Here is a 55416-nt window from a genome sequence, read left to right as displayed (position 1 = left end):
GTTCTCGGTCGACGCCAACCTTCTGCATTCTTCTTCCGAGGGCAAGGTTCTTGAGGACCCCTCCAAGGAGGCGCCTGAATATGTGCATATGCGCACCATTTCGCCTGAGGCCGCACCTGACAAGGCAACGACCATCAAGGTGGGCTTCGAGAGAGGTGACGCGGTTTCGATCAATGGCGTGCGCATGAGCCCGGCGACGCTGCTCGCGACACTCAACAATTACGGCCGTGACAACGGCATCGGCCGTCTCGACCTGGTCGAGAACCGCTTTGTCGGCATGAAGTCGCGCGGTGTCTACGAGACACCAGGCGGCACCATCCTGCTTTCGGCGCATCGCGCCATCGAATCGATCACGCTCGACCGTGGTGCCGCCCATCTCAAGGACGAGATCATGCCGCGCTACGCCGAGCTGATCTATTACGGCTTCTGGTTCTCGCCGGAGCGCGAGATGCTGCAGGCGCTGATCGACAAGAGCCAGGAGCATGTCGAAGGCGAAGTGACGCTGAAGCTCTACAAGGGCAATGTCATGGTCATCGGCCGCGAAAGCGAAAAGTCGCTCTATTCCGACAAGCTCGTCACTTTCGAGGACGATCAGGGCGCCTACGACCAGAAGGATGCGGCCGGCTTCATCAAGCTCAATGCCCTGCGCCTGCGCACGCTCGCCAAGCGCAACCTCGTGAAATAATCACGGTTCACCTTCGAACCGGATATCAGCCCGCCGGCATCGCCGCGCGGGCTCTTTTATTGCTCCGCGATTCACGCGGCGACTGCATCCACATGCAGCCTGACATCACCGCGACGCGGTCCCCAGCCTTCGGCCCAGAGCGGCAAGCCGACAAGATTGGCTATGCGCGATGCCGCTTTGGCAGGGTCTAGCCGCATTCCCTCTCCGTTATCCGTCACGGCAAAGCCATCGTCCGCCTGATCGAGACAAGTCACTGCCAGCCCGGCTTTGACGGCGATACCGCCGCGGTCCAATGCCAGATCGTGTGCAATGGCCTCGCGCAACACGCCGAGATCGAGCGGGGCGAGCCTTAAGGTACCCTGCCACTCGTTTGGCGCATTGGTGGGATCTGCGACATTGATGCCAGGGAGCGCGGAAACTTCGCCCTTGAGGGGCCCTGCGCCATGCCGGGTGGTGTAGCAGCGCGTCGCATATGTTGCGTCCAGCTCTGTGATACCGGCCTCGACGGCGATAGCGAGCATGTTCGCGAGCCCGGTATTCGAACGGGTGACGTGTGGAAAGGCGCCACTATCCTGATCGAGCAGCAAACCTTGGGCGGCCTCGAAGATGATGGTGCCGCGTTCGCACAGCCGTCGGTCGGGCCAGAGCGTGACGCGGTCGAGATAGGCGGCGCAATCGGCCTCGAAGTGGCCGATGGTGATGTCGTCGGCCAGCGCGGTGGCGAGTTCTGCGGGCAAGGCGGTGATGCCCAGCGCGGCAAGCCGGACTGGTACCCAGGCGTCGCGGATGGAGACAAGGCGGGCGCGCAGATCGGGGCGGAACAGATCCTTCGTCGAGAGGGCGAATTCCGGGCGCAGATTGCGCTCGATGGTCTCGCCGAAGCCGAGGCCGCAACTGCCGTGGCGGGCGGTGCCGCGTGCCAGCTCCAAGGCCTGGTTGATGATGACGTCGAACGGCGTCGTTACCAAGGCACGTGGATCGCTGCTGATCTTCGGCGTCACACCAAGCTGGCCGAGGGCCGCCAGCTCGTCGAGCAGCAGCATCGGATGGGCGACGAAGAAACGGCTGAAATGTGTGGCCGCCCCGGCAAAGCTGCCGGAGCCGACATGATGAAAGACATGGCGGGCGCCCGCGGCACCAACCACGGTGTGGCCGGCTTGGGCGCCGCCATTGCTGCGAACCACCACGGCCCCCGGCGTGGCCGCGGCAAGGCAATCGACCATCAGTCCTTTGCCTTCATCGCCATAAAGCGCGCCGATCACGGCCTGTGCTTGGGTACTCATCATGCTGCTCCTCAAGATGGCGCCCAGAGCCATCGCCCCGGGCTTTGGAAGGTCTGGCTTAGAAGAAGGGCAGCAGGCGCCGCTTCGGACGAATGCCGATGGCCTTGGCGACGGCTGCCGCTGCCGCACCGGGCCAGCTTGCGGCCACGTCGCCCGGATCCCGACCCTCGGTGATCTCGATGATCGAAACCACCAGTTCAGCAATGCGTCTGTGATCATCGAGCACGAAAGTGCGGCCAGGTAGCAATGGCTGCCAGCTCTCGAGCACCCGGTCGAGCCTCGTGGCCGCATAGCCCTCGCGGATGACGATGTGGAAGACCTCGTAGGACCTCTGCGCCATCGCAAGGCATTCCCGGGCGCTTAGACCGCGCGGCGGTTCGATGCCAAAGATGCGCGCGATCTGGTGGGCGGCCAGGCCGTTGTGAACCGGTTCGTCGCCAATGGTGAAGAGATAGCCCTTGCGGCCGCGCTTTTCGAAGGCATCGGTCGAGGTCTTGAGGGCCGCCAGAAGGTGGGCGGCGCTGTAGCTCTCGCCATCATTGCCACCGCCGTTGCCTTCCAGCCACAAGGCGCGGATCTGGCTGGCAAGCGAGATATCGGCCTCGAACTGGGTGGCCTGCAGAGGGGCCGCATCGGTCAACGCATCTCCGACCGCTGCCACCATGATATGTGGATCGGACACCGGGCGGCGGTCGTAGATCTCCGATGTCAGGGTGATGAGCCCGCCGCGCATGAGCTCATGAGCGATCATGCCCATCGAGCCAGTTACATCCGAGGCTAGAATAATCGGGGTCGATTGCGGATTGTAGGCGCTGTCGCGACTCTCGCGGGTGGAAAAACGCGCCGGATCGAACTGCGGATCGATGCCGGTGGCACCGAATACCTCGGACCGGCTGCGGCCATCCACATGGCGCGCATTGTAGGCGGCCCAGTCGCCCGTGCTGAAACGTCCCATACCCATGGCATCACTCCTTTGCTTATTGCCTGGCGATCGGCTCCGGTGTCACCCGCCGCCTTTCGTTGATCATGATATAAACTTGCAAAGTGCATTTTGCAAGTTGCTATTTGCAAATTGTTATTTTTGCGGTCGGCCGCTATGAGGGCCAGGACAACACTGGCCGGGAGGATGCTGATGGCAGAGGATGAATTTGCACGGCCGATCGTGACAGTCGACATCGTTTTGCTGACGCTGCACGAAGGACGATTGTGTGTCGCGTTGCTGCCGCGGTCCGCCGAGCCGTTTGCCGGCGTTCCGGCGCTGATTGGCGGCTATGTGCATACGGACGAGGATGTCGATGCGGAGGCAGCCGTGCGGCGCATCCTCAAGGCCAAGGCAGGGCTCGAGGGCATATTCTTCGAACAGCTCGGAACCTTCGCTTCGGCGCGGCGCGACCCCCGCGACTGGTCGGTATCGATTGCGTATTTTGCATTGGTCCCACAGGGAGCACTGGCTGGCGGCACAAGCCCTCTCGAATTGCGGCCGGCCGAGGCGGCAGGCGAACTGCCCTTCGACCACAATGGGATCGTCACCGCCGCGCTGGAGCGGTTGCGCGGCAAGGGCGCATACTCGACCATTCCCGCGAGGCTGCTTCCAGAGGTCTTCACAATGTCGGAACTGCAGGCAATCTATGAAATGGTCATGGGTGAACGGCTGGATCAAAGTGCCTTTCGCCGCAAGATCAACGATCTCGATCTGCTCGAAACGGTCGAGGGCGAAAAGCGGCAGACTGAGCGGGCCCGGCGACCGACGACACTCTATCGGTTGAAGACGCCAGTTGCTGTGTTCGATCGAAGAATTTGAGTGCATCGGCTGCCCCTTTCTCATCGAATGGGTGGCGGACTGCACGGCGAAACATCTGCTGTGGGAGAGACGTTGCCGCGATTGCATCTCCCTTTCGTGGCCACGTAGCCACCCTTGACGGATGGCCGTGATCGCTTAGTCTGCGGTCATCATCTTCCGGAGCATTTCCATGACGCAGTCACTGCTCTTCGGCGCCTTTCTGGCGGCGCTCTTCTACGTGCTCATTCCAGGACCTGCCTTCCTGCAGCTGCTCGGCATCGGCGCCGGGCAGGGCCGCAAGGCCGGCGCTTTCTTCATGATGGGGCATCTGGTCGGGGATCTTATCTGGTCGTCGCTGGCGCTGATCGCGATCGTCGGCGCAAAGACGATCGGAACCTTCGTCTTCGACCTGCTCGGCCTTGCCTGCGGTTTCTACCTCGCCTGGATCGGCTGGAGCGCCGTCAATGCCAAGCCGAAAGCGGAGGGGCAGGCGCTTGTTGTGGTCGAGCGGCCGTTTCGTCGCGGTCTGATCTTTGGCGTCACCAATCCGAAGGGCTATCCGGTGGCGCTTGCCACCTTCACCGCACTGGTTGCTGGCTCGGCCGGCGCGCTCGATTTCGAGGCGCTGCCGGTGCTGCTGGTCGTGTCGTTCGTCGGTTTCGTGACGGCCGACATCATCCTGATCGGCATCATCGGCGCCGGTACGGTGCGGCGCTTCTATCGCGCCCATGAGCGGTTGATCGTGCGCTGCTCCGGCGTGCTCTTCATGGGATTTGCCGCCCAGGCGCTCTGGCACGCAACGCCCGGCCTGCTCGGCTGGCGCAAGGCCTGATTAAAGCGCGCCGCGCCAAACTTGAATCATGCGACGCGCTTGTCTTTAGTTGTTATGCATGTCGCTATCCTAAAACCGCTGCGCACTTTTCGGCATCATGCTCCGATCAGCCATCGAGGAAATTGACGATCGATTTCAGCGTCTGGACCTCGTTAGCATCGCCGATCGACATGGCGACCTGCAGCTGGCTCTTGTAATAATCGAGGAAATTGAAGCTGGTGCCGTCGGTGACGCTGGAGAGATCGATGACGTTGCCGAGTGGATCGATCGCATGCATCGGCAGCGGTTCGGAGATCGCGGCGTAGGTATTCTGATCGATCAGGCCGCTGTCGAAGCTCTGGCGCGCGTAATTGCGCAGCTCGCCAGGGCTGACCGCGGTGAAATCCGGGCCTTCGCCAACTTCGTCTTCGATCTGGAACGAGGCCGGGGCGACAGCTCTGGTCTCGATTTCAATATCAGAGGTCTTCGAACTTTTTGCGTTATTGGGATTGTTTTTAAAAAGCAAACTCTGAGAAGACCGCACAGAAAAAATTTCCATGGCGCATGTCCCCTTACAAGAAGAACATCGGAAAACTAGCGCCTGCGCGTGATTCGCGTCAATCGTTAACGATTGGTTAATTTTCACGTACCAATTGTTGTCCACCAGATTTGACGGACGTCCATCAGATTGGCAGACGGGGCAAAAGGCCCTACCCGGCAACATACCAATTTCACGACGGCTCTCCTATATTGACGATCCATCTGCATGCCAAAAGGAATTCTCCGATGCCTTCTCCACATGATTTCAATCCAGCGCTGGTGACCTGGGACGGTCTTCACGGCCTGCCGCGTTTCGATGCCCTGGATGACGGTGATTTTGCCGCCGCCTTCGAGGCCGCACTTGCCGCGCATGAAAGGGAAATCGACGAAATTGCCGGAAACGGGGATGCGCCGACATTCGCCAATACGGTCGTGGCGCTGGAGATTGCCGGCGACGCACTGTCGCGCGTTTCGGCGCTGTTCTGGAACAAGGCAGGCGCGCATACCAATGATGTGATCCAGGCGCTGGAGCGGGAGATCTCGCCGAAGATGTCGCGCCACTATTCGAAGATCGGGGTGAATGCGGCGCTTTTTGCCCGTATCGACACGCTCTGGGAGAATCGCGAGACGCTTGGCCTGACGCTCGAACAGACACGCGTGCTGGAACGCCATTGGAAAGGCTTCGTCAAATCGGGCGCCAAGCTTGACAAGGCCGAGCAGGAAAAACTCGCCGCGATCAATGAAAAGCTTGCCGGCCTCGGGACGCAATTCGGCCAGAACGTGCTGGCCGACGAGAAAGCCTGGGCACTGGTCCTTTCGGACAGCGCCGAGCTCGAGGGCCTGCCGGAATTCCTTCGTGACGCGATGGCGGCGGCAGCGCGCGAACGCGGCGAAGAGGGCAAATATGCGGTGACGCTGTCACGCTCGATCATCGAGCCGTTCCTGACCTTTTCGGAGCGCCGCGATCTGCGCGAGCAGGCTTTCAAAGCGTGGGTGGCGCGCGGCGAAAATGACGGGGAGACGGACAACCGCGCGGTCATCAGGGAAACGCTGGCGCTGCGCCATCAGGTCGCGACGCTGCTTGGCTACGGCAATTTCGCCGAGCTGAAGCTCGACAACACGATGGCGAAGACGGCGGATGCGGTGAACGGCCTGCTCAAGGCCGTCTGGGCGCGGGCGGTGAAACGCGCCGGCGAGGAGGAGGTCGATATCGCGGCATTGATCGCCGAGGAAGGCCGGAACCACGAGGTGATGCCCTGGGACTGGCGCCACTATGCCGAAAAGATCCGCGCGCGGAAGTTCGATTTCTCCGAAGCCGAGCTCAAGCCTTATCTGCAGCTCGAGAAGATTATCGAAGCCTGCTTCGACGTGGCCGGCCGGCTGTTCGGCATCCGCGCCGTCGAGAAGAAGGGCGTGGCCGCCTATCACCCGGATGTCAGGGTGTTCGAAATCAGGGACCGCGAGGACAAGCTCGTCGCCCTGTTCCTCGGCGATTATTTCGCCCGCAGCTCGAAACGCTCAGGCGCCTGGATGAGCTCGTTGCAATCGCAGCACAGGCTGGAACTGAAGGATGGCCGCCACGGCGAATTGCCGATCATCTACAATGTCTGCAACTTCGCCAAGCCGGTGGAAGGCAAGCCGGCGCTGCTGTCGCTCGATGATGCCCGCACGCTGTTTCATGAATTCGGCCATGCGCTGCACGGCATGCTTTCGAATGTCACCTATCCCTCGGTTTCGGGCACCGGCGTTTCGCGCGATTTCGTCGAGCTGCCGTCGCAGCTCTACGAGCACTGGCTGACGGTGCCCGCTATCCTGAAGCGCTATGCCGTGCATGTCGAAACCGGCGAGCCGATGCCGCAGGTTCTGCTCGACAAGGTGCTGGCAGCCCGCACTTTCAATGCCGGCTTCAATACGGTCGAGTTCACCTCGTCAGCGCTGGTCGACATGGCGTTTCACACGAGAACGACCGTCGAGGACCCGATGGCGGTGCAGGGTGAGGTGCTGGCCGAGATCGGCATGCCGAAGTCGATCGTCATGCGCCATGCGACGCCGCACTTCCAGCACATCTTTTCCGGCGGTTATTCGGCCGGTTATTACTCCTACATGTGGTCTGAGGTACTCGACGCCGACGCCTTCGCCGCCTTCGAGGAGACGGGAGACGCCTTCAACGGCGAGATGGCGCGCAAGCTCAAGGACAACATCTATTCCGTCGGCGGCTCGGTCGATCCGGAGGACGCCTACAAGGCCTTCCGCGGCAAGCTGCCGAGCCCGGATGCGATGCTCGTCAAAAAAGGACTTTCGACCTTCGAGGAATTGACAGGCAGCGACGCCTAAGACAATTTGATGACATGCGATGATGCGGCGGGGCGACAGCCTTGCCGTAGCTTTTGCGCGTTCCCCCCTTTCGCAAACGCAAAAAAAACTGTATGGACGCCCCAAACTAATAGGCGCGCCCTCTAGAGCGTGCGCCCCAGCTTCAGAGATTTCACATATGGCACTTCGCAATATCGCGATCATCGCGCACGTTGACCATGGCAAAACGACCCTGGTGGATGAGCTTCTCAAGCAGTCCGGCTCGTTCCGCGAAAATCAGCGTGTCGCTGAGCGCGTGATGGACTCGAACGATCTCGAAAAGGAACGCGGCATCACCATTCTCGCCAAGGCGACCTCGGTGGAATGGAAGGGTGTCCGCATCAACATCGTCGACACCCCCGGCCACGCCGACTTCGGTGGTGAAGTCGAGCGCATTCTCTCGATGGTGGATGGCGCGATCGTTCTCGTCGATGCGTCCGAAGGCCCGATGCCGCAGACCAAGTTCGTGGTCGGCAAGGCGCTGAAGGTTGGCCTTCGCCCGATCGTCGCAATCAACAAGATCGACCGTCCGGATGGCCGCCACGAAGAAGTCATCAACGAAGTCTTCGACCTCTTTGCAAACCTCGATGCGACCGACGAGCAGCTCGACTTCCCGATCCTCTACGGTTCGGGCCGCGACGGCTGGATGAACGTCAATCCGGAAGGTCCGAAGGATCAGGGTCTTACGCCGCTTCTCGACCTGGTGCTCAAGCATGTTCCGGAGCCGACCGTCCACGAAGGTCCGTTTACGATGATCGGTACGATCCTCGAAGCCAACCCCTTCCTCGGTCGCATCATCACCGGCCGCATCAATTCCGGTTCCATCAAGCCGAACCAGGCAGTGAAGGTTCTCCACGCTGACGGCAAGACGATCGAAACCGGCCGTATTTCCAAGATCCTCGCCTTCCGCGGCATCGAACGTCAGCCGATCGAAGAAGCGCATCAAGGTGATATCATTGCGATCGCCGGCCTTTCCAAGGGCACGGTCGCCGATACCTTCTGCGATCCTTCGATCACCGCACCGCTGCCGGCGCAGCCGATCGATCCGCCGACCGTCACCATGTCCTTCATCGTCAACGATAGCCCGCTGGCGGGCACCGAAGGCGACAAGGTGACCTCACGCGTCATCCGCGACCGTCTCTTCAAGGAAGCAGAAGGCAACGTCGCCCTGAAGATCGAAGAAGCCGAAGGCAAGGATTCGTTCTACGTGTCCGGCCGCGGCGAACTGCAGCTCGCTGTTCTGATCGAAACCATGCGTCGCGAAGGCTTCGAGCTTGCCGTGTCGCGTCCGCGCGTCGTGATGCACAAGGATGAAAGCGGCCAGCTTCTTGAGCCGGTCGAAGAGGTCGTCATCGACGTCGACGAAGAACATTCCGGTGTCGTCGTGCAGAAGATGTCCGAGCGCAAGGCCGAAATGGTCGAGCTGCGTCCGTCGGGTGGCAACCGTCTGCGCCTGCGTTTCTACGCACCGACCCGTGGCCTGATCGGCTACCAGTCGGAACTGCTGACGGACACGCGCGGTACGGCGATCATGAACCGCCTGTTCCACGACTACCAGCCCTACAAGGGTGTGATCGGTGGCCGCGTCAACGGCGTGCTGCTCGCCAACGCTCCCGGCGAAGCCGTCGCCTATGCGATGTTCAACCTGGAAGATCGCGGCCCGATGATCATCGAGCCGGGCGAAAAGGTCTATGCCGGCATGATCATCGGCATCCATTCGCGCGACAACGACCTTGAAGTCAACGTCCTGAAGGGCAAGCAGCTCACCAACATCCGCGCCGCCGGCAAGGACGAAGCGGTGAAGCTGACGCCGCCGATCCGCATGACGCTTGATCGCGCTCTCTCCTGGATCCAGGATGACGAGTTGATGGAAGTGACACCGAAGAATATTCGTCTGCGCAAGATGTATCTCGACGCAAACGATCGCAAGCGTTTCGAAAAGTCGAAGGCCGCTCTCTGAGAGCCTGGAGCGCGTCGCACTCTTTCAGAAATCCTTTAAACCCCGGCCTTCACGCCGGGGTTTTTTATTGTGCGCCGCGTCGATTCCATCTTGTGACAATCGTTAAAAAAGCGTTAACTTTTGATCGTCGTCCACATATCAAGTCTGTGGGCAATCGATCACAATGCCGCTGTGCATATGGTTAATTGCCCTCGGCGGGACCAGAGTAAACGTTATGAAGACGTTGTCGATCGATGTCCGGCGGGCCGAGCCGCAAGATGCCCGAGCCATATCGGAAACACACAGGCTTGCCTGGCAACACACCTATGCGGGCATCATTCCCCATCGCGCACTGACGCAGATGATCGAGCGTCGCGGCGAAAGCTGGTGGCGCAAGGCAACGCGCGGCCCGGCAACGCTGCTGGTTCTCGATGTTGCCGGGACAGTCGCCGGCTACGCGACGCTCGGCCTCAACCGCGCCCGCGCTTTGCCGCAGGAAGGCGAGATTTACGAGCTTTATCTTCGGCCCGAGGATCAGGGCATCGGCCTCGGCAGGATGCTGTTCGGCGAGGCGCGCCGGCTCTTGAAGTCGCTCGGCTGCAACGGGCTGGTTGTCTGGTGCCTCGAGGAAAACGAGAACGCCAGCGACTTCTACCGCAATCATGGCGGCGTCGATTTCTGCGAAGGCATGGAGAGTTTCGACCACAGGCAATTGAAGAAGATCGGCTTCATCTGGAGCTGAACGCCCTTCAAAGTGCCACAGCCTCCTTTGGCGTCAGAAAAGACGTGCGGCGCTGGAGTCGGCGTTCGCCTATCTCCTCTTGGAAACTTTTGATGTGAATGTGGCCCGGTGCAGTCAAGCATTGGCGCTGTGCGATGTTGCGTTGCCACATGAAACTGATTATCTGGCTGCCAGCAAATTCAACCTCGCGGGAGTTTCTTATGCGCATCGACGCCATTTCAATCGGTAATAATCCACCTGAGGACGTCAACGTTATCGTCGAGGTTCCGGTCGGCGGTCACCCCATCAAGTATGAGATGGACAAGGAAGCCGGCACGCTGGTGGTCGATCGTTTCCTCTATACGCCGATGACCTATCCGGGCAATTATGGTTTCGTGCCGCACACGCTGTCGGAAGATGGCGACCCGATCGACGTCCTGATCGCCAGCACCCGCCCGCTGGTTCCTGGCTGCGTCATCAATGTGCGCCCGATCGGCGTCCTGAAGATGGAAGACAATTCCGGCAAGGACGAGAAGATCATCGCCGTGCCGTCGCCGAAGCTGACGCTGCGCTATGAAAAGGTGAAGGACTACACCGATCTTCCGGAGATCACGCTGAAGCAGATCGAGCACTTCTTTGAGCACTACAAGGATCTGGAACCCGGCAAGTGGGTGAAGATCTTCGGCTGGGGCGACTCCAAGGAAGCCGGCGAACTCATCCTCGAAGCCGTCGAGCGCGCCAAGAAGAAAGGCTGATTGTTCAGCCTAAAAATATCTCGAGCTTTTTTACCAAATCCTCCGGGTCGCCCTCGATCCGGAGGATTTTTTTGCGCGCGGTCTCACCCGAGACGAGGCTGACGCTGGATTTGGGAATGCGCAGGGATTTTGCGATCAAAAGGATGAGTGCCTTGTTGGCCTTGCCTTTCTCGGGCACGGCAGTGACGCGTGCCTTCAGGAACGCTTCACCCTCGCCGTCGGCCTCGATGCCATCGATCGCGTCCCGCCCGCCATTCGGCGTCAGCCGGACGGCGAGGCGCAGATGGCCATCGAAAAGGCTCCAGGGACGGCTCAAGCGACCAGCGGGTACAGCGTGGTCCAAAGCAGGGTGCGCAGGAAGAAGATGATCAGCAGCAGGATGATCGGCGAAATGTCGATGCCGCCAAGGTTCGGCAGCAGGCGGCGGATCGGCTTCAGCACCGGTTCGGTGACATTATAGAGGAATGTGCCGACCGAATTGACGAACTGATTGCTGGAATTGATAACATTGAAGGCATAGAGCCAGGAAAAAATGGCACTGGCAATCAGGATCCAGGTGTAAATATTCAAAGCCAAATCAATGGTTTGAAACAGCGCAAACATCGTCGTCTCCAATTCGTTGTTGACAGACATGTAGACATTGGCGACTAAACGAGCAAGTGCCGTGTGGAAACGCACGGTGAATCATGTTTAACGGGCGGCTTTGCCGCTATTCCGGCGCCCGTCTCCTCGGAAAACCTCCATGTCGTTTTCGCCCACCGGAGACCGTTTTGCCGCGTTCCGGCATTCGTCCTACACGCGGTTCTTCTTCGCGCGCTTCCTGCTTTCCTTCTCGCAGCAGATCGTCAGCGTCGCCGTCGGCTGGCAGATGTACGATCAGACGGGCAGCGCGATCTATCTCGGTTTGATCGGTCTCGTGCAGTTCCTGCCGTCGCTGCTGCTCATCCTCGTCACCGGTTCGGTGGCCGACCGGTACAATCGCCGGGCGATTGCCGCACTCTGCTCGTTGGTGAGCGCGCTCTGCACGCTGGCGCTGCTGGTTATGACTGTCATGGGGACATTCACGCCCTTGCCTGTTTTCGCGGTGCTTTTGATCTTCGGCATCGAGCGCGCCTTCATGTCGCCGGCGGTGCAGTCGCTGGCACCCAATCTCGTGCCGGAGGAGGCGCTCTCCAATGCCATCGCGTGGAATTCGTCGTCCTGGCAGCTCGCGGCAATCACCGGCCCGGTGCTCGGCGGTCTGCTCTACGGCGTCAGCGCAACGACCGCCTATACGGTGGCGGTGATCTTTTCCGTGCTTGGCGCCGCCCTTCTCTACATGATCCCGAAACCGGTACAGAAGACGACCGGCGAGACCAAGAGCTGGGCGATGATCCTTGGCGGCTTCAGTTTCATCCGCGCCGAAAAGGTGGTGCTCGGCGCGATCTCGCTCGATCTCTTCGCTGTGTTGCTCGGCGGCGCGACGGCACTGATGCCGATTTTTGCACGCGATATCCTCACTCTCGGGCCGTGGGGCCTCGGACTGCTGCGCGCCGCACCCGGCCTTGGCGCCATCGTGATGGCGGTCTTGCTTGCCGCCTATCCGCTCAAACATCGCGCCGGCATCTACATGTTCATCGGCGTCGCCCTGTTCGGCGTCGGAACGATCATCTTCGGCATCTCGACCAACACCGAAGTCTCGATCGCGGCGCTGGCGCTGATGGGGGCGGCCGACATGGTGTCGGTCTATGTCCGCGAGAGCCTGATTGCGCTCTGGACGCCGGATCAGCTGCGCGGTCGCGTCAATGCGGTCAACATGGTTTTCGTCGGCGCATCGAACGAGCTCGGGGAATTCAGGGCGGGTACGATGGCGGCGATCTTCGGCGCGGTGCCGGCGGTCGTCATCGGCGGGATCGGAACGCTTGTCGTGGCGGCGATCTGGGCTTCGAGTTTCCCCAAGCTGCGCAGGATCGATACACTGGACGCGCCCACTCCATAGTCGGAATCGACTATGCGCGGATGGCGATAGAGGACGTCGCCTTCGCCGTCTTTCCCTCGAAGACGATGTCGAGAAATTCGGTCAACCAGGCTTTCAGCGGCGCGTCGAACAGCATGCGGCCTTCGAGATGCTCGCGGCCCTGCTGGGCATTCGGCAGGATGAAGCGATGGGCGCCATGCACGACCCAGCGATGCATCATCACCCGGGTCAGTTCGGCATGGAACTGCAGGCCCCAGGCATTGCCGTCGTAGCGGAAGGCCTGGTTCGGATAGGCATCGCCTTCGGCCAGAAGGTCGGCGCCGCGCGGCAGCTCGAAGCCCTCGCGGTGGAAATGATAGACCATTCTCGGCCAGTGCATCAGCAGGCGGCCCTTCTCGGTCGGGTGCAGCGGATACCAGCCGATCTCGGTCGAGCCGTCGGCATTCGACTGCACCTTGCCGCCGAGATGATGCACCAGCATCTGCGCGCCGAGGCAGATACCGAGGTAGGGGCGTTTTTCCCGCAGGGGAACATCGATCCAGTCGATTTCCTTCTTGATGAAGTCATCGGGATCATTGGCGCTCATCGGCCCGCCGAAGACGACGGCGCCGGCATGGTCTTTCAGTGTTGTCGGAAGCGGCTGGCCCAGAACCGGGCGACGGATATCGAGGCGGTAGCCCTTTTCGACCAGCAATTGGCCGACACGCCCGGGGCTCGACCGCTCCTGATGCAGGACGATGAGGATCGGGCGCCCGTCGCGGTTCTGGTTTTGCTCAGTCGGTATCATCTTGCGCAACCTGGACATCCGTCACCCTGGCGGCGGCCTCCTGCCGCTTCTGGATGCGCTCGCGCGAGGAGACGCCGAGCAGATCGGCGATACGCCAGATCACATGGTCTTCCATCTCGCTGCGTTCGCCATCGGCATAGACGATGTCCCAGAGGACGCCGATCAGCTCGAGGCGTTGCTCGGTATTGAGATGACGTTTCAGGTCGGCGGTGAAGCGATAATAGTCGACGGCGGAGCTTTCGGCCTCAAGGCCGGCGGCTATCAGAGCATCGAGCTGCTTGCCGTCGAGTGCATACTGCTCCTTCAGGAGCTTGCGCAGCCGCTTCTTCTCGCTGGCTTTGATCTGACCGTCGGCCTCCATGACCTGCATGCAGAGCGCTGCCACTGCGATGCGGGGATCATCAGGGGCAAAACCTTTCTTCGGGTGGTCGGCGGTGAGATTCTGGAAGAATGCCTGAAAGCGTTCGAACATGCGGTTTTCGTTCCATTTCAGAAAAGGCGGAGCCGTGTCTTGGGTTCCGGTTCCACCCTGGGATCGCGAACGCCGGGATCATCCGGCAGTCCGCCAAAGAAAGGTTTTGCCTCGCTCGGCGCGGGCGCTTTATCGCCCGCGGCTGGTTCGGCGGGTTTCGGTTTTGCCGATGTCGGTGCCGGGGCCGGCGTGGGGCGCACAGCCTTGGCAATCGTCGCGGCGCGTTCCAGCTCAATGATGCGATGGTCGTTAACCGGGCTTTCCGGCCTGACGTCACGCAGCGGCGGCAGTGTCTTCAAAGCCGTTTCGATCGAGGCCGGTGCCGAACCGTCCTCGAGCGGACCCTCGATCTGGCCGAAGGGCGCCTTCCATTCGAAGGCGTCGAGACCGCCGGTCACCGGAGATACCGGCAGCCATTTGTCGGACACGAAGCCGTCTGCCACCCAGGCCGGATCGCGCGGCGCCTTGAGCGCCTGGGCCAGCCAATGGCGCACGCGACCCTGGTCTCCGGTCTCGGCTTCTTCGATGTCAGCCAATAGCAGGTAGGCGGCTTCACGCGGCTGCATGCGGGCCGCCGCTTCCGCTTTGGCACGAGCCTTGGCGAATTCCTGCGCGTCGAGGGCTGCCTGGGCGACGACGAGAAGGGATTCGACGTTGTTCGGGCGCTGCCCTTCCAGCCGCTCGGCGCGCTTCAGCCGGTCGAGCGTGGAATCGCCGCTGCGGGCCCGGACATAGGCTTGGCCGATCTCAGGATGCGGCGCCGATTTCCATGCCTGTTCGAGGATCGAGGCGGCCTTGCGCACGCCGCCTTCGCGAAACAGCGCCTTTGCGGCAATGAGGGCGGCCGGAATGAAATCGGCGGCAAGCTTCAGCGCCTGCAGGGCGTCGTCGCGGGCACCCGTCGGGTTGCTTTCCAGCTTCTCGCTGGCGCGCGCCGTCAGGAGGACGGCGTGCAGACGGTTGGCTTCGGCCTTTTCGACGACGCGGGCGGCCTTTTGCTGTTCGAGCAGGCGGATCGCATCATCCCAGCGGCCGGCTTGACTGCGATATTCGAGGGTCGCCTGTGCGGCCCAGGGCAGATATGGCGCGTTGTCGGCAGCCTTTTCGGCATATTGGCGGGCCGCCTCGTTGGCCCCGAGACGGCGGGCTTCCAGATAGAGGCCGCGCAGGCCAAGCTCGCGCGTCTCTGGATCGTTGGCCATGGCCTCGAACTTGGCGCGCGCCTCGTCATGGCGGCCTTCGATCAGGGCGGCCTGGGCCTCGAGCAGGTTGATCAGCGGTTCCTGGTCGGCGCGGATGAGGCCACGCGAGCGGGCGGCCATCTTGCGGGCGAGCAACGCATTGCCGGCGCCGGCGGCGATCAGGCCGGTCGACAGCGCCTGATAACCGCGGTCCCGCTTGCGGGCGCGGAAATAACGCGTCACCGAATGCGGCGAGGTCCAGACGAGACGGACGAACCACCAGGCGATCATCACGGCGGCGATGAGGGCGATGATCGCGCTGGCGGCGACGATCAGCCTCGTCTGGTAGATCTGGCCCTCCCAGATCAGCGAGAGGTCACCGGGACGATCGGCGAGCCAGGAGAAGCCATAGGCGAGAAGCAGCACGAAGAGGGCGAAGACGACAAGGCGGATCAGCATGGTCTCATCCTTCCTTGCCGGTGCCGGAAACCGCTTTCGACAGCGCCCCGCCGACCAGTTCCTCGACGCGGATGCGCGCTTCGAGCGATTGCTTGAAGGCGGTGGACGCCTGCTTGCCGCGGGCCGGCAGATTGTTCCATTCGGCGGATGCGCCGGGCAGGTCGCCGCTTTTCACCTTGTCCTCCATGCGGGCGACGATGGCTTCGACGCTTTCGCCCTCGATATTGCCGACGGGACGGACGCTCACCAGCGATTTGGCGCTCGACATCAACCGGTCCGACCAGCTCTGGTTCGGATCCGGCTGGTTGACGGCTTCGACGATCGCGGTGGCGACATCGGGAACCTCGCCCACCAGCTCGGCGCGTGAGGGAATGCCGGTCTCGGCAAAGGCTCTGAGGTCGGCGACAGCAGGATCGTCGGGTGCGACGCCGGCGAAGGTGTCGAGTTCGGCCAGGAACGGGCCACCACGATCGATCGCCGCCTTCAGGGCGGCGGCGGCGATGGCACGGGCAACGGCAACGTCCTCGCGCGGTTCGTTCAGCTTCTTTTCGGCCTCTTCGAGGCGCTTGGCGATATCGGCGCCATTCGTCGTCTGCTGCTCGGATGACTGGGTAAGCGTCGAGCGCAGCTGGTCGACCTGACCGGTCAGTTCCGCAATCTTCTGGTTGAGTGCCTCGACGTTAACAGAATCAGCCGGGGCGGCGACCGCGGGCGTTTTCGCAGCCGTTTCCAGCGCAGCGACGCGCTTCTCAAGCTCACCATTATCAGCGCTCGCCGGATTGGCGGCAAGGTTGGCGACGGCCTGTTTCAGGCCGTCGATCTCGCCGGAAAGATCGGCCGTTTCCGGCGAGGTCGTCTGCGGCGCGGAGGAGCCTGGGAGGTAGCCGGCATACTGGATAGCGCCGGCGCCAAGCAGCGCCACCAGGCCGCCGAAAATGCCCGCGGCAATGAAACCAGAGGTGCCGGCGCTCTTCGGCGCAGGCTGTTCGGGAGGAGGCGTGAAGGAAGGTTCTGGTGCTGCCGGTTCCTCCTCCGGCGCATCCATCACAGGCTTCTCTTCATTTTCGGCATGCGACGCAGTCTCGGTTTCGGGCGGCAGGCCGACATCGGCGGCAGCGGTGCTGTCGGCGTCGGCAGTTTCATTGTCTACCGGTTTTTCGGTATCGGCTGCAGCGGCGAATTCCTGTGCATCGAGGTCGATCGTGACCGGCTCGTCGGCGCTCTTCGAATGGCGTGGCGGGTTTCCCGATACCATGAGGTCCTCTTTATTCTGCATTGCAACGAAACTAGACAGTGATGCCAGTTAAGGGAAGAGGTTAGATCAAATTTGGGCGGTTAGAGCCTTCGAAGCAGCGACAGAAGACTTTTCTCATCCGCCATCGGTGAAATCTCGACGCTTTTTTTTAGAGCCGTCGGGATGGCTTGCGCCACCGTTTCGCTGAGGCAGAGAAGGCGGCTTCTACTGTGTTCCGGCCCGGCTGATAGGAATTCCGGCATGCGAAAGAAATCCACGGCCGTCTGGCGGGAATAGAAGAGGATGGCGTCCGGGTAACCGTTAGCGAAGATCGCGTCGATCTCGGCGGGATCGGGGACGGCCGGCTGCATGCGGTAACATTCGGCGACGGAAAAATGGATGCCGAGCTCGCGCAATCTTCCTTCCAAAGTCTCGGCGCGCGGGGTGCCAGCGAGGTAGAGCAGCGTGCCCGGTTTCTCCGCCGCGATGAGATCGGCGAGATCGCGGCCGTTGCCCTGGGATGAGGCGACCGATCGGAAGCCGAGGCTGCGCGCTTCTTCGGCCGTCGTTTCGCCCACCGCAAAAAGCGGGCGGGCAAGATGCGGGTGAAGTTGCTCCCCGAGAGCGGAGAGGACCCTGATGGCTTCGGCGCTGGTCACGGCGATTGCGCCGCTGGTGGTTGCAAGCGCGGCTAGGGCGGCGGCGCTGTCGTGCAGCGGCTGACGCAGCGGCAGCAGCAGGGGCTCGTGGCCCATATCGCGCAAACGTTGTGCGGTTCTCGTCGCCGAATGCGCGGGGCGGGTGACGAGCACGCGCATGGCCGCTTCAGTGCCAGTCGTCGAAAAAGGCGCTGCCGGCCCTTGCGCGCACGTCCTGGCCGGCGCGGGTCCCGAGTGCTGCCGCATCGCGGCGGTGGCCGTCGGTCGTCACCGCATGCTGGCTGCGGCCGTCGGGGGTGATGATGAGGCCGGAGAACCGGATCAGGTCGCCTTCGCAGACGGCATAACCGCCGATCGGCGTGCGGCAGGAGCCGTCGAGTGCCGCAAGGAAGGCGCGTTCGCAGGAGACGGTGTCGAAGGTCGGGCCGTCGTTGACCGGCGCCAGCAGATCGTCGACCCTGGCATCGCCGATGCGGCTTTCGATGCAGATCGCCCCCTGCGCCGGCGCCGGCGGGAAGGTGTCGGGGTCGAGGATATCGGTCAGCACGTCGACCTTGCCGAGGCGTTTCAGGCCTGCAAGCGCCAGCAGGGTCGCATCCACCTCGCCCGCTTCGAGCTTGCGCAGGCGGGTTTCGACGAGGCCGCGGAAGGTGATGACGTTGATGTCGGGCCGCATGCGGCGGATCAGTGCCTGGCGGCGCAGCGATGAGGAACCGACGGTGGCGCCATGCGGCAGGTCGATCAGTTTGCGCGCGGTGCGGCCGATGACGGCGTCGCGGATATCTTCACGCGGCAGATAGGCGGAGAGATAAAGTCCCTCGGGCAGCTTCGTCGCCATGTCCTTGGCGGAATGCACGGCGAAATCGAGCTCGCCGGCGGTAAGCTTCTGCTCAAGCTCCTCGGTGAACAGGCCCTTGCCGCCGATCTCGGCCAGCGACCGGTCGGTGATGCGGTCGCCCTTGGTCGTCAGCACGACGATCTCGAACATTTCCTCGGGCAGATGATGCGCCGCCATCAGCCTGTCGCGAGCCTCATGCGCCTGGGCAAGCGCCAGCGGGCTGCCTCGCGTGCCGATCCGGAAAGGTTTTGTTTGCATCCGCTCTATTCCGTTGTTACCGGAGTTCTCGTAAACGGGTTTCCATCCCATCGCAATCAACGAACAGGCTTCATGGTTCCCTTTCTACGCATCCTTGGCATCGAAACGAGCTGCGACGAGACCGCCGCCGCGGTCGTCGAGCGCGATGCTGAGGGGCATTCCCACGTGCTGTCGGATGTCGTGCTTTCCCAGCTCGACGAGCATAGCGCCTATGGCGGCGTGGTGCCAGAGATCGCCGCACGCGCCCATGTCGAGGCGCTGGACGAGCTGATCGAGGAGGCGCTGAAGCGCGCCAATGTGTCGCTCAACGATGTCGACGCCATCGCCGCCACCTCGGGGCCGGGGCTGATCGGCGGGTTGCTTGTGGGGTTGATGACCGGCAAGGCGATCGCCAGAGCCGCCGGCAAGCCGCTCTATGCGGTCAACCATCTTGAAGGCCATGCGCTGACGGCGCGGCTGACGGACGGGCTGTCCTTTCCCTATCTGATGCTGCTCGTCTCCGGCGGCCATACCCAGCTCATCCTGGTGCGCGGCGTCGGACAGTATGAGCGCTGGGGCACGACGATCGACGATGCGCTCGGCGAAGCCTTCGACAAGACGGCAAAGTTGCTCGGCCTGCCCTATCCCGGCGGACCGGCGGTGGAGCGAATGGCGCGGGACGGCAATCCCGATCGGTTCGACTTTCCGCGGCCGCTGGTCGGCGAGGCACGGCTCGATTTCTCCTTCTCCGGCCTGAAGACAGCGGTGCGGCAGGCGGCGCAGGATATCGCGCCGCTCAGCGATCAGGACGTGGCGGATATCTGCGCCTCGTTCCAGAAGGCAGTTTCGCGGACGCTGAAGGACCGTATCGGCCGCGGCCTGCAGCGGTTCAAGACGGAATTTCCGACGACATTCTCTGCTACTGGCGAAAAGCCGGCGCTGGTCGTTGCCGGCGGTGTCGCCGCCAATCTCGAACTGCGCGGCACGCTGCAGGCGCTGTGCGACAAGAACGGCTTCCGCTTCGTCGCGCCACCGCTGCACCTCTGCACCGATAATGCCGTGATGATCGCCTGGGCAGGACTGGAACGGATGGCGACCGGTGCCGCGCCGGATGCGCTCGACGTGCAGCCGCGTTCGCGCTGGCCGCTCGATTCCAATGCGGAAACGCTGATCGGCTTCGGAAAACGAGGGGCCAAGGCATGAGCGAAAACATCGCCGTCGTTGGATCGGGGGCTTTCGGCACGGCGCTTGCCGCCGTCATCGCGCTTGCCGGCCGCAGCGCCGTGACGCTCGTCGGGCGCGATCCGTCACTAATTGCCGATCTGAAGGCCGAGCGGCTGCATGATGCGGTGCTGCCCGGCATTCTTCTGCCCGATACACTGGAATTTTCCGCCGAGGCGGATGCGGTCGCCGGCGCTTCCATCGTGCTTTTTGCGATGCCGTCGCAGGCGCAGGCCGATGCGGCGCGGCAATATGGACCTTATCTTTCCAAGGATGCTGTCGTCGTTACCTGTGCCAAGGGTATCGAACGGACGACGGGCAATCTACTGACCGACATGCTGGAGCGGGAACTGCCGGACCATCCGATCGCCGTGCTCTCCGGTCCGGGGTTTGCCGCCGATATTGCCAAGGGCTTGCCGACGGCGATGGCGATCGCGGCAGCCGACATGGAGACCGCGGAGCGGCTCGCTCAGGCCATATCAGGCCGAACCTTTCGGCTCTACGCCTCCAACGACCGGATCGGCGTGCAGCTTGGCGGCGCGCTGAAGAATGTGCTGGCGATCGCCTGCGGCATCGTCGAGGGCTGTGGTATCGGCGATTCCGCGCGTGCGGCGCTGATTGCGCGCGGACTTGCGGAAATGTCGCGTTTCGTCGTCGCCAAGGGCGGGCAGGCGGATACGGTACGCGGGCTTTCCGGCCTCGGCGATCTGGTGCTGACAGCGACAAGCCATCAATCGCGAAACCTGCGCTTCGGCATAGCGCTCGGGCGTGGCGACAAGACCGATCCCCTGCATGGTGCGCTGGTGGAAGGTGCGTTTGCCGCCTCCGTCGCCTCGCGGCTTGCTGCGGAATTGAAGGTCAGCATGCCGATTACCGATGCCGTTTCAGCCATCATCGACGGCAGGCTCGATATCGCGGAGGCGATAGAGCAGCTGATGACGCGTCCGATCACCACCGAATAGGAGACAGACATGCTTTTCGCCCTTCTCTGCAAGGACAAACCGGGACATCTGAACGTGCGCATGGATACGCGTCCGACGCATATCGAGCATTTGAACAAGCTGAACGCCGAGGGCACGCTGAAGATCGCCGGCCCGTTTCTCGATGACGACGGCAAGCCCTGCGGCAGCCTGATCATCGTCGAAGCGGAATCGAAAGAGGCGGCGCGTGCGCTTGCCGATGCCGATCCCTATGCCAAGGCCGGACTATTCGAAAGCGTCGACGTCAAGGCCTACAACTGGGTCTTCAACAAACCGGAGGCGTGAGCATGGCGCACTGGCTCTATAAATCCGAACCCGCTTCCTGGTCCTGGGAGCAGCAGAAGGCTGCCGGCGAAAAGGGCACGGAATGGACCGGCGTCCGCAACTATCTGGCGCGCAACAATATGCGGGCGATGCAGATCGGCGACAAAGGGTTCTTCTATCATTCCAATGACGGGCTGGAGATCGTCGGCATCGTCGAAGTCTGCGCCCTGTCGCATCCCGATTCTTCCGCCAAGGGCGATCCGAAGTGGGATTGCGTCGACATCCGCGCTGTCATGGACGTGCCGAAGCCGGTGACGCTGAAGGATGTCAAAGCGAGCGAGAAGCTCGCCAAGATGGCGCTCGTCACCTCGATGCGGCTTTCGGTGCAGCCGGTGACCGAGGAAGAATATCTCGAAGTCTGCCGAATGGGCGGACTGGACAATCCGCCGCGTTGAAGACTGATCCAGAAGCCTTCATCCGCGCCAATACCAGCCTGATGCCGCCGCCGCATGTGCCGGAGATTTCGCTCTATCTGGCAAGCGAGGCGCATGAGCTCTGGCTGAAGACGGAGGAGGAGCTGCAAGCGATCGGCCTGCCGCCACCCTTCTGGGCTTTTGCCTGGGCAGGCGGGCAGGGGCTGGCACGCTACATCCTCGATCATCCCGAGACGGTGCGCGGCAAGCGGGTGCTGGATTTCGCCAGCGGTTCCGGCCTTGTCGGCATTGCGGCTGTGATGGCCGGTGCCCGGGAGGTCATGGCTAGCGACGTCGATCCCTGGGCGGAGACGGCAGTCCGGCTGAATGCCGAGGCCAATCGCGTTTCACTCGGATTTACCGGCGCCGATCTGATCGGGCAGGCCGTCGACGCTGATATCGTGCTTGCCGGCGACGTCTTCTACGACCGCGCTTTCGCCGATGCGCTCGTTCCCTGGTTCGCGAAGCTGGCAGCCGACGGCAAGTGGGTGCTGGTCGGAGACCCCGGACGTAGTTACCTGCCGAGAGAGCGACTGGAATTCTGCGCGGTTTATGAGGTGCCGGTAACGCGGGCGCTGGAGGACAGCGAAATCAAGAAGACGACGGTGTGGCGCTTCGCTCGGCACGAGATATCCAAAATGTTCCCGACGAACTTAACCTGACATCACCGAACTGGCTTATGACGGGATAGCGTGCATATTCACACGGGCTATCCGCAGAGCGTTGATCAACGGGGGGAACTTATGACGATTTACGACGAGCTTCGCAAAGCGCCGTTCAACCTCGACGACGCTGCGATATCCTGGCTCCACGACACCTATGCCTCGCTCGATCTTGATGACAAGATCGGCCAACTCTTCACCTTGATCATGATCGGGACGGATGAGGAGGATTTCAAACGCATTGCTTCACTCAGGCCGGGCGGCGTAACCCGTTTCTTCACGGCTGACCTCGAATTCGAGCGGCGGATCATCTCTGACCTCGTGGCCAAGAGCAAAGTCCCGCCCATCATCAGCGCAGACCTCGAAGGCAGCCGTCATTCCTTCGCTTTCGGCACTCCGGTGCTGGGCCAACTTGGCCTTGCCGCCGTCGACGACGTTCAGGCGACCGAGAAAAGTTCAGAAATATTGGCACGCGAGGGCCGCGCGATGGGGGTGCGCTGGTCCTTCACGCCAGTCATCGACATAAATACCGCGTTCCGATCACCGATTGTCGGTACACGGTCATACGGCTCCGATGTCAACAAGATTGAGCGGCACGCGGTTGCCCATGTTCACGGTCTCCAACGAAATGGAGTTGCCGCCACCGCAAAGCACTGGCCGGGCGAGGGATATGACGACCGCGATCAGCACCTCGTTACGACCACTAATCCGCTTTCCATGGACGAGTGGAAGGAGACCTTCGGTCGGCTCTATGGAACGCTGATCACCGAAGGCGTGTTGGCAATAATGAGTGGGCACATTTCCCTTCCGGCCTATATTCGATCGAAGATGCCAGATGCCGGGCTTGAAGCTTTCAGACCGGCCTCGGTTTCCCGGTTGCTGAACGTTGATCTTCTCCGAGACGAACTCGGCTTCAATGGCATCATCGTCTCTGACGCGACACCCATGGGAGGGCTGTCCGCCTGGGGCCACCACCTCGATACGCTGCCTGATATCATCGCAAATGGCTGCGACATGATCCTCTTCAGCGATGAACCTGAGGAGGATATGGCGGCGGTCAAGGCTGCCGTCGAAGATGGGCGAATTACTCCGGAGCGACTTGAAGAAGCGGTTCTTCGCGTGCTGGCGCTCAAGGCGCATCTCAAACTTTTTCAACCGTCAGATGTCCTCCCCGATGCGGCTGAAGCGCGCCACCTGCTTGCGCATCCAGACAATGTCGCTGCATCAAGGGAATACATCGGCCGCTCGCCTACGCTTGTGAAGGACGTCAATGGTATCTTTCCGCTCGATCCAGCGAAGACAAAGCGTGTGCTGCTGGTCGACGGCGGCATCATTCATCCGCTCATGCCGCAGCCACTGGAATTCTTGCTACCCGCGCTGTTGCGGAAGGAAGGTTTCGAAGTCACGATCGACCGACCGGACATCGTGCCGACCCCCGACGACTTCGACCTCGTCCTCTACGCGCTAGGCGACGAGTCGCTGCTCGTACGAGGCCGGATATTCGTCGACTGGCATAGGATGGGTGGTGGGGGCCTTTTCAAGGCCATGTACCGACCCTGGACGAATATTCCCTCCGTAATGATCTCATTTGGGCATCCCTATCACCTTTACGATGCGCCCCGCGTACCGGCCTATATCAATGCGTACTCCACCATGGACAGTGTCCAGGAAGCCGTCGTTGATTGTATGCTCGGTCGCAAGCCCTTCCTCGGCACCAACCCGGTAGACCCTTTCTGTGGCCTTGAAGATGCGCGCTATTGAAGTCGTTGGGAGCAGAGGCTGCCGGCCTATTGGAACGCGGCAACAGGCGCGTTCCGCTCATTCGCGATCGCCCGGACCACAAGACGTCAGCCGGCGATCAAAGGCGGCTTCATACACCATCGTCGCGGCGGCAAGATCGGCCAACGCCGTTCCGACTGCCTTGTAGAGAGTGATCTCGTCGTTGGACGTCCGCGCTGGACTATCCCGGCGACACAGTTCGTCAAGTGTCGCACGCACCGCATCCGCAGAAATGACGCCGCCTCGACGGGAATAGAACCATCGGCACAGCACCGCCTTACCTGCTCGACAGGGGTATCACAGCGTCATTGCGCATCACCACCTCTATATGGGCGCAGAATGCTGAAAGACGGGCGAGGAGGAATTGGCGGCGAAGCCATGAGCCTCTGCAGAAGAGACATCTTACGCGTTTTGGGCTGCTTCTGCGACGGAGGCAGTTCTTGCGCCGCTCTTTTCGCAAGTTCGAAGTCAAAATCAAAAGACATTTCGGGCCTCGTCCACCATTGGAAATCTCGAAGAAAATCTCGAAGACTAGAATGCAGGAAACGTGCCAACCGCTGCGTTAGGCGATGCTGGCACGCCTGCATCAATCCTGTCGCCTCGCGCTATTGCGCCTAAAGCGCGTCGCGATCTTTCCTCGCTCGTGGCGCTTTAGGTCATTGTTTTTACGCATGTCGTTGTCGCAAAACCGCTGCACAGTTTTGCGCGACATGCTTTAGGATACGGCCTCAAATCGAATGGATTGCGCGCCTTCCCACAGCGTGAGGCGGCCTATTTCGGCGAGTTGGTCGAGATTGGATGTGATTGTGATGAAATGATTGCCAGCCAGTTGGCCCATTTTCGATGAAAAATCGACGCCTCCGTAGGCAAGCAGGATTTCCGTTTCGCTGATGCCTCCCGGGTAAAGGATGATATGACCGGGGGCCGGATGGCTTGTATGGTTCTCATAACCGACGCCGAAATCATGGTCGCCAAGCGGGATCCAAACGCCCTCGCCAGACCAGCGAACGTGCACGATTTTACCATCGAACGGCATCTGCTTGATGAATGCTTCACAGGTTTTGGGCGCTCTGGCAGTTTCCAGGACAGCGTCGAAGATGAATGGGCCTGCTGTGATTTTCAGTTTCATGATGTCGCTCTTGTTAGATTTGACTGCTTGTTGATTTGTCTCGCCGCGGCTTTCCGATATTGCCCGTGGCCCTTGGTACCCACCAGGACGCCGTTTTCGACGACAGTTTTTCCGGCGACAATTGTCGTTATCGGCCAGCCGGTGATCTCGATCCCCTCGTAGGGCGAATAGTCTGCGCCATCATGCAGTTCCGCATGGCGGATGGTCCGCTGGATGGCTGGATCCCAGATCGCGATGTCCGCATCCGCCCCTACGGCAATCGTTCCCTTTTGTGGATAGAGGCCATAGGTCTTTGCATGGTTCGTTGATGTCAGGGCGACAAAGCGCGGCAGATCGATGCGTCCGGCCATGAACCCTTGCGAAAACAGGATGGGAAGGCGGGTTTCGATGCCTGGAATGCCATTGGGAATGTGCCTGAAATTCGTGCGGCCTTTGGGATTAAGCTTCCCGTGCTGGTCGTCGTAGCGGAATGGACAGTGATCAGATGAAAAGAGTTCGAATGCCCCGGTCTCGATGCCGCGCCAGCATTCTTTCTGGGCATCTTCATCCCGCGGCGGCGGAGAGCAGACAAGTTTCGCGCCCTCCCAATCCATGCCGTCGAGGTCCTTGGCGGTGAGCGTCAGATATTGCGGGCAGGTTTCCCCGACGACCTTGACGCCTCTCGTCCTTGCGCGAGCGATCTCTTCCATCGCCTCGCCGTTCGAGACATGCACAATGACAACAGGAACGTCTACGATTTCGGCGAGCGTCAGGGCGCGGTGCGTGGCTTCACGTTCGACAGCGACCGGACGGGTGGAGGCATGAGCGCGTGGGGCAAGGTCGCCGGCCAGCTCGTGTTTTTCGATCAGGAACCTGATTGCGTCCTCGTTTTCACAGTGGACCATGACGGTGGCGCCCGTCCGTCGCGCGACATCGAGCGTCTTCAGGATCTGCGCGTCATCGAGGCGCAGGCTCTCATAGGTCATGAAGACCTTCAGCGACGGATAGCCGTCGGCCACAAGCGCTGGCAATTCCTGGCCCAGCACGGCGTCGCTCGGGTCGGATATGATCAGATGAAAGCTGACGTCGGTATAACACTGACCCTCTGCGAGCGCATGATAGGCCGTTAGCACCTCTCGCAGCGACTTGCCCTTTTCCTGAAGGCAGAACGGCATGATGGTCGTATTGCCGCCGAACACCGCCGACAGCGTTCCGCTCTCGAAGTCGTCCGCCATCTCGATCCCTTCGCCCGAAGGCTGGGAGATATGGACATGGCTGTCGATGCCGCCTGGAAGGACATATTTGCCCGAGGCGTCGATCGTGCGCGCAGCACCCGACAGGCTCTGTCCGATCTGGACAATCTTGCCGTCTTTAATGCCGATATCCGCCTGGAAAACATCCGCAGCAGTCGCCACCGTGCCGTTCTGGATGATGAGATCGTAGTCGCTCACAAGCCTGACCTTCAGTGTTGCAGGATTTTGCCAAGGAAAGCTTCGGTTCGCGGATTGTGTTTTCCCGCGAAAAACTCCTCGCTCGGACGATCCTCGACGATCTCGCCCTGATCGATGAAAATGACGCGTGTCGCCACCCGGCGGGCAAATCCCATCTCATGGGTGACGACCATCATCGTCATGCCGTCCTTTGCCAATCCGGTCATGACGTCGAGCACTTCGGAAATCATCTCTGGATCAAGCGCGGATGTCGGCTCGTCGAAGAGCATGGCGAGCGGATCCATCGCGAGCGCCCGCGCGATGGCCACGCGCTGCTGCTGCCCGCCGGAGAGTTGGCTTGGATATTTTTTCGCGTGGTCCGTCAGCCCGACGCGATCAAGAAGCGCCATGGCCTTCGCGTGGGCTGCCGTGTCGCTGCGGCCAATGACAATCTTCTGCGCCAGCATGATATTGTCGATGATCGTCAGATGCGGAAACAATTCGAAGTTCTGGAAGACCATGCCCACTCGTGTGCGAAGGTTCGGCAGGTCGGTCTTCGGGTCGCCGACTTCGATACCATGCACCCGGATCGAACCTTCCTGAAACTGCTCGAGCCCGTTGACGCATTTGATCAACGTCGATTTGCCCGACCCCGAGGGACCGCAGACAACCACGACCTCACCGCGCTCGACGTTCACCGAGCAGTTCTTAAGGACAGCGAACTGACCGTAATATTTGGTAACGCCAGTGATCTCAATCATGCCCGGCCTTTCTGGAAACGCGCGATGGAAAAGGGTTGCAAGGCTCTATCGGTCTCGCGACCGAGAATGAGCCGAGATGTCAACTGGCCGACGATCGGGCCGAGCGTATAGCCGTTTGAAGTGACGGCGTTGAAGAACCCGGGCATTGACGGATGTTCGCCGAGGATCGGCGCACCGTCGATGTTGATGTTCATCGCGGCCCAGCTTCGGATGAGGTGAAGTTTGCGCAGAGCGGGAACGACGTGCTGGGCAACCCAAAGGTTCCCCTCAAGGCTCGACAGTAGCGGGCGTGGATGTTGATGGACGGGATCGAGGCCTGCGGTCCAGCCGCCGCCGATGATGAAGTTCCCGTTTGCCGCCTGCTTGAGGGTCAAATGGCGGTCGGCATGGGCGACGAGACACGAGATCAAAGGTGCTGCGGCCTCGGTAACCACCATCTGCAGCGGAGCACCGAATACCGGCACATCGACACCGAGCATCGCGCCGATCCTTGAAGCGAAGGCTCCCGCTGCATTGACGATCCGTTTTGCCCGCAACATGCCCCTCGATGTCTTGACCTCGAACCCGTCGTCCGAGGTCCTTATTTCGGTGACCTCGCAATTTTCGAAGAGTTGAGCGCCGTCTCGCCGTGCCGCCTCCAATATATATTGCGTCGCGACGAGAGGATTGATCTTGCCCTCCTGGGAGCAGTAGGCAGCGCCGACGAAGTGAGAAGACAGGGCAGGCTCCAGGGAGCGCAGTTCCTCTTGCCCGATCAAGCGGCAATCGATCCCGGCCGCGCACTCCACCCCGACCTTTTCCGCCAGAAAACGCATGTGGTCATCGGTTTCGGCCACCATGAGGCCGCCTGTGACCTTCATCTCGAAATCCTGTCCGAGTTCGCTTTGCAGCGCCGCCCAAAGAGCGATTGAATCGCGCTGGAGGGGAAGTGTTTGTGCGGCCGCTCCGGCGCCACCTTCGGCACGGGCGCCATGGTCGAAGGAAAGCAGCTGGGCATGAAGGCTTCCTGCATTCCCTCCAGACGCCAGCGAATTCGCAAAAGTGCGCTCGACCACCACAACGTCCTCGCCTTCCCTGGCAAGGAAGAGCGCCGTCGAAAGGCCTGCAATGCCTGCGCCGATCACCAGCGTGGACGTTTCCACCACCGGCAAAGCTTGAGGATTCGCCAATGCGGGTTTTTCCGGCAAAAGTGCGCGCTTGTGGCCGCCCCATTCCGGCTTTTCGACCGCAAGCGCTGCCAACGGAATAGGTCGAAGTGGCATTTGCGGAGCCAGAAAACCGCTCGTTTCGCCAGCGAGGTGCCGTTCCTTCGCGACGTCAGCGATCGCTTTGCCGCAGTAGCGGCTCTGACACCGCCCCATGCCTGCACGCGACAGGCGCTTTAATGTCGAAATGTCCCGCGCACTATCTGCGCTGAGCGTCCTCAAGACACCGTAAGTCACGCCTTCGCAACGGCAGATCAATGCATCATCTGGCAGAATTGCCGTCTTTGTCTTTGCATCGTCCTTCGGCGCAAAGACCTGCCAAAGGGCTTCCTGAAACCGTCTATGGCGGGCGAGCCGTTTCACTGGGCTTTCGTCGGTTTGGACAAGGAGGCCCAATTTTCGAGCAATCGCGGCGGCGGCGATCTGCCCTTCTGCCATCGCAACATGCGCGCCGCCGAAACGGGCCGCTTCACCGACAATATGCACGTTTGCAAGCGTTGTCTGACCGTCGAGATCCCGCACTGCCCGCAGATCGCCGCCGACGACCTCATGGCCGCATCCGAGTAGCCGGGACAGCTCATTGGAGGATGTGAAATTGCCGCCGATAAGGACCGTGTCAGCATCGAGATTGGTCTCGCCGTCTGGTCCGGCGAACGTGACGCTCTCCACCCGCTGCGAACCATTGATCGAGGTGAGTACGCTATTCCAGTCTATCTTGACGCACGCGGATCTAAGCGTCGATATCTGGCGCAATCCGTGACGGGCGAGAGCGGGATCAGTTGTCAGAAGGCCGAAGGCTGCTGCAGGGCGAGACCACGGTGGTGGTGCTGCTTCCAGCAAAGCGACTATGGAGGCTCCTGCCTTTCGAAGTTCGTTGGCGACCTGCATATTCAAGGGGCCGTTTCCGGCAATAACGATCCTTCGGCCGGGAACGGTTCCGTAGCTCCTCAGCAACGTCTGGGCGGCCCCTGTTGTCATCGCACCAGGAAGTGTCCAACCCCTGACCGGCGTTGGGCGTTCGTAGGCCCCCGTCGCGATGATGAGTATTTTCGGCTTGCAGTAAAACGCATGGCCGGACCCATAGCAGGCGATAATAAGCGAACCGTCGTCGTCACGTGCGGCACCCCACACCACCGTAGCACTTAGAAATGTCACGCCGTGATCGCGCACTTGCCCTATAAGCGCTGCGCCGGATAACGCCTGCTCGTCGCCACTCAATCGCTCGGCGGCGTTCCGTGTCGAGGGCTGTTTGAAATACTGCCCGCCGGCAGACGGTCGTTCATCAATGACAGTCACCTTGGCGCCGGCCGCAGCAAGGACCTCCGCGGCGGCAAGCCCCGCAGGCCCCGCTCCGACAATGAGAACGTCCATCGTCCTTGTCGTCAAGGAATGCGGCACACTGCAGAGATCGGCAATCTGACCAGTGGCAAGATCTGGCCGCGCAGCAGGGCGCAGAACTTGCATGTCATCGTCGACAATGGTCATGCAGGCCCGCTGGCTGACTTTTCCGTCGATCGTCACGAGACAGTCGTGACAGGCACCCATTCCGCAGAAGAGGCCACGGCCCTCGCCTTTGATGCCTCGGGAAAATTCATGCCGCCCCGTCGCTTCGATGGCGGCGGCAACAGACATGCCCTTTTCGGCAAATATCTGCAGACCGTCGACCGAGAGCCTGACCCGCGCATCGTCGGGTCTCAAACTCTGGTTTATGGAAGCGACGGGCATGATGGAATTCCTCAGACGCTGAACGTCAGACCGAAATCGGCCACCAGCCTCTTCATGGCGGCATCCTGCGCGGGCGGCAACGGCAGGCGCGGCGGACGCGGCAGGCCTGCGCCAAATCCCATGTGGGTCAGCAGTGACTTCGTTCCTGCGACATAGGCCTGGCCCCCGACCGCCTGAATGACAGGCAGCCATTTGAGGTAAAGCTCTCTTGCCTCATCGAACTTTTTCTCATTTGCGACAAGTTCGAAGATCCGCGCCATCGGTCCTGGCGCAACATTTGAAGCCACTGCCACCCAACCCTGCGCACCCATAACGAAAGACTCGAACCCGAGTATGCCCCCGAACACAGTCATATCGTCGCCGGCCAGTCGGATGATATCACGCACGCGCGTCACTTCGAGGGTGGACTCCTTGATATAGTCGCAGCCGTCGATTTCGGCGATGCGCTTGACCAACTCCGGCGTCAGATCGACGTTTGCGGTCGCGGGATTGTTGTAGACCATAATCGGGATGGCCACGGCAGACGCAATGCTCTTGTAGTGGTGAACGAGTTCGTCATCCGTTGGGGTGGAATAGAACGGCGGAATAATCATGACGCCGTCAGCCCCCATTGCCTCGGCCTTGACGCTAAGGCGAATGGACTCCCGCGTATCTTCCGCTCCCGTGCCGATCAGAACAGGCACTCGTCCCGCGACAGTTTCGATGACGGTCCTCGCCACACCATCGCGCTCTTCCTCGCTGAGTGACAGAAACTCACCTGTCGATCCAAGAGGGATAAGACCATGGATACCTTCTTTGACCTGCCAGTCGGTAAAGGCAGCCAGCCCCTTCAGATCGACCGCGCCGCTGGGATCCAACGGAGTAATCATCACGGTGTAGACACCGCGGAACGTCTTCTGCATTTGAAAATCCTGGTTCTAGCGCTTCTCGTTCATGGAAAGCCGCGATCCGGCTTGACCGAGACGCTTTTCGATATGGCTCTGGAAGAAGTCCCAGAGTGTTGTGAGGAGGAGGTAATAAATCGCCGCGACCGCAAACAGTTCGAGCACCATGAACCGCTCCTGGATGAGAACCTGGGTCCGGCGAAGGAGTTCTTCGACCGAGATGACGGAGGTGACAGAGGTCGTTTTCAAGAGACCGTTCACCGAATTGCCGAGAGGCGGAACGATAACTTTGAAGGCTTGCGGCATCACGATGTAGCGCATGATCTGACGCTCCGTCATGCCGAGCGCGCGTGCTGCCCGGGTCTGGCCTTCCGGCACGGCTTCGATTCCGGCACGAATGATCTCCGCGAGATAAGCCGCCTCGTTGAGAGCCAATCCGAGCAACGCCGCCTCTATGACGGTGAATTTGATGCCGAACAGCGGAAGCGCGGTGTAGATCGCAATCAACTGTACAAGAAGCGGCGTGCCGCGAAAAAGCCAGATATACGCCTTGGCAATGTAGGTTGGCACCCGCCGCGACGATCGCCGCATCAATGCAAGAGCAAAGCCCAGAATAAGCCCCGCAATCAACGAGACGACGGTGAGCCAAACGGTCGTGAACACCCCGCCAAGTATAAAGGGGTTGAACAGATAACCGAAAAAGCCAGACCAGTTCCAAAGCGACATGAAGACGACTTTCTGCAAGAGGTTTGGCGCGACGTGGTCGCGCCCCGCCTCATCTCTAAACGATCTTTGAAATCAGTTCAGCGACCGGGGCCCTTGACCGAATAGTCACCCGCGACCATCGGCAGACCGTATTTGTCAAAGAGCGCCTTCAGCGATCCATCCGCCTTCATGTCTTTCAACGTCGCAGACACGGCATCAGCCAAAGCCGGGCTTTTGAATGCGACGGAGACCGGAGCGGGGTAGAGGCCGCTGATTGCCCGTTTGAAGTCCCCGCGAGAATCGTACTCCTTGGCGACGGCGTCGATCGACACGACACCCTGCACCTGGCCTGCCCGCAGAGCCTGGTAGGCGAGGGCGAAATTATCGAACGTCTGGATGGTCAAGCCTTCCTTGCCCGCGTCACGCAGTTCCTTGTCGAGAAGGCGTGTCTTTGTTTCCTCGAAACCACCGATTTCGACACCGATCGTCATGCCGGCCAGATCATCTTTTGCGGCGACGTTTTTCTTCGAATCTGGTGCCACGGAGACGCTGATGGCCTGATCTTCATAGGGGATCATCTGCATGATCTTGGCGCGCTCTTCGGTGAAGAAAATGCCTGTATTGATCATGTCCCAACGGCCAGCCTGCAGGCCCGGAACCATCGCGGAGAATTCGATCCGGACATATTCGGGTTCAAGGCAAAGGCGCTTGGCGATCTCTTTGCCGAGGTCGATGCGCATGCCCTTCAGATCGCCCGTGGAGTCGATGAACTGGAGCGGAGGAAGCGTTGGATTGGTCGACATGACGAGCGTGCCGGGCTTGATCAACTCGCCTGCCGCCACTTTGGGTTCGCAGGATTGAGCGAAGGCAAAAGACGCTGTGATCGACAGGAAGGACGCGGCAAGAACGCTGCGAGAGAAGTGTGAACGGAGCATGGAGAGCCTCTGGAGTTCGGTTCTTTATCGTTGGATCCCGACCCTGCATTCAAGTGGGATCCCACTTTTATACAAAAGTTCACCGTGGATGCAAGTGCATTCTCAATTCATCGATTCAGTAGTTCGCAAGGACGCCTTGGCGGACGACTTCGAGATGATCGGTCATGGCTCGGCGAGCCGCCTCGGCGTCGTTGGCGGCCAAGGCAAGCAGGATCGCTCGATGTTCTCGCACGCCCGGCTTCGCGCGCACGACAGGCAGCTGTCGCTCGAAGATCGTTGTGTAGCGTCGCATCTCCCCGATCGTGGTTGCCATAAAGGGGTTGCGGCTCTCGCTTGCGATATAGTTGTGAAGCGCGTCGTCAAACGCCCAGACCACCTCAGGGTCAGGTTCGGGGTCGGCCTCGATCTCGTCAAGCATCCTTGTCAAAGAGTCCAGTTCAAGTCGCGAAACATGGGGGCTGGCGAGCGCGGCGGCAGTTGGTTCGAGCAGCATCCTCATGGTGAGACTGTCAAGGTAGTCCTTGAGACTGATGACCCTGACCGAGAGAACGCCTTTTTCGTTTCTGACAAGTAGTCCCTCTCCTTCGAGACGTCCCAGCGCGTGGCGCATGGGAGAACGCGAAACAGCATGTTTGGTCGCCAGGCGGCGTTGCTGAACGACCGACCCCCCGGCGAGCCTGGCTGATAGAATATCGGCCAGCAGGGAACGGTAGGTTTCGTCAGCAAGGCTGGAGTCGCCAACTTCATTCAGACCATCGTCCATCTGCACTCGTTCCAGTCCTTTTCCAAATCGGCTATCATATGTAACAAGTGATCGCGTAAGGAAAGCACGATGCCGCGTCGAGCGGCCAACGCCTTAAAGAACAAGGAAATGGCAAACGGTGACAGACGCCTTAGAGGCCCCGGGTCGGAAAATTGCGGAGAAAGGGCAGCATAATCTTGCATCGCTGACCTACAAGGCCGTGTCCGACATGATCCGGCATCGCCGGCTGAAAGGCGGGCATGTCATCGTTGAGGCAAGGCTTGCCGAAACACTCGGGATTTCGAGGACGCCGCTGCGGGAAGCGCTGCAGAGGTTGGAGGGCGAAGGCCTGGTTCGCAAGGGCGATGGCCGAAACTACGTCGTGCGACAGGTGGATGTCGGCGAGTATCTTCAAAGCTTGAAACTGAGGTTGTTGATCGAACCTGACGCAGCCGTACTGTCGATCAACGCTATTCCGCGACGACTTTTGATGAGTGTCCGGCAGGAAATTCACGACCTTCTGGACGCGACGGCGTATCACACGGACGCGCACTGGTTCTCCGACGACAATCTCCACAATATGATCATCGATCATTGCGGCAACGCGGTAATGGCCAAGGTATTGCGGGAGCTTCGGGCGACCACGCGTCTCTTCGAAATCGACCGCCTGAAAGATCGCCTGAAGCCGGACTCCACGGAACACCTCGTTATCATCGAGGCGATCGACCGGGGCGACGTCGAGGAAACTCGCCGAGCTGTCGCCCACCACATCGAAAGCTTAATCGCATTTACGCGAATGCATCTACAAGTCGCTGACCTTTAGCGATCGAGTGGACCGTAGGAGCAAGCCCGGTGAAACGATGGAGCCTCAGTCAGAGGCTTTTTGTTCGAGTCAAAGTCCTCGATGCCTCGATCAGCCATCTTCCTTTTAATGGGCATTTGTCCGATCTATGCCTGCTGTCGGCCTACGTCTCACATCGCGCCACGCTCAGCATCGCGGTGATTGTCTGGGCACCTGCATCGTGTTCCAAGACATCGGCGGTACGCGTTCCGTCATTCGCGATCGGCCGGACTAGAAGACGTCAGCCGGCGATCAAAGCGGCTTCATACACCATCGTCGCGGCGGCAAGATCAGCCAACGCCGTTCCGACTGCCTTGTAGAGAGTGATCTCGTCATTGGATGTCCGCGCTGGAATATCCCGGCGACACAGCTCGTCAAGCGTCGCACGCACCGCATCTGCAGCAATGACGCCGGCTCTGATCGGCTGAACCAGATCGCCCGCTTCGTGAAGGGCCTCGTGAGTGTCGATATAGACCGAGGAGCGCCGAAGCGCCTCGTCATCCGCCTCGCGCATCGCCGGGGTGAAGCCGCCGATCAGATCGACATGGCTGCCCGGCCGTAGCCATTCGCCCCGGATAAGCGGTGCTGTCGCCAGCGTCGCCGCGCTGACGATATCGGCTTGCCGCGCCGCGGCTTCCAGATCCGTGACGGCGGTGGCCTGGAGCCCCTGTTGCCGGAGGCTCTGCGCCAGTCGTTCCGCACTGGCGGGATCGATATCCCAGATATCCACATGCGCGATCGGCCGGACGGCGCGGTAGGCATCGGGTATGAGGCTCGCGACGCGGCCTGCGCCGATCACCAGCAGGCGGCGCGCGTCCTGTCGGGCAAGATAGTCCGCGGCAAGGGCCGATGCCGCCACCGTGCGGCGCGCGGTGATCGTGTTTCCGTCAAGGAGCGCAAGCTGCATCCCGGTCCGGCCATCATAGAGCATGTAAGTCGATGTCAAACCTGGAATGCCGCGTACCGTGTTGCCGGGAAAGACGGTGACGATCTTGATGCCAAGGTAGCGCTCCGACCGGTGCGTTTCATGCCAGGCAGGCATCAGAAGCAGGGTCGCATCCGGCTCGCCGCTATTGGCTATCGTGTGATGATGCCGTACCGGCACAACACAGCCTTCGGCAAATGCTTGCCGCAGGGTCGCGACCAGCGCGCCGAAAGGTAGAAGCTCGCCCGTTGTCCAGGCATCGAGAATACGGATTTGTGTGTCGGTCATTGAAGCGATCTCTCAGGAAGTTCTGACTGCTGGATAAAGCGAGTTCTGTGTGATTGAACGAGAGCCGTGTCGCCGCCGCGCGGCGCACCGGCTTTTCAACCGGCATCGGCTCTTTGGACACTCCGTTGCGATCGGAATGCGGAGCAACTCGGCACCGCTCAGCCAAACGCCGCTTTCTTCTCCAGAGTTCTGGCGTATTGCGTAAGCGGATAGCACAGGGCGAAGAAGATCACCGCGACGAGACCGTAGACCTTGAAAGGTTCGAAGGTCGCGTTGTTGATGGCGTTCGCGGTTTTCAGCAGTTCTTCGAAGCCGAGGATCGAGGCCAGTGCGGTGCTCTTGATCAACTGGACCAAGAACCCGACAGTCGGCGCACGGGTGATCCGGAAAGCCTGCGGCAGGATGACAAGGCGAAGTTCGAGGAGACGATGCAAGCCCAGGCTGGCTGCAGCGTCCCATTGCCCGCGCGGCACCGCCTCGACGCCGCTCCGCCAGATTTCCGCAAGATAAGCGCTAGCATAGAACGTCAGGCCGCCGACGGCGGCGGTCCATGACTCGATCCGGAAACCGAGCATCGGCAGGCCGAAGAACATCAAAAAAAGCTGCATGAGGAGCGGCGTTCCCTGAAACAGGGCAATGTAGCCGGACGCGAAGCTGCGCGGCCAGCGCGTTTTCGATATCCGTGCAGACAGGATCGCCAGGCCAACGATGGCGCCGCCGGCAAAGGCTGCGAGCGAAAGCATAAGGGTCCAGCGTGTCGCGAAGACAAGATTGCGCAAAATGTCCCAGAAGGTGAACTCAATCATGCCAGACCGGCTCCCAGAAAACGGCGTTTCCCGGCGAAAAGGAGCCGGCGAAGTGCGGCGGACATTGAAAGGTAGATCAACGTCGCCACCAGATAGGTCTCGAAGGAGCGGAAGGTGCGCGACTGAAGCAGATCGGCCTCCTGCGCCAGCTCGCGGACGGATATTTGCGAAACCACCGCCGATTCCAGCATCATGATGATGACCTGGCTCGTCAGCGCCGGAAAAATGATGGCGATCGCTTGCGGCAGGATGATCTTGAAGAACACCAGCCGGGGCCTGAGGCCGAGTGCCTGCGCCGCCTCCTTCTGGCCTCTCGGTATGGCGTCGAGCCCGGCCCCGACCACCTCGATCGTGTAGGCCGCCATATTGAGGGTCATGGCAAGAACTGCGGCAGAGATCGGATCGAGGCGAATGCCGAGGCTAGGCAAGCCAAAGAAGATGAAGAACAGCTGCACCAGGAATGGTGTATTGCGCATGATTTCCACATACAGGCCGACGACCTTGCGCAACCATGGATAAGGTCCCCGGCGCGCGGCCGCGCCGAGAACGCTGAGAACGATCCCGAGGACTGATGTGGAGGCCGTCAGTGCAAGCGTCGTGCCTGCGCCATAAGCCAGAGCTCCCATTCCGTCCCAAAGCCAGTTGAAATCGAGGCTGTATCTCATCTTTTGTCCTTTGGAGCCGGATGATCTGGGTCGGGTCGCCCGAAATCTCGATCCGCCTCTCAACCAAAGAATGGGAGCATGATGCCACCGTAATCGCTTACAGTTTTCGGCATCATGCTCTGGTGAGTGGGAGGCCGTCTTCGTCAGTCCTTCAGGTTTTCAGGGTTGAGCGGCGCTTTCAGCCAGCTCTTCGAGCTTGCGTCGAGCGAACCATCGGCGATCATTGCGGCGACGCTGTCATTGACAGCCTTCTTCAGGCCTTCCTCGCCCTTGCGGAGCGCGATGTGCGAGGGGGAGCTGAGGAGCTGGAACTTCTGCTCCGGCTTCAGTTCGTCCTGTCGCGCCAGAACCTGCGCGCCGACATCGTTGCCGACCACCATCAGCTGGGTCTGGCCGGATATGAAGGCCTGAATGACCGAATTGTAGTTCTCGAAACGTTGGATCGCAGCCGATCCGGGGGCGGCAGCCGTCAGCGATGTGTCTTCGAGCGTCCCACGATTGACGGCAACGGTCTTGTCGGCGAGGTCTTCCTTGCCGCTCACCTTCAGTGCCGCCGGACCGATGACGGCGATATAGTAGGGGGCGTACGGGGCGGCATAATCGATAACCTCGGCGCGCTCCTTCGAATAGCCGACGCTCATCAGCAGGTCGACGCGGTCGTCGTTCAGGTAGGCGATCCTGTTCTGGCCAGTAACGCTCACGAGATTGAGTTTCACGCCGAGCCCGTCGGCGATCTTCTGGGCGACGTCGACGTCATAGCCCTTGATGCTCATATCGGCGCTTGCCGAAGAGAAGGGTGGGAAATCGGAGAAGATGCCGATGTTGATCTCGCCTGCGGCCTTGATATCGGCAAGTTCGTCGGCCTGTGCGGCTCCTGCCAGGATGCCGAACACGGCAATTGCCGCGGTGGCGGTGTAGCGCAATTTCATAAGAGCAGTCATGTCGTTCCCCTTTTTGAGACGTGTTGTGCGACAGGTGATGGATGGCAGCGGGCGCGAGGCAGGCTGCCGGTGTGGAGCTGGTTCTCAGGTCACGTTTGTCCTGACCGCGGGACTGAACATCGCGAGGCACAGGAGTTCGAACAGGACCTGCGCGGCGATCTGCGCGGTGTTGGTGGTATTGTCGTATTGCGGCGCGATTTCCACGACGTCGCCGCCGATGAGGTTAATGCCCTTGAAGCCGCGCAGCAGGGTCAGGACCTCCCTCGGCTGAAGCCCGCCGACTTCTGGCGTGCCGGTTCCCGGCGCGAAGGCCGGATCGAGGCTGTCCACGTCGAAACTGAGATAGGTCGGACCGGCGCCGACAACCTCCAGAGCCTTTGCGATCACAGCCTTGAGGCCCATCTCCGCCACCTCTTCGGCGTGGATGACGGTCATGCCGGCGGCAAAGGAGAACTCCCAGAGATATTCGCCGCCGCCGCGGATGCCGATCTGGATCGTACGCTTCGGATCGAGCACGCCCGCCAGAACTGCCTCGCGGAAGGGCGCGCCGTGGTGGAACTTGGAGCCCTCATAGGGACCAGCGGTATCGCAGTGAGCGTCGATGTGGATCATGCCTACCGGCTGACTGGCCGCCAGGCCCTTGAGAATGGCGCCGGAGATCGAATGGTCGCCGCCGACCGACAACGGGATAACCCCGGTTGCCGCGATCATCCGGTAGCAGGCCTCGATGTCGGCATGGCACTCGGCCAGGCCGAACCGGCTGCGCATCGGCACGTCGCCGACGTCGGCGACCTTTAGCCCTCCCATCGGCGCGACACGCAGAACATGTTCGTAGGGGCCCACACGCTCGACAGCCCGGACGGCCCGCGGCCCCAGCCGCGCGCCGGCACGATTGGTGACGCCGAGATCCATCGGCACGCCGATCAGGGCCACGTCAAGCGCCTCAAGCACCTCGGGCCGCAAGCCGTTCTCGATGAAACGGGCGTCCAGAAAGGTCGCAGGATCGGCGAAGGGCCATTTGCGGCTGTCGCCGTCCTTGAATACGCTCGCCGCCACGGCGCGGAAGTGCGGATCTTCCATCTCCCCGCCTGCAGCGCTGCCGAAGCGCTTTCTCAAGTCTTCCAGAAAATCCCGGTCAATGGTCAAGGCAGGCTCCCGCGGTATTGATGCTGCCATCATCATCGGCGCCGCCCGCTTCTCTTGGAACCGCGAAAATTCGAGAGGGGATATAACGATTCTTGATAGACCAGGCCTGCCGAGGCTCCGCGAAGCGGGTAGTGCGTTCATCCGGACGTTCAGAAAACTTTATAACCCGGCGAGAATTTTCCCACTACCGCGGTTGGTAACCTCCAAGCAGTCTCCGATGCGAACGGTCCAGCAGAGGGCCGACAACAAAGGGAACCTACCATGTTGCACGATATGACACGCCGCCGCTTCCTCGGATCCGCCGCTGCCGCGGGGATTGCCGGCACGATGACCGGGTTTGCGAGATCCGCCGCAGCCGGCAGCGGCAATCTCACCGCCGTTGAATGGGGCGGCGAGGTCGTCGAAGCCATGAAGCAGATTGCCGCCGACCAGAATGCGGCGACATTCAACTGGGTTCTTCATCAGGGCGGCGCGGGCGCTATCCTGCCAAAGATCAAGGCCGTCTGGCCGAATGTCGACTACGACTACGTCGCTGGCTGGGAAGGCTCATTCAACAGCATGGTGAAGGAGGATTGGCTCGAGACCATCAATCCTGCCGATGTTCCCAACCTTGCGAATATTCCCGAGAAAATCATCATTCGTGACGGCAAGGGCAATATCAAAGCGGTCCCACGCGCAGTTGGTGGCATGTATTTCGGTGCGCGAACCGACACGGCTCCGATTGCTGTGAAGACCATCGATGATCTGCTCAGTCCCGATCTTAAGGGTGCGATCTGCTGGCCAGGCCCGACACAGAGCATGATGCTCCAGATTGTCGCGCTCGCCCTTCACGCTGGCGGCAGTGAAACGAATATGGAACCTGGGTGGAAGCTCATGACGGAATTGGCGAAATCCGGCAATATCGGCCGCGTCGCCATCACCGATATCGATTTCACCAATTCGCTGACGTCGGGCGAGACCTCCGTCGGCTTCTTCGCCGAGCCCGGCTGGGCGGCCGTGGCGAAGAACTTCCCGGTTACTCGTTTCACCAAGGACAGCAACTTCAAGGCCTTCCTCTACCAGAGCGGTTTCGGCGTACTGAAGAATAGACCGAACACCAAGGCAACGCTCGATTTCGTCAACTTCGCAATCAGCCCGGACATGAACTCGCTCTACGCCAAGGTGGCGGGCGAAGCGCCATTGAACAGCAAGGCGGTCACGCCCGACAATCTGAAGCATCTGTCCTTCACGTCGGACGAGTTTTCGAGCTTCGTCTATGTGCCGGACTACAATGTCGTTCTCGAACAGCAGGATGCCTGGTCCAAGCGCTGGGAACAGGATATCGCCCCGTTGCTCTAAGGCACCTCGCGGCAGGTTATCGAAGGCGCCAGCGTGCTTCGATGACCTCCCTTTCTCATGCCCGTAAGGGCGAGGAAAAGGCTGTTCCACCATGACCAAAGTAAGGCGGCAACCCGTTGCCATTTCGATACCTGATCGCCGAGATGCGGCCCTGACGCTCGGGCCAGCCCTCCTGGTGTTCGCATTCGGTTTTCTGTCACCATTAATCAATCTGGCAATCGAAAGCTTGAAGGAGTTTACGCCGGGGCGCGTCGGTTCCGTTGAAAATGCCGCGGCAACGGTCCAAAACTATTACGAGCTTGCAAACCAGGCGTTTGCGAGTGTCCTGCTGACGACCTTCTGGATCGGTGGAGTTGCCGCAATCATCGGCCAGCTTGTGGCATTCCCGCTGGCCTACTTTATCGTGCGGCGCATTTCCCCGCGGATGCGCGCGCTCACCCTCGGTTTTTTGATTACGCTTGTTCTATCCAGCGTCCTGATCAAGACATACGCGATCGAACTGACCTTCGGGTCGGTCGGCATCTTGCGACCCCTCCTCTTGACACTTGGCCTTTCGCCCAACAGCCGCGAATATATCAATATCGTCGTTACTGCGGGCCTGGTTCACTCGATCATACCGGTCGCAACGCTAACGCTGATTGGCGCGATGCAATCGATCGATCCGCGTCTGCTCGATGCAGCCCAGTCGCTCGGCGCGCCGGGATGGAGAGCCCATTTGTCGATCACGCTTCCCCTGAGCTTCCCGGCTCTGATCTCAAGCACGCTTGTCTCGCTGACTTTCGCGATCAGCGCCTTCGTCATTCCCATGGTGCTCGGGAGGGGCCGGGTGCTTTTCATATCGAACGTCATCTACACCCGGTTCAGCGATATCGCCAACTATCCGAGCGGCGCGGCGATCTCGCTCGTCATGCTAACCGCGGCCTTGGCGGTCGTCGCTGTCATAACGTTTGCGCAGGCCTGGAAGGTTTCCCGATGAGCAGACAATCTCTTGCAGCGCGAACCGGGGACCGGATCGCCGGTTCCGTCGCCTACGGTGTCATCGGCCTTGGATTGGCGTTCCTCGCCATCCCCTTGGTGATAACATGCCTCATGGCTTTCGACGCCAGGACCTACCTCGGTCCACTGCCGCCGCCTGCCTTGTCGCTTCACTGGTTCGAACGGCTCGTCTCTCAGGCGGATATCCTTACCAGCCTACGCACCAGCCTCATCTTGGCGGTACTCACGACGGTTCTGTCCGTCACGATCGGAACGGCGGCGGCCGTTGGCCTTGCCCGTGGCAATTTTCCAGGAAAGGCAGCGCTGACTTCGGCCTTTCTCTCGCCACTCATTGTTCCGCCGGTCGTCATTGGATTCGGTCTGCTGCTTTTCCTTTCCAAGGCCGGTATCACAAATGGTATGGCGCGCCTGCTCCTCGGCCACGTGATCGTGACGTTGCCCTATTGCATAAGGACCAGCCTCGCCAGCCTTCTTGGCAGCGACCAACGATTGACGGAAGCCGCAATGGTTCTCGGCGCCACCGAGCGCCAGGCCTTCTGGACCATTACCCTACCGCTCATGCGGACCGGCGTCGTCACCGGCGCGATCTTCGCCTTCGCAATTTCGATAGATGACGTATCGATCAGTCTCTTTCTGAGCGATCCGTCGGCAACGACCTTGCCTGTTACGCTGGTCAGCAACATGCGCGCGGCTTTCGATCTGACGATCGCTGCGGCGGCCGTGGTCCTGATTGCCGTCACCGCGTTGCTGATCGTTGTGCTGGACCGAGTCGTCGGCTTCGACACTGTCGTCGGTCAGGGTCTGTTTCGTTCATGAGGACAATACGATGATTTCTGCCGTGGAATTTCAAGGGGTCAGCAAGCGCTTCGGCGAAACGGTCGCGCTCGGTAATATCTCCTTCTCGGTGAACCCAGGTGAAACAATCGCACTGCTTGGACCGAGCGGCTGCGGCAAGACCACCATTCTTCGGCTCATCGCCGGATTCGAGCGGCCCGACAAAGGCTCGATCCTGATCGACGGCGAGCCGATGGCCGGATTGAAACCCTATGAGCGCAATGTCGGGCTGCTGTTCCAGCACTACGCTCTTTTCCCGCATATGACCGTCGAACAGAACATCGGCTACGGGCTTCGCCATCGCAACCATCCGCCGGGGCAAATACCTCGCCGCATTGCCGAGATGCTCGAGCTCGTCCGGCTCGTCGGTTTCGGACAGCGGCGACCGCACCAGCTGAGCGGCGGCCAGCAGCAGCGTGTTGCGCTTGCGCGGGCGCTCGCCACCCATCCGAGCCTTGTTCTTCTGGATGAGCCCCTGTCGGCGCTCGACGCCAAACTTCGACATGAGCTGCGCACCGAATTGAAGGATGTGCTCGCCGCGGTCGGCTCGACCGCAATCGTGGTAACCCACGACCAGGAGGAGGCGATGAGCCTGGGAGAGCGCATATTCGTGATGAACCGTGGAGCCATCATGCAATCCGGCAGGCCGGATGATGTGTATTGGCGTCCAGACTCGCGTTTCGTCGCGGATTTCATGGGGCGAACGAATTGGATTCATGGCTCGATTTCGGCCGCGGGCGGAACAGCCGGCAAATTTCGCTCCGAATCCGGCTGGGAGTTTCCGGTCGCGTCCACGGGAAGCCTTTCAGGTGCCGCCGAGATTTGCGTGAGGCCGGAAAGCGTCGAGATATCGTCCGGCGCTCCGGCTGCCGGGGCCATGCCCGGACGCGTTGCCGATGTTGTGACACTCGGCGCCTTCAGGCATATCGTTCTGGATCTCGTCAGCGGCGACCGCATAATCTCGGCTTGCCCGAACCGTCCAGACATAGCCTTTGCTCGCGGGCAGGGGATCAGTGTTTCCATTCCGCCCGAGGCATGCGTTCTCTTCGCGCGGTAAGCTGGCATTCCCGACTAAGGGTCACCAGTTGTCGGAAGGACATGGTTCGTCCAATATCCGCTTATAGGCGGAGAGGCCCTCAGCACTCGAGCGCCCCAAACTTTGGAATGCGGCTTCTGATGCTTGATCTTGATTCCTATCTGCTTCGCGCATTTCTGACCGTCGCGGAGATCGGCACCGTCAATGGAGCAGCCGTCAAGCTGAACAGAACGCAGGCCGCCGTGAGCATGCAGATCCGCAAGCTGGAGGAGCTTGTCGGCGTTACGCTGTTTTCGCGTTCGTCAAAAGGCCTCGAGCTCACGAGCCATGGGCAGATCATGCTGGCTTATGCCCGCGAAATGGTCGCCCTCAGCGACGAGGTCGAGAAAAGGCTGACAGGCAAGATGATCGAGGACCGCATTCGCCTCGGCGTCGTTGAGGACTTCGCAGCCGGCCACCTGATCGACATTCTTAGTGACTTCAGGGCGCAGAACCCGAAGGTCGATATCGACATCATTGTCGAGCCGAATCGCCGCCTCGCCAGCCTGTTTGAAGACGGGAAGCTGGATCTCGTGGTTTGCGACATCACCTGCCTCGCGCGAAAACCGACCCTGATCTGGACCGAATATTTGATGTGGACGGTCAGATCCGACTTCGTGGCGGATGCGGAAAAGCCGCTTCCCATCATTATGTTCGAGGAGGAGTGTCCCTGGACGCTCCCGACGCTTGCCGCCCTGTCCCAGCGGAACGTCAAGTGGAAGACGGCGTGCGTCGCATCGACGCTGGTGGCCATGGCGACCGCGGTTCGCGTCGGTATCGGTATCGCGCCAATGATGCTCAACACGAAACCGGAGGGCTGCCGGACGCTTGACAGATCGGCGGACCTGCCCGGTCCGGTGCGCATCGAAATCGGTCTGTATGCTCAATCCGAGACGGCCGAAGGTGCGCGCTATCTTGTGGACTTCATTTCGCGGCATACGGCCATATTGTCGAGCTAGAGCCTTTCTTGGTCAGCTTGCAGCATTCTGACCGGGAAAGGCTCTGGGAGCGTTCAGCTTCCATTATATCGGGTCAATTTAATTCCCCCTACCGAAGTGGCGAGCGAAGCCCCACAGTGATCGGATGAAGGGTCAACGACCCAATTTCAAGCATTCATGGAAGTCTGCGAATAGGATGATGGGGCAAGCCAAAGTTGACGAAACTCTCCTCGCAGATGCCGCCTATCTGCCCGGCCAGGTCGCAAACCTCACGAGGGGAGCCAGCGTGACGGCACAAACCAACGAAATACTGGAGCGCATCAATGACATGCTGCTGCGCGAAGGTACCGACAAGTCAGAGATCATTCTCGTCAACATTTGGCTCAGGGACCTTGCCTCTTTCGAGGAAATGAACAGAGCCTGGGATGCTTGGATGCCGGATAGCGGAACGCCACGGCGGGCAACGTTTGAGGACAAGAATCTCCCGCCGATGTGCGCCATCCGTATTGACGTAGCCGCGTCGCGAAAGAGTGAGGCCGGGCAAATTTGAACCGCCTGTATTCGTCATCTTCACACTCTTGTCAGCAAAGCCGGACCCGGAAGTGCTTGAAGCAGGACGGTCTACATTTCGTCGAAGAGGGCCATGTCTTGCTAGAGCGGTACAGCTTTTAACGGAAGCGCAGGACCGCTCTGGCTTTTGTTTTTACGCAATTCCGGACGGAAAACCGCTTCTCACTTTTCCTGGAATTGCTCTAGGAGCAAAGGTGGCGGATGCTTTGCGACCTTTTGTGATCAAGGGATGATGTATCGGTAAGGTAGACGAAGAGCGGCCTCGGAATTTGCTACAGAATTCCGCACTTTCGGCATCATGCTCTAAGGCCGGATGACGCAGACATTGGCCTCGTAGGCGCAGGGATCGTCTTGAACGGCGATATCGATGACCTTTGCCTTCGGTGCCAGTTGCTCAGATCGTGCGGGGGGATAAAAGCCATAGCCGTCGCCGCCGACATAGGTTCCGCCATCGGCCTGATAGAAATAGGAAGAGCCGGCATAAGTGTCGCCACCACCCTGCGCCTGGGGTACGACGACGATGAGATTGTTGCGGGCGACGCTATCGGTCGCCGGCGATGAAAACTGTTTCAGGAACGGCATTCGTTCTTTGCGGTTCCGGTATCGATAGGCGTTGTCGAAACGGATGCCACGATCGCGCCAGCCGATACGTTCGCCGAGGAGTAATCCGCCGTGGAAAGCGTGACGATGGCCGGGAAAACGATGATCGTTGCGGCGGTCGCCGGCTTCGGCGGGGAGTGCAGCAAGCGCGGATAGGGCAAGCAGGGCGACTGCGGACAGACTGCGAAACATGGGTGGCCGGCCTCCGGAATTCCGATCCCTAACAAATCGTTAACGCCAGATTGCGCCAAAAGCCGACGCTTGTCCATTCAGGTCGGACAACCGGCACAAAATTTGAGCGGAAAAGACCAGTTTCTTTAGCCCGCGAACTTCCCGGTAACGCGAATCGATTAAATTAAAAGCAGACAGCGATTGTGCTTGTCGTCGGCGTTCCCGGTGATTAAACGTCGCAATTGATGCAACGCACACAGAGAATTTTGTCATTCGTGTGGTTGACTGAGCATGCTCCGAAATCCGGGAGCGCAGAGAAGCCGCCGCGAGGTTCTGATGGCGAACGTGACAAATAACCGGCCCCTATCGCCGCATCTGCAAATCTACAAGCCAATTCCCACCATGGTCATGTCCATCGTTCACCGCATTACCGGTGGCGCGCTCTATGTCGGCACGGTGCTCGTCGCCTGGTGGCTGATCGCGGCGGCAAGCGGCCAGGGCTCCTATGACTGGGCCAATTGGGTGCTCGGCAGCCTTCTCGGCAAGCTCGTGCTTCTCGGCTATACATGGGCGCTGCTGCACCACATGCTCGGCGGCTTCCGCCACTTCATGTGGGATCTCGGCTATGGCTTCGGGAAAGAGTTCTCGACCAAGCTCGCCATCGCCAACATCATCGGGTCGCTCTGTCTGACCGTGCTGGTCTGGGTGATCGGCTTCCTCATTCGCTTCTGAAGGTCCTCTCATGGATATGCGCACCCCCCTCGGCAAGGTTCGCGGGCTCGGCTCCGCCAAGGACGGCACGGACCATTTCTGGCGTCAGCGGCTGACGGCCGTCGCCAATGTTCCGCTCATCCTGTTCTTCGTCATCTTCATGCTCGCCTATGCCGGCGCGCCCTATGCGGATGTGGTTCGCGCCTTGTCGAACCCCTTCGTCGCGGTCGTCATGGGGCTGATGGTGATCTCGGGCGTCATTCATATGAAGCTCGGCATGCAGGTCATCATCGAGGATTACGTGCATGGCGAGTTCGGCAAGATCGTTCTCCTGATGCTGAACACGTTTTTTGCGATCCTGATCGCCGGCCTCTGTCTCTTCGCCATTCTGAAAATCGCATTCGTAGGATAAGCTGATATGGCACCGACTTCACCCGCCCAGAATGGCAAGGCCTACAAGTATGTCGATCACTCCTACGACGTGATCGTCGTCGGCGCCGGCGGCGCCGGGCTGCGCGCCACGCTCGGCATGGCCGAGCAGGGTTTCCGCACGGCCTGCATCACCAAGGTGTTTCCGACCCGCTCGCATACGGTCGCGGCCCAGGGCGGTATCGCCGCTTCGCTGCGCAACATGACGCCGGATAGCTGGCAGTGGCACCTCTACGATACCGTCAAGGGTTCCGACTGGCTCGGCGACGTCGACGCCATGCAGTATCTCACCATGGAAGCGCCGAAAGCGGTCTATGAGCTCGAGCATTATGGCGTGCCGTTCTCGCGCAACGAGGAAGGCAAGATCTATCAGCGCCCGTTCGGCGGCCACATGCAGAATTACGGTGAAGGCCCGCCGGTACAGCGCACCTGCGCCGTTGCCGACCGTACCGGCCACGCCATTCTGCATACGCTCTACGGCCAGTCGCTGCGCAACAATGCCGAATTCTTCATCGAGTACTTCGCGCTCGACCTGATCATGTCGGAAGACGGCAGCCGCTGCACCGGCGTCGTCGCCTGGTGCCTCGATGACGGCACGATCCATCGCTTCGCCGCCAAGATGGTGGTGCTGGCGACCGGCGGCTACGGCCGCGCCTATTTCTCGGCAACGTCGGCCCATACCTGCACCGGCGACGGCGGCGGCATGGTGGCGCGTGCCGGCCTGCCGCTGCAGGACATGGAATTCGTCCAGTTTCACCCGACCGGCATCTACGGTTCGGGCTGTCTGATCACCGAAGGCGCCCGCGGCGAAGGCGGTTACCTGGTCAACTCCGAGGGCGAGCGCTTCATGGAGCGTTACGCGCCTTCGGCCAAGGACCTTGCCTCGCGCGACGTTGTTTCGCGCTGCATGACGCTGGAGATCCGTGAAGGTCGCGGTGTCGGCAAGAACAAGGACCACATCTTCCTGCATCTCGACCACCTCGATCCGGCCGTTCTGCATGAGCGCCTGCCGGGGATTTCCGAGAGCGCCAAGATCTTCGCGGGCGTTGACGTTACACGCGAGCCGATCCCGGTTCTGCCGACCGTTCACTACAATATGGGCGGCATTCCCACGAATTATTGGGGCGAAGTGCTGAACGCCGACAGCGCCAATCCGGAACGGATCATCCCCGGTCTGATGGCTGTGGGTGAAGCCGGCTGCGCCTCGGTGCACGGCGCCAACCGTCTCGGCTCCAACTCGCTGATCGACCTCGTGGTCTTCGGCCGCGCCGCTGCGATCCGTGCCGGCGAAGTCATCGACCGTGCAGCGCCGATCCCGCATCTCAACGTCGCGGCCTGCGACAAGATCATGGACCGCTTCGACGGTCTGCGTCATGCCAGCGGCGGCACGCCGACGGCGGACCTGCGCGAGAAGATGCAGCGCGCCATGCAGGAAGACGCCGCCGTCTTCCGCACGCAGGAATCGCTGGAATCGGGCTGCCAGCGCATCTCGGCAATCTGGGGCGAGATGAAGGACATCAAGGTCACCGATCGCTCGATGATCTGGAACTCGGACCTCGTGGAAACGCTTGAGCTGCAGAACCTGATGGCCAACGCCATCACGACGATCTATGGCGCCGAGGCCCGCAAGGAGAGCCGCGGTTCGCATGCACGCGAAGACTTTACCGAGGGTGCATTCGCGGGCCGCGACGACGTCAACTGGCGCAAGCACACACTCGCCTGGGTGAACGAAGCAGGCGACGTGAAACTCGACTACCGGCCGGTCCACACCGAGCTGATCGCCGAAGGCATCGATCCGCACAAGATCGAGCCGAAGGCTCGCGTGTACTGATCTCAAGAGGAACCGGACATGGTTGAACTCGCTCTCCCCAAGAATTCTCAGATGCGCGAAGGCAAGGTCTGGCCGAAGCCGGCGGGTGCCAAGAACACCCGCGAATTCCGCGTCTACCGCTGGAGCCCGGATGACGGTCAGAACCCGTCGATCGACACCTTCTACATCGATGTCGACGATTGCGGGCCGATGGTGCTCGACGGTCTGCTCTACATCAAGAACAAGATCGACCCGACGCTGACGCTGCGCCGCTCCTGTCGCGAGGGCATCTGCGGCTCCTGCGCGATGAATATCGACGGCACGAATACGCTCGCTTGCACCAAGGGCCTCGACGATATCAAAGGTGCGGTGAAGATCTATCCGCTGCCGCATCTGCCCGTCGTCAAGGATCTGGTTCCTGACCTCACCAACTTCTATGCCCAGCATCGTTCGATCGAGCCATGGCTGAAGACAGTGTCGCCGGCGCCGGCCAAGGAATGGAAGCAGAGCCATGAGGACCGGCAGAAGCTGGACGGCCTCTATGAATGCATCCTCTGCGCCTGCTGCTCGACCTCCTGTCCGAGCTACTGGTGGAACGGCGACCGCTATCTCGGTCCGGCCGTTCTGCTGCAGGCCTATCGCTGGCTGATCGATTCCAGAGACGAGGCGACCGGCGAGCGCCTCGACAATCTCGAGGATCCATTCCGCCTCTATCGCTGCCACACGATCATGAACTGTGCGCAGACCTGCCCGAAGGGCCTCAACCCGGCCAAGGCAATCGCCGAAATCAAGAAGATGATGGTCGAGCGCCGGGTTTGATCAGCGTGCATGCCGATGGCGGAAACGACGGCTTCGATCCCGAAGCCGTCATCTATATCAGGTCGGCTCGGTGCAATCCTTCTGCAGGATGCACCGGAGCGCTATTCCGAGACATTGCGCGAGTTCGACAGCGATCCTGACAGAGATGAAGGCGCGCAACACCTTGCTGACAAATTCTATGTGCAGGAAGTTTTGCAGCGGGACAGTTGAACTGTATCGTTTTTCGGTTAGTTGTTGTCACGGGCAATTTATGCAGCACGACTTGATTAACCAAATCGAATTACGATAATCGGACTTGTCTCACGCCCGTTTCTCTACGGCGATAGCCGAATTCAGGAGTATGATGATGCAGTTGCGATATGCGATGACAGGTCTGGTGGTGGTTCTGTCGCTAGCCGGTTGTCAGCGTACGGCATATGATTACAGCTCCAACGCCAGTGCCGGGCCGGCGCCGTTGACGGCGCAGCCGGTTCCCTCGGTGCAGGGTGGGCAGCTTCCACCGCCGACCGGCAGCTCGCAGTTTCCGGCCGCGCCGACGACGACGGCGCCGATGCCGGGCGCTCAGCCTGGCGCAATGGCCGCGAATGCGCTCGATATCACCAAGGAATCGATGGTCGGAAGCTGGCGTGTCAACGGCAGTTGCGACATGTTCCTGACGCTCACCAATCTCGGCAGCGGTTCGCGCGGCGGAACACGTGGTTGCGTCGGCGAGCTGACGGCGATGGGTTCCTGGGAGGTCGCCGGCAAGCAGGTGCTGCTCAAGGACCGCTCCGGCAACCAGCTCGGCAGCGTCTACAAGACGGCCGACAACCGCTTTGAGGGGCAGACGAGCACGGGCCAGTCGATCAGCCTCAGCCGCTAAATGTTCCAGCAGGTCTCCTGCGATGACTGACAGGCGGATATGCCCTCATGCAACCAATGCCGGATTATGCGCTCAGCGTCTGCGAACAGCTTAAAGCGCTGACCGCATCGGGCGCGCTCCAGGTCGATTCGGCTCAGTTGGACGTGGCAAAGAGCCTCGACCGGGTGCTTGCCGGGCTGAAGCAGCGGCGGCCAGCGGCAAAATCGAGCGCGCTTGGCTGGCTGTTTGCCGCCAAGAAGAAGTCCGCCGACGGCATCAAGGGGCTTTACATCCACGGCAGCGTCGGGCGCGGCAAGACCATGCTGATGGACATGTTCTTCGCAATGGCGCCGTGCAGGAAGAAACGGCGGGCGCATTTCCACGAATTCATGGCGGATGTGCACAACCGCATCGCGGCACACCGGCTGAAGCTCAAGAACGGCGAGACGAAGCAGGCCGATCCGATGCCGCCGGTCGCCGCAGCGCTTTACGACGAGGCAGAACTGCTCTGCTTCGACGAGTTCACGGTCACCGACATCGCCGATGCGATGATCCTGTCGCGGCTGTTCTCCGAGCTCTTCGCGCGCGGATGCGTGCTGGTCGCGACCTCGAACGTCGAGCCCGACAATCTCTACACGGATGGTCTCAATCGCGGCCTCTTCCTGCCGTTCGTCGCCTTGCTCAAGCAGCATGTCGATGTCGTCACCCTGGATTCGCCGACCGACTACCGGATGGAGAAGCTGAGCAGTCAGCCGGTCTATCTGGTGCCGATCAACGAGCATAACGACATGGCGATGGACGCGTCCTGGACGCAGGCGCTGCATGGGCGCAAGGCGCAGCCGCTGGATATTCCGATGAAGGGGCGCCACATCCACGTGCCGCTCGCCGTCGACCGCATGGCGCGGTTCTCTTTCGCCGATCTTTGCGACAAACCGCTCGGGGCGGTCGACTTCCTGGCCATCGCCGAACGCTTCGATACGGTCTTCCTCGATCACATTCCGTTGCTCGGGCCGGAAAAGCGGAACCAGATCAAACGGTTCATCATTCTGGTCGATACGTTCTACGATCATGCCGTGCGGCTTTACATTTCCGCGGCGGCCATGCCGGAGGAACTGCTATTGCAGCGCCGGGGCACCGAGGGCTTCGAATTCGACCGCACGGCATCGCGCCTGTTTGAGATGCGCAGTGCGGAATATCTTGCGCTGCACCATGAGAAACGCGCCGCAGAGTAACAATTCAGTGACAGGTTGTCTTACGTTTACGTAAGAATTTTTGTATCTAAACGATTGAAAACGCTGCATCAAAAATAATGAATTGCCATTTTTTGGCTTTGGGTCTATGCGATTGCGTCATTGGGCGGTGCCTTGCGCGTCCGTTCGACGAATTTGATCGCAAAGGAAACAGCGAAAATGGCGCGTAACAAGATCGCACTCATTGGTTCTGGCATGATTGGTGGCACGCTGGCGCACCTCGCCGGCCTGAAGGAACTGGGCGACATCGTTCTCTTCGACATCGCGGACGGCATTCCCCAGGGCAAAGGTCTCGATATCTCCCAGTCGTCGCCCGTCGAAGGCTTCGACGTCAATCTGACCGGTGCCAGCGACTATTCCGCGATCGAAGGCGCTGACGTGTGCATCGTCACCGCAGGCGTCGCCCGCAAGCCCGGCATGAGCCGCGACGATCTTCTCGGCATCAACCTCAAGGTCATGGAGCAGGTTGGCGCCGGCATCAAGAAGTATGCGCCGAACGCCTTCGTGATCTGCATCACCAACCCGCTCGACGCCATGGTCTGGGCGCTGCAGAAGTTTTCCGGCCTTCCGGCCAACAAGGTCGTCGGCATGGCCGGCGTTCTCGACTCCTCGCGCTTCCGCCTCTTCCTTGCCAAGGAATTCAACGTGTCCGTCCAGGACGTCACGGCCTTCGTTCTCGGCGGCCACGGCGACACGATGGTACCGCTCGCCCGCTACTCGACGGTCGGCGGCATTCCGCTCACCGATCTCGTCACCATGGGTTGGGTCACCAAGGAGCGCCTCGAAGAGATCATCCAGCGCACCCGTGACGGCGGCGCCGAAATCGTCGGCCTGCTGAAGACCGGCTCGGCCTATTACGCGCCGGCTGCCTCGGCAATCGAGATGGCCGAATCCTATCTCAAGGACAAGAAGCGCGTTCTGCCCTGCGCTGCCCACCTCACCGGTCAGTACGGCGTCAAGGACATGTATGTCGGCGTTCCCACCGTCATCGGCGCCGGCGGCGTCGAACGCATCATCGAGATCGATCTCAACAAGACCGAGAAGGAAGCCTTCGACAAGTCCGTCGGCGCTGTCGCCGGTCTCTGCGAAGCCTGCATCAACATCGCGCCGGCCCTCAAGTAGTCGACGGGCTGAAGTAATCGAAACAGGGATACACCCATGAACATTCATGAATATCAGGCCAAGGCTCTGCTGAAGGGCTATGGCGCGCCGGTTGCCGAAGGTGTGGCTATTCTCAAGGTTGAAGAAGCCGAGGCTGCCGCCAAGTCGCTTCCCGGTCCGCTTTACGTGGTCAAGAGCCAGATCCATGCCGGCGGCCGCGGCAAGGGCAAGTTCAAGGAGCTCGGGCCTGATGCCAAGGGCGGCGTTCGCCTCGCCAAGTCGATCGAGGAAGTCGTTTCCCACGCCAAGGAAATGCTCGGAAACACTCTGGTGACCGCCCAGACCGGCGAAGCCGGCAAGCAGGTCAACCGCCTTTACATCGAAGACGGTGCCGACATCGCCCGCGAACTCTATTGCTCGATCCTTGTCGACCGCTCGGTTGGCCGCGTTGCCTTCGTCGTATCGACCGAAGGCGGCATGGACATCGAGGCCGTCGCCCACGACACGCCCGAGAAGATCCAGACGATCGCCATCGATCCGGAAGCCGGCGTGACGGCTGCCGACGTTGCTGCGATCTCCAAGGCTCTGCAGCTCGACGGCGCTGCCGCCGAGGATGCCAAGTCGCTTTTCCCGGCGCTTTACAAAGCCTTTGGCGAAAAGGACATGGCTCTCCTGGAAGTCAATCCGCTGATCGTCATGAAGGATGGCCACCTGCGCGTCCTCGATGCCAAGATGTCTTTCGACGGCAACGCCCTTTTCCGTCACGATGATGTCAAGACGTTGCGCGACGAAACCGAAGAAGACGCCAAGGAAATCGAGGCCTCGAAGTGGGATCTCGCCTATGTTGCGCTCGACGGCAATATCGGCTGCATGGTCAACGGTGCTGGTCTTGCCATGGCGACGATGGACATCATCAAGCTCTACGGCAAGGAGCCGGCCAACTTCTGCGACGTTGGCGGTGGCGCCGGCAAGGAGAAGGTTGCTGCGGCTTTCAAGATCATTACCGCAGACCCCAAGGTCGAAGGCATTCTCGTCAACATCTTCGGCGGCATCATGAAGTGCGATGTCATTGCCGAGGGCGTGATTGCCGCGGTCAAGGAAGTCGGCCTCAAGGTTCCGCTCGTCGTGCGCCTTGAAGGCACCAATGTCGAGCTCGGCAAGAAGATCCTGAACGAGTCGGGTCTGGCGATCACTGCGGCCGACGACTTGGACGATGCTGCCAAGAAGATCGTCGCGGCGATCAACGGCTGAGAACGATCATGGCCTTCCAGTCCACGCCCTCCGCTGCTCATTTCCGCCTCAACGCCTTCGCTGGCGTGTGGGAAGGGGACGAGCGTGTCGCGGCGTCGGCGTGGACGAGTGAAGGCAATGCCAGTGCTGAGTTTTCCGGCGAGGTGTTGTTCGGCGGTTTCTTCCTCGAGCAGCGCTATCGCCAGACGCGCGATGGTGCTGTTTCGTTCGAGGCGCGAAATGTTTTCGGCTTCGATGCTTCGGACCAGACCTACAAACTCTACCAGTTCGACACCGCAGGTTTTGCGCCGCCGGTACCGGCGTCCGGCGCGTGGAACGGCAGTGAGCTGGTGCTGATGAAGACTTCGCCGCGCGGCAGCCAGCGCACCGTATTCACGTTCGAAAATGAAGACTGCTACCGGATGGGCGTCAGCTTTTCGCCTGCAGGCAGCGATACTTGGCAGGAGGTCGTCAGCGGCGTCTATCGTCGCGCGTCCTCCACGTCTTCCAACCTCTCCTAAACAAAGGCCTCGCATGTCCATTCTCGTCAACAAAGACACCAAGGTTCTCGTTCAGGGCCTAACCGGCAAGACCGGCACGTTCCACACCGAACAGGCGCTCGCTTACTACGGCACCCAGATGGTCGGCGGTATCCATCCGAAGAAGGGTGGCGAAACCTGGACCGGCGCCAAGGGCGAAAGCCTGCCGATCTTCGCAACCGTTGCCGAAGGCAAGGAAAAGACCGGCGCCGACGCGACCGTCATCTATGTTCCGCCGGCCGGCGCTGCCGACGCGATCATCGAGGCGATCGACGCCGAGATCCCGTTCATCACCTGCATCACCGAAGGCATCCCGGTCATGGACATGGTGCGCGTCAAGGCTCGCCTCGACCGCTCCAAGTCGCGCCTGCTCGGCCCGAACTGCCCGGGTATCCTGACGCCGGAAGAATGCAAGATCGGCATCATGCCGGGCTCGATCTTCCGCAAGGGTTCGGTCGGTATCGTTTCCCGCTCGGGCACGCTGACCTATGAAGCCGTGTTCCAGACCTCCAATGAAGGCCTCGGCCAGACGACGGCCGTCGGCATTGGCGGCGACCCGGTCAAGGGCACCGAGTTCATCGACGTCCTGGAAATGTTCCTGGCCGACGCAGCCACCCAGTCGATCATCATGATCGGCGAAATCGGTGGTGCGGCTGAAGAAGACGCAGCCCAGTTCCTCAAGGACGAAGCCAAGAAGGGCCGCAAGAAGCCGATGGCTGGCTTCATTGCCGGTCGTACGGCCCCGAAGGGCCGCACCATGGGCCATGCCGGCGCGGTGGTTTCCGGCGGCAAGGGCGATGCGGAATCGAAGATCGCGGCGATGGAATCGGCAGGCATCAAGGTGTCGCCTTCTCCGGCCCGCCTCGGCAAGACGCTGGTTGAAGTCCTCAAGGGCTAAGCCACCTAAATATGGACCGGGCGGAGGAACGGCATCTGCGCCTTCCGCCCGGCCTCGACGACACGAGAACAGCAGATGCGCCGCGGACAG

57 protein-coding genes and 1 pseudogene (1 of these 58 running past the window's edge) are annotated in these 55416 nt (G+C 60.7%); 32 read left to right on the top strand and 26 right to left on the bottom strand.

From position 1 onward, the window contains the following. A protein-coding gene (locus tag U5G49_RS20740) for an argininosuccinate synthase (protein ID WP_115157127.1) crosses the window boundary here: on the top strand, positions 1-685 show its 3' portion. 539 nt of this gene lie to the left of the window's left edge; 685 of the gene's 1224 nt are visible here — the last part of the coding sequence; the start codon falls outside the window, past its left edge; the stop codon is at positions 683-685. Between the two features lie 71 nt (positions 686-756). On the opposite strand, the gene U5G49_RS20735 is transcribed toward U5G49_RS20740, so the two are convergent. Together U5G49_RS20735 and U5G49_RS20730 are read right to left on the bottom strand one after the other, a co-directional pair. After that, on the bottom strand, positions 757-1968 hold the full coding sequence (locus U5G49_RS20735; protein WP_193444683.1) for an adenylosuccinate synthetase: 1212 nt from the start codon (positions 1966-1968) through the stop codon (positions 757-759). A gap of 58 nt (positions 1969-2026) precedes the next feature. Next, complete coding sequence (locus U5G49_RS20730) at positions 2027-2929, bottom strand: hypothetical protein (RefSeq protein ID WP_193444604.1); 903 nt, start codon at positions 2927-2929, stop codon at positions 2027-2029. Between the two features lie 171 nt (positions 2930-3100). Between U5G49_RS20730 and U5G49_RS20725 the strand changes: the two genes are divergently transcribed. Both U5G49_RS20725 and U5G49_RS20720 read left to right on the top strand, forming a co-directional pair. Next, the gene (locus tag U5G49_RS20725; RefSeq protein ID WP_028733546.1) at positions 3101-3769 is read left to right on the top strand and encodes an NUDIX hydrolase; all 669 of its coding nucleotides are present in this window, start codon (positions 3101-3103) and stop codon (positions 3767-3769) included. Positions 3770-3938: 169 nt separating this feature from the next. Next, on the top strand, positions 3939-4580 hold the full coding sequence (locus U5G49_RS20720; protein WP_012759334.1) for a LysE family translocator: 642 nt from the start codon (positions 3939-3941) through the stop codon (positions 4578-4580). Between the two features lie 106 nt (positions 4581-4686). Here U5G49_RS20720 and U5G49_RS20715 read toward each other — a convergent pair whose 3' ends face one another. Continuing rightward, a complete protein-coding gene (locus U5G49_RS20715) occupies positions 4687-5118 on the bottom strand; it encodes a hypothetical protein (RefSeq protein WP_193444605.1) in 432 nt (143 codons plus the stop codon). A gap of 227 nt (positions 5119-5345) precedes the next feature. Between U5G49_RS20715 and U5G49_RS20710 the strand changes: the two genes are divergently transcribed. From U5G49_RS20710 to ppa, 4 genes are all read left to right on the top strand, one after another. Beyond that, on the top strand, positions 5346-7433 hold the full coding sequence (locus U5G49_RS20710; RefSeq protein WP_193444606.1) for a M3 family metallopeptidase: 2088 nt from the start codon (positions 5346-5348) through the stop codon (positions 7431-7433). A 157-nt stretch (positions 7434-7590) separates the two neighbouring features. Next, positions 7591-9411 carry a translational GTPase TypA gene (typA, locus tag U5G49_RS20705; RefSeq protein ID WP_018243938.1) on the top strand — a complete coding sequence of 607 codons (1821 nt, stop codon included), beginning with the start codon at positions 7591-7593 and terminating at the stop codon, positions 9409-9411. Positions 9412-9625: 214 nt separating this feature from the next. Further along, positions 9626-10132 (top strand): GNAT family N-acetyltransferase, encoded by a 507-nt coding sequence (locus U5G49_RS20700; protein ID WP_193444607.1) that lies wholly within the window; start codon positions 9626-9628, stop codon positions 10130-10132. A gap of 200 nt (positions 10133-10332) precedes the next feature. Beyond that, the gene (gene ppa, locus U5G49_RS20695) at positions 10333-10866 is read left to right on the top strand and encodes an inorganic diphosphatase (protein ID WP_011653868.1); all 534 of its coding nucleotides are present in this window, start codon (positions 10333-10335) and stop codon (positions 10864-10866) included. Between the two features lie 4 nt (positions 10867-10870). Here ppa and U5G49_RS20690 read toward each other — a convergent pair whose 3' ends face one another. After that, positions 10871-11182, bottom strand: coding sequence for a DUF167 domain-containing protein (locus U5G49_RS20690; RefSeq protein WP_028733542.1), 312 nt, complete (start codon positions 11180-11182; stop codon positions 10871-10873). Continuing rightward, positions 11179-11469, bottom strand: coding sequence for a YggT family protein (locus tag U5G49_RS20685; protein WP_018448228.1), 291 nt, complete (start codon positions 11467-11469; stop codon positions 11179-11181). Before U5G49_RS20685 ends, U5G49_RS20690 begins: the two co-directional genes overlap by 4 nt. A 139-nt stretch (positions 11470-11608) precedes the next feature. Between U5G49_RS20685 and U5G49_RS20680 the strand changes: the two genes are divergently transcribed. Beyond that, positions 11609-12844, top strand: a complete 1236-nt coding sequence (locus U5G49_RS20680; RefSeq protein ID WP_182564503.1) for an MFS transporter — start codon at positions 11609-11611, stop codon at positions 12842-12844. Positions 12845-12854: 10 nt separating this feature from the next. On the opposite strand, the gene U5G49_RS20675 is transcribed toward U5G49_RS20680, so the two are convergent. The 6 genes from U5G49_RS20675 to hemC are packed head-to-tail and all read right to left on the bottom strand — an operon-like array spanning position 12855 to position 18711. Further along, positions 12855-13628: a glutamine amidotransferase gene (locus tag U5G49_RS20675; protein ID WP_032980581.1), complete on the bottom strand. Its 774-nt coding sequence runs from the start codon at positions 13626-13628 to the stop codon at positions 12855-12857. Next, entirely contained in the window at positions 13597-14082 is a 486-nt protein-coding gene (locus tag U5G49_RS20670) for a tellurite resistance TerB family protein (RefSeq protein WP_012759325.1), read from the bottom strand. The genes U5G49_RS20675 and U5G49_RS20670 overlap by 32 nt, the downstream gene beginning before the upstream one ends. A 17-nt stretch (positions 14083-14099) precedes the next feature. Continuing rightward, positions 14100-15722, bottom strand: coding sequence for a heme biosynthesis protein HemY (locus U5G49_RS20665; RefSeq protein ID WP_193444608.1), 1623 nt, complete (start codon positions 15720-15722; stop codon positions 14100-14102). Between the two features lie 4 nt (positions 15723-15726). After that, a complete protein-coding gene (locus tag U5G49_RS20660; RefSeq protein ID WP_193444609.1) occupies positions 15727-16998 on the bottom strand; it encodes a COG4223 family protein in 1272 nt (423 codons plus the stop codon). A gap of 59 nt (positions 16999-17057) precedes the next feature. Continuing rightward, entirely contained in the window at positions 17058-17774 is a 717-nt protein-coding gene (locus U5G49_RS20655; RefSeq protein ID WP_193444610.1) for a uroporphyrinogen-III synthase, read from the bottom strand. 7 nt (positions 17775-17781) lie between these two features. After that, positions 17782-18711, bottom strand: a complete 930-nt coding sequence (gene hemC, locus U5G49_RS20650) for a hydroxymethylbilane synthase (RefSeq protein WP_018448223.1) — start codon at positions 18709-18711, stop codon at positions 17782-17784. A gap of 72 nt (positions 18712-18783) precedes the next feature. Between hemC and tsaD the strand changes: the two genes are divergently transcribed. From tsaD to U5G49_RS20620, 6 genes are all read left to right on the top strand, one after another. Further along, positions 18784-19893, top strand: a complete 1110-nt coding sequence (gene tsaD / locus U5G49_RS20645) for a tRNA (adenosine(37)-N6)-threonylcarbamoyltransferase complex transferase subunit TsaD (RefSeq protein ID WP_131646907.1) — start codon at positions 18784-18786, stop codon at positions 19891-19893. After that, positions 19890-20873: an NAD(P)H-dependent glycerol-3-phosphate dehydrogenase gene (locus U5G49_RS20640; RefSeq protein ID WP_193444611.1), complete on the top strand. Its 984-nt coding sequence runs from the start codon at positions 19890-19892 to the stop codon at positions 20871-20873. Before tsaD ends, U5G49_RS20640 begins: the two co-directional genes overlap by 4 nt. 9 nt (positions 20874-20882) lie before the next feature. Then, positions 20883-21176: a YciI-like protein gene (locus U5G49_RS20635; protein ID WP_003543605.1), complete on the top strand. Its 294-nt coding sequence runs from the start codon at positions 20883-20885 to the stop codon at positions 21174-21176. Positions 21177-21178: 2 nt separating this feature from the next. Further along, entirely contained in the window at positions 21179-21610 is a 432-nt protein-coding gene (locus U5G49_RS20630; RefSeq protein WP_003543603.1) for an EVE domain-containing protein, read from the top strand. Further along, positions 21607-22290: a class I SAM-dependent methyltransferase gene (locus U5G49_RS20625; RefSeq protein ID WP_193444612.1), complete on the top strand. Its 684-nt coding sequence runs from the start codon at positions 21607-21609 to the stop codon at positions 22288-22290. Before U5G49_RS20630 ends, U5G49_RS20625 begins: the two co-directional genes overlap by 4 nt. An 81-nt stretch (positions 22291-22371) precedes the next feature. Then, positions 22372-24051 carry a glycoside hydrolase family 3 protein gene (locus U5G49_RS20620; RefSeq protein ID WP_193444613.1) on the top strand — a complete coding sequence of 560 codons (1680 nt, stop codon included), beginning with the start codon at positions 22372-22374 and terminating at the stop codon, positions 24049-24051. Between the two features lie 57 nt (positions 24052-24108). Here U5G49_RS20620 and U5G49_RS20615 read toward each other — a convergent pair. From U5G49_RS20615 to U5G49_RS20575, 9 genes and pseudogenes are all read right to left on the bottom strand, one after another. Next, positions 24109-24315 (bottom strand): annotated as a pseudogene (locus U5G49_RS20615) (hypothetical protein); the annotation flags it as partial. A gap of 469 nt (positions 24316-24784) precedes the next feature. Then, entirely contained in the window at positions 24785-25198 is a 414-nt protein-coding gene (locus U5G49_RS20610) for a DUF3830 family protein (protein ID WP_018072093.1), read from the bottom strand. Then, positions 25195-26628 (bottom strand): dihydropyrimidinase, encoded by a 1434-nt coding sequence (gene hydA / locus U5G49_RS20605; protein ID WP_130769156.1) that lies wholly within the window; start codon positions 26626-26628, stop codon positions 25195-25197. The genes U5G49_RS20610 and hydA overlap by 4 nt, the downstream gene beginning before the upstream one ends. Before the next feature lie 11 nt (positions 26629-26639). Next, a complete protein-coding gene (locus U5G49_RS20600; RefSeq protein WP_112905459.1) occupies positions 26640-27368 on the bottom strand; it encodes an amino acid ABC transporter ATP-binding protein in 729 nt (242 codons plus the stop codon). Continuing rightward, positions 27365-30298 (bottom strand): FAD-dependent oxidoreductase, encoded by a 2934-nt coding sequence (locus U5G49_RS20595; RefSeq protein WP_376770324.1) that lies wholly within the window; start codon positions 30296-30298, stop codon positions 27365-27367. Before U5G49_RS20595 ends, U5G49_RS20600 begins: the two co-directional genes overlap by 4 nt. 11 nt (positions 30299-30309) lie before the next feature. Next, complete coding sequence (dapA, locus tag U5G49_RS20590) at positions 30310-31200, bottom strand: 4-hydroxy-tetrahydrodipicolinate synthase (protein WP_128460788.1); 891 nt, start codon at positions 31198-31200, stop codon at positions 30310-30312. Positions 31201-31215: 15 nt separating this feature from the next. Beyond that, positions 31216-31908, bottom strand: a complete 693-nt coding sequence (locus tag U5G49_RS20585; RefSeq protein ID WP_026188548.1) for an amino acid ABC transporter permease — start codon at positions 31906-31908, stop codon at positions 31216-31218. Positions 31909-31985: 77 nt separating this feature from the next. Continuing rightward, entirely contained in the window at positions 31986-32822 is an 837-nt protein-coding gene (locus U5G49_RS20580) for an ABC transporter substrate-binding protein (protein WP_018243921.1), read from the bottom strand. Between the two features lie 115 nt (positions 32823-32937). Next, a complete protein-coding gene (locus U5G49_RS20575; protein ID WP_018243920.1) occupies positions 32938-33591 on the bottom strand; it encodes a GntR family transcriptional regulator in 654 nt (217 codons plus the stop codon). A gap of 112 nt (positions 33592-33703) precedes the next feature. On the opposite strand from U5G49_RS20575, the gene U5G49_RS20570 reads away from it, so the two are divergent. Next, complete coding sequence (locus U5G49_RS20570) at positions 33704-34387, top strand: GntR family transcriptional regulator (RefSeq protein WP_018243919.1); 684 nt, start codon at positions 33704-33706, stop codon at positions 34385-34387. A gap of 259 nt (positions 34388-34646) precedes the next feature. On the opposite strand, the gene lhpI is transcribed toward U5G49_RS20570, so the two are convergent. The 5 genes from lhpI to speB form a co-directional block, all read right to left on the bottom strand. After that, entirely contained in the window at positions 34647-35618 is a 972-nt protein-coding gene (gene lhpI, locus U5G49_RS20565) for a bifunctional Delta(1)-pyrroline-2-carboxylate/Delta(1)-piperideine-2-carboxylate reductase (protein ID WP_193444614.1), read from the bottom strand. Between the two features lie 158 nt (positions 35619-35776). Next, the gene (locus U5G49_RS20560) at positions 35777-36424 is read right to left on the bottom strand and encodes an amino acid ABC transporter permease (protein WP_193444615.1); all 648 of its coding nucleotides are present in this window, start codon (positions 36422-36424) and stop codon (positions 35777-35779) included. Then, positions 36421-37089, bottom strand: coding sequence for an amino acid ABC transporter permease (locus U5G49_RS20555; RefSeq protein ID WP_018243904.1), 669 nt, complete (start codon positions 37087-37089; stop codon positions 36421-36423). Before U5G49_RS20555 ends, U5G49_RS20560 begins: the two co-directional genes overlap by 4 nt. 143 nt (positions 37090-37232) lie before the next feature. Next, positions 37233-38030, bottom strand: a complete 798-nt coding sequence (locus tag U5G49_RS20550) for a transporter substrate-binding domain-containing protein (protein ID WP_018243903.1) — start codon at positions 38028-38030, stop codon at positions 37233-37235. Between the two features lie 84 nt (positions 38031-38114). Beyond that, positions 38115-39176, bottom strand: a complete 1062-nt coding sequence (gene speB, locus U5G49_RS20545) for an agmatinase (RefSeq protein WP_182564522.1) — start codon at positions 39174-39176, stop codon at positions 38115-38117. Positions 39177-39437: 261 nt separating this feature from the next. Here speB and U5G49_RS20540 point away from each other — a divergent pair, with 261 nt between their 5' ends. The 6 genes from U5G49_RS20540 to U5G49_RS20515 all read left to right on the top strand — a co-directional run bounded on the left by U5G49_RS20540 (position 39438) and on the right by U5G49_RS20515 (position 44907). Next, complete coding sequence (locus U5G49_RS20540; protein WP_047620315.1) at positions 39438-40514, top strand: extracellular solute-binding protein; 1077 nt, start codon at positions 39438-39440, stop codon at positions 40512-40514. A 91-nt stretch (positions 40515-40605) separates the two neighbouring features. Beyond that, positions 40606-41490, top strand: coding sequence for an ABC transporter permease (locus tag U5G49_RS20535; RefSeq protein ID WP_018243900.1), 885 nt, complete (start codon positions 40606-40608; stop codon positions 41488-41490). Further along, complete coding sequence (locus U5G49_RS20530) at positions 41487-42326, top strand: ABC transporter permease (protein WP_193444616.1); 840 nt, start codon at positions 41487-41489, stop codon at positions 42324-42326. Before U5G49_RS20535 ends, U5G49_RS20530 begins: the two co-directional genes overlap by 4 nt. 10 nt (positions 42327-42336) lie before the next feature. Further along, positions 42337-43401, top strand: a complete 1065-nt coding sequence (locus U5G49_RS20525) for an ABC transporter ATP-binding protein (protein ID WP_193444617.1) — start codon at positions 42337-42339, stop codon at positions 43399-43401. A 107-nt stretch (positions 43402-43508) separates the two neighbouring features. Then, positions 43509-44378: a LysR family transcriptional regulator gene (locus U5G49_RS20520; protein WP_018448196.1), complete on the top strand. Its 870-nt coding sequence runs from the start codon at positions 43509-43511 to the stop codon at positions 44376-44378. Between the two features lie 175 nt (positions 44379-44553). Further along, entirely contained in the window at positions 44554-44907 is a 354-nt protein-coding gene (locus U5G49_RS20515; RefSeq protein ID WP_018243896.1) for a RidA family protein, read from the top strand. Between the two features lie 323 nt (positions 44908-45230). On the opposite strand, the gene U5G49_RS20510 is transcribed toward U5G49_RS20515, so the two are convergent. Beyond that, positions 45231-45719 (bottom strand): hypothetical protein, encoded by a 489-nt coding sequence (locus U5G49_RS20510; protein WP_193444618.1) that lies wholly within the window; start codon positions 45717-45719, stop codon positions 45231-45233. 315 nt (positions 45720-46034) lie between these two features. Here U5G49_RS20510 and sdhC point away from each other — a divergent pair, with 315 nt between their 5' ends. From sdhC to sucD, 11 genes are all read left to right on the top strand, one after another. After that, the gene (gene sdhC, locus U5G49_RS20505) at positions 46035-46430 is read left to right on the top strand and encodes a succinate dehydrogenase, cytochrome b556 subunit (RefSeq protein ID WP_018243894.1); all 396 of its coding nucleotides are present in this window, start codon (positions 46035-46037) and stop codon (positions 46428-46430) included. A gap of 10 nt (positions 46431-46440) precedes the next feature. Then, positions 46441-46821 (top strand): succinate dehydrogenase, hydrophobic membrane anchor protein, encoded by a 381-nt coding sequence (gene sdhD, locus U5G49_RS20500; RefSeq protein WP_018448193.1) that lies wholly within the window; start codon positions 46441-46443, stop codon positions 46819-46821. Positions 46822-46827: 6 nt separating this feature from the next. Next, complete coding sequence (sdhA, locus tag U5G49_RS20495; RefSeq protein WP_193444619.1) at positions 46828-48669, top strand: succinate dehydrogenase flavoprotein subunit; 1842 nt, start codon at positions 46828-46830, stop codon at positions 48667-48669. Positions 48670-48687: 18 nt separating this feature from the next. Then, a complete protein-coding gene (locus U5G49_RS20490; RefSeq protein ID WP_003567268.1) occupies positions 48688-49467 on the top strand; it encodes a succinate dehydrogenase iron-sulfur subunit in 780 nt (259 codons plus the stop codon). A gap of 9 nt (positions 49468-49476) precedes the next feature. Further along, on the top strand, positions 49477-49677 hold the full coding sequence (locus U5G49_RS20485) for a hypothetical protein (RefSeq protein ID WP_193444620.1): 201 nt from the start codon (positions 49477-49479) through the stop codon (positions 49675-49677). Between the two features lie 136 nt (positions 49678-49813). After that, positions 49814-50329 carry a protease inhibitor Inh/omp19 family protein gene (locus U5G49_RS20480; protein ID WP_003543526.1) on the top strand — a complete coding sequence of 172 codons (516 nt, stop codon included), beginning with the start codon at positions 49814-49816 and terminating at the stop codon, positions 50327-50329. A 47-nt stretch (positions 50330-50376) separates the two neighbouring features. Continuing rightward, on the top strand, positions 50377-51540 hold the full coding sequence (gene zapE, locus U5G49_RS20475) for a cell division protein ZapE (protein ID WP_018243888.1): 1164 nt from the start codon (positions 50377-50379) through the stop codon (positions 51538-51540). A 177-nt stretch (positions 51541-51717) separates the two neighbouring features. Continuing rightward, on the top strand, positions 51718-52680 hold the full coding sequence (mdh, locus tag U5G49_RS20470) for a malate dehydrogenase (protein ID WP_018482680.1): 963 nt from the start codon (positions 51718-51720) through the stop codon (positions 52678-52680). A 36-nt stretch (positions 52681-52716) separates the two neighbouring features. Beyond that, positions 52717-53910 (top strand): ADP-forming succinate--CoA ligase subunit beta, encoded by a 1194-nt coding sequence (gene sucC, locus U5G49_RS20465; RefSeq protein ID WP_018243886.1) that lies wholly within the window; start codon positions 52717-52719, stop codon positions 53908-53910. Between the two features lie 8 nt (positions 53911-53918). Continuing rightward, on the top strand, positions 53919-54410 hold the full coding sequence (locus U5G49_RS20460) for a DUF1579 family protein (protein ID WP_193444621.1): 492 nt from the start codon (positions 53919-53921) through the stop codon (positions 54408-54410). A 13-nt stretch (positions 54411-54423) separates the two neighbouring features. After that, positions 54424-55326: a succinate--CoA ligase subunit alpha gene (sucD, locus tag U5G49_RS20455; protein WP_027682566.1), complete on the top strand. Its 903-nt coding sequence runs from the start codon at positions 54424-54426 to the stop codon at positions 55324-55326. Positions 55327-55416: the final 90 nt, after the last annotated feature.

The sequence above is a fragment of the Rhizobium indigoferae genome, assembly GCF_034554815.1.
Classification (GTDB): Bacteria; Pseudomonadota; Alphaproteobacteria; order Rhizobiales; family Rhizobiaceae; genus Rhizobium; species Rhizobium leguminosarum.
The sequence above is the reverse complement of the archived record's forward strand: the minus strand, read 5'-3'. Positions and strand labels throughout refer to the sequence as shown.

What these genes read in the sequence shown, in the direction of transcription:
- typA (WP_018243938.1), top strand. Translation starts at nt 7,591, where the DNA reads ATGGCACTTCGCAATATCGCGATCATCGCGCACGTTGACCATGGCAAA.
- U5G49_RS20725 (WP_028733546.1), top strand. Translation starts at nt 3,101, where the DNA reads ATGGCAGAGGATGAATTTGCACGGCCGATCGTGACAGTCGACATCGTT.
- U5G49_RS20700 (WP_193444607.1), top strand. Translation starts at nt 9,626, where the DNA reads ATGAAGACGTTGTCGATCGATGTCCGGCGGGCCGAGCCGCAAGATGCC.
- U5G49_RS20490 (WP_003567268.1), top strand. Translation starts at nt 48,688, where the DNA reads ATGGTTGAACTCGCTCTCCCCAAGAATTCTCAGATGCGCGAAGGCAAG.
- U5G49_RS20730 (WP_193444604.1), bottom strand. Translation starts at nt 2,929, where the DNA reads ATGGGTATGGGACGTTTCAGCACGGGCGACTGGGCCGCCTACAATGCG.
- sdhA (WP_193444619.1), top strand. Translation starts at nt 46,828, where the DNA reads ATGGCACCGACTTCACCCGCCCAGAATGGCAAGGCCTACAAGTATGTC.
- U5G49_RS20680 (WP_182564503.1), top strand. Translation starts at nt 11,609, where the DNA reads ATGTCGTTTTCGCCCACCGGAGACCGTTTTGCCGCGTTCCGGCATTCG.
- U5G49_RS20660 (WP_193444609.1), bottom strand. Translation starts at nt 16,998, where the DNA reads ATGCAGAATAAAGAGGACCTCATGGTATCGGGAAACCCGCCACGCCAT.
- tsaD (WP_131646907.1), top strand. Translation starts at nt 18,784, where the DNA reads ATGGTTCCCTTTCTACGCATCCTTGGCATCGAAACGAGCTGCGACGAG.
- U5G49_RS20530 (WP_193444616.1), top strand. Translation starts at nt 41,487, where the DNA reads ATGAGCAGACAATCTCTTGCAGCGCGAACCGGGGACCGGATCGCCGGT.
- lhpI (WP_193444614.1), bottom strand. Translation starts at nt 35,618, where the DNA reads ATGACCGACACACAAATCCGTATTCTCGATGCCTGGACAACGGGCGAG.
- sucD (WP_027682566.1), top strand. Translation starts at nt 54,424, where the DNA reads ATGTCCATTCTCGTCAACAAAGACACCAAGGTTCTCGTTCAGGGCCTA.
- hemC (WP_018448223.1), bottom strand. Translation starts at nt 18,711, where the DNA reads ATGCAAACAAAACCTTTCCGGATCGGCACGCGAGGCAGCCCGCTGGCG.
- U5G49_RS20610 (WP_018072093.1), bottom strand. Translation starts at nt 25,198, where the DNA reads ATGAAACTGAAAATCACAGCAGGCCCATTCATCTTCGACGCTGTCCTG.
- U5G49_RS20525 (WP_193444617.1), top strand. Translation starts at nt 42,337, where the DNA reads ATGATTTCTGCCGTGGAATTTCAAGGGGTCAGCAAGCGCTTCGGCGAA.
- U5G49_RS20555 (WP_018243904.1), bottom strand. Translation starts at nt 37,089, where the DNA reads ATGAGATACAGCCTCGATTTCAACTGGCTTTGGGACGGAATGGGAGCT.
- U5G49_RS20520 (WP_018448196.1), top strand. Translation starts at nt 43,509, where the DNA reads ATGCGGCTTCTGATGCTTGATCTTGATTCCTATCTGCTTCGCGCATTT.
- sucC (WP_018243886.1), top strand. Translation starts at nt 52,717, where the DNA reads ATGAACATTCATGAATATCAGGCCAAGGCTCTGCTGAAGGGCTATGGC.
- U5G49_RS20515 (WP_018243896.1), top strand. Translation starts at nt 44,554, where the DNA reads ATGATGGGGCAAGCCAAAGTTGACGAAACTCTCCTCGCAGATGCCGCC.
- U5G49_RS20580 (WP_018243921.1), bottom strand. Translation starts at nt 32,822, where the DNA reads ATGCTCCGTTCACACTTCTCTCGCAGCGTTCTTGCCGCGTCCTTCCTG.
- U5G49_RS20675 (WP_032980581.1), bottom strand. Translation starts at nt 13,628, where the DNA reads ATGTCCAGGTTGCGCAAGATGATACCGACTGAGCAAAACCAGAACCGC.
- U5G49_RS20640 (WP_193444611.1), top strand. Translation starts at nt 19,890, where the DNA reads ATGAGCGAAAACATCGCCGTCGTTGGATCGGGGGCTTTCGGCACGGCG.
- dapA (WP_128460788.1), bottom strand. Translation starts at nt 31,200, where the DNA reads ATGCAGAAGACGTTCCGCGGTGTCTACACCGTGATGATTACTCCGTTG.
- U5G49_RS20710 (WP_193444606.1), top strand. Translation starts at nt 5,346, where the DNA reads ATGCCTTCTCCACATGATTTCAATCCAGCGCTGGTGACCTGGGACGGT.
- U5G49_RS20460 (WP_193444621.1), top strand. Translation starts at nt 53,919, where the DNA reads ATGGCCTTCCAGTCCACGCCCTCCGCTGCTCATTTCCGCCTCAACGCC.
- U5G49_RS20510 (WP_193444618.1), bottom strand. Translation starts at nt 45,719, where the DNA reads ATGTTTCGCAGTCTGTCCGCAGTCGCCCTGCTTGCCCTATCCGCGCTT.
- U5G49_RS20540 (WP_047620315.1), top strand. Translation starts at nt 39,438, where the DNA reads ATGTTGCACGATATGACACGCCGCCGCTTCCTCGGATCCGCCGCTGCC.
- U5G49_RS20485 (WP_193444620.1), top strand. Translation starts at nt 49,477, where the DNA reads ATGCCGATGGCGGAAACGACGGCTTCGATCCCGAAGCCGTCATCTATA.
- zapE (WP_018243888.1), top strand. Translation starts at nt 50,377, where the DNA reads ATGCAACCAATGCCGGATTATGCGCTCAGCGTCTGCGAACAGCTTAAA.
- U5G49_RS20735 (WP_193444683.1), bottom strand. Translation starts at nt 1,968, where the DNA reads ATGAGTACCCAAGCACAGGCCGTGATCGGCGCGCTTTATGGCGATGAA.
- U5G49_RS20715 (WP_193444605.1), bottom strand. Translation starts at nt 5,118, where the DNA reads ATGGAAATTTTTTCTGTGCGGTCTTCTCAGAGTTTGCTTTTTAAAAAC.
- U5G49_RS20535 (WP_018243900.1), top strand. Translation starts at nt 40,606, where the DNA reads ATGACCAAAGTAAGGCGGCAACCCGTTGCCATTTCGATACCTGATCGC.
- U5G49_RS20720 (WP_012759334.1), top strand. Translation starts at nt 3,939, where the DNA reads ATGACGCAGTCACTGCTCTTCGGCGCCTTTCTGGCGGCGCTCTTCTAC.
- U5G49_RS20635 (WP_003543605.1), top strand. Translation starts at nt 20,883, where the DNA reads ATGCTTTTCGCCCTTCTCTGCAAGGACAAACCGGGACATCTGAACGTG.
- U5G49_RS20550 (WP_018243903.1), bottom strand. Translation starts at nt 38,030, where the DNA reads ATGACTGCTCTTATGAAATTGCGCTACACCGCCACCGCGGCAATTGCC.
- U5G49_RS20480 (WP_003543526.1), top strand. Translation starts at nt 49,814, where the DNA reads ATGCAGTTGCGATATGCGATGACAGGTCTGGTGGTGGTTCTGTCGCTA.
- U5G49_RS20665 (WP_193444608.1), bottom strand. Translation starts at nt 15,722, where the DNA reads ATGCTGATCCGCCTTGTCGTCTTCGCCCTCTTCGTGCTGCTTCTCGCC.
- mdh (WP_018482680.1), top strand. Translation starts at nt 51,718, where the DNA reads ATGGCGCGTAACAAGATCGCACTCATTGGTTCTGGCATGATTGGTGGC.
- U5G49_RS20670 (WP_012759325.1), bottom strand. Translation starts at nt 14,082, where the DNA reads ATGTTCGAACGCTTTCAGGCATTCTTCCAGAATCTCACCGCCGACCAC.
- U5G49_RS20620 (WP_193444613.1), top strand. Translation starts at nt 22,372, where the DNA reads ATGACGATTTACGACGAGCTTCGCAAAGCGCCGTTCAACCTCGACGAC.
- sdhD (WP_018448193.1), top strand. Translation starts at nt 46,441, where the DNA reads ATGGATATGCGCACCCCCCTCGGCAAGGTTCGCGGGCTCGGCTCCGCC.
- U5G49_RS20655 (WP_193444610.1), bottom strand. Translation starts at nt 17,774, where the DNA reads ATGCGCGTGCTCGTCACCCGCCCCGCGCATTCGGCGACGAGAACCGCA.
- U5G49_RS20560 (WP_193444615.1), bottom strand. Translation starts at nt 36,424, where the DNA reads ATGATTGAGTTCACCTTCTGGGACATTTTGCGCAATCTTGTCTTCGCG.
- U5G49_RS20685 (WP_018448228.1), bottom strand. Translation starts at nt 11,469, where the DNA reads ATGTTTGCGCTGTTTCAAACCATTGATTTGGCTTTGAATATTTACACC.
- U5G49_RS20595 (WP_376770324.1), bottom strand. Translation starts at nt 30,298, where the DNA reads ATGCCCGTCGCTTCCATAAACCAGAGTTTGAGACCCGACGATGCGCGG.
- U5G49_RS20600 (WP_112905459.1), bottom strand. Translation starts at nt 27,368, where the DNA reads ATGATTGAGATCACTGGCGTTACCAAATATTACGGTCAGTTCGCTGTC.
- U5G49_RS20630 (WP_003543603.1), top strand. Translation starts at nt 21,179, where the DNA reads ATGGCGCACTGGCTCTATAAATCCGAACCCGCTTCCTGGTCCTGGGAG.
- sdhC (WP_018243894.1), top strand. Translation starts at nt 46,035, where the DNA reads ATGGCGAACGTGACAAATAACCGGCCCCTATCGCCGCATCTGCAAATC.
- ppa (WP_011653868.1), top strand. Translation starts at nt 10,333, where the DNA reads ATGCGCATCGACGCCATTTCAATCGGTAATAATCCACCTGAGGACGTC.
- U5G49_RS20585 (WP_026188548.1), bottom strand. Translation starts at nt 31,908, where the DNA reads ATGTCGCTTTGGAACTGGTCTGGCTTTTTCGGTTATCTGTTCAACCCC.